General features: G+C 71.9%; 49 protein-coding genes (1 of these 49 running past the window's edge). 18 read left to right on the top strand and 31 right to left on the bottom strand.

The window, feature by feature from the left end:
* The 4 genes from ABGB05_RS29410 to ABGB05_RS29395 all read right to left on the bottom strand — a co-directional run.
* Window positions 1-1348: the 5' portion of a GH1 family beta-glucosidase gene (locus tag ABGB05_RS29410; RefSeq protein WP_347657176.1), read on the bottom strand. 29 nt of this gene lie to the left of the window's left edge; only the first 1348 of its 1377 coding nucleotides appear in the window; the start codon lies at window positions 1346-1348; its stop codon lies beyond the left edge, outside the window.
* 199 nt (window positions 1349-1547) lie between these two features.
* Window positions 1548-2387: a carbohydrate ABC transporter permease gene (locus ABGB05_RS29405; protein WP_347657175.1), complete on the bottom strand. Its 840-nt coding sequence runs from the start codon at window positions 2385-2387 to the stop codon at window positions 1548-1550.
* Window positions 2380-3369, bottom strand: a complete 990-nt coding sequence (locus ABGB05_RS29400) for a sugar ABC transporter permease (RefSeq protein WP_347657174.1) — start codon at window positions 3367-3369, stop codon at window positions 2380-2382. The genes ABGB05_RS29405 and ABGB05_RS29400 overlap by 8 nt, the downstream gene beginning before the upstream one ends.
* A gap of 132 nt (window positions 3370-3501) precedes the next feature.
* Window positions 3502-4803 (bottom strand): sugar ABC transporter substrate-binding protein, encoded by a 1302-nt coding sequence (locus ABGB05_RS29395; RefSeq protein WP_347657173.1) that lies wholly within the window; start codon window positions 4801-4803, stop codon window positions 3502-3504.
* A gap of 243 nt (window positions 4804-5046) precedes the next feature.
* Between ABGB05_RS29395 and ABGB05_RS29390 the strand changes: the two genes are divergently transcribed.
* From ABGB05_RS29390 to ABGB05_RS29380, 3 genes are all read left to right on the top strand, one after another.
* Window positions 5047-6249, top strand: coding sequence for an ROK family transcriptional regulator (locus ABGB05_RS29390; RefSeq protein WP_347657172.1), 1203 nt, complete (start codon window positions 5047-5049; stop codon window positions 6247-6249).
* Window positions 6250-6553: 304 nt separating this feature from the next.
* Entirely contained in the window at window positions 6554-9202 is a 2649-nt protein-coding gene (locus tag ABGB05_RS29385) for a discoidin domain-containing protein (RefSeq protein WP_347657171.1), read from the top strand.
* Between the two features lie 225 nt (window positions 9203-9427).
* The gene (locus ABGB05_RS29380) at window positions 9428-10993 is read left to right on the top strand and encodes a substrate-binding domain-containing protein (protein WP_347657170.1); all 1566 of its coding nucleotides are present in this window, start codon (window positions 9428-9430) and stop codon (window positions 10991-10993) included.
* Window positions 10994-11042: 49 nt separating this feature from the next.
* On the opposite strand, the gene ABGB05_RS29375 is transcribed toward ABGB05_RS29380, so the two are convergent.
* Together ABGB05_RS29375 and ABGB05_RS29370 are read right to left on the bottom strand one after the other, a co-directional pair.
* Complete coding sequence (locus ABGB05_RS29375) at window positions 11043-12026, bottom strand: sulfotransferase domain-containing protein (protein ID WP_347657169.1); 984 nt, start codon at window positions 12024-12026, stop codon at window positions 11043-11045.
* Window positions 12027-12143: 117 nt separating this feature from the next.
* On the bottom strand, window positions 12144-12764 hold the full coding sequence (locus tag ABGB05_RS29370) for a DNA-3-methyladenine glycosylase (RefSeq protein ID WP_347657168.1): 621 nt from the start codon (window positions 12762-12764) through the stop codon (window positions 12144-12146).
* A gap of 401 nt (window positions 12765-13165) precedes the next feature.
* Between ABGB05_RS29370 and ABGB05_RS29365 the strand changes: the two genes are divergently transcribed.
* Window positions 13166-13477: a hypothetical protein gene (locus tag ABGB05_RS29365; protein ID WP_347657167.1), complete on the top strand. Its 312-nt coding sequence runs from the start codon at window positions 13166-13168 to the stop codon at window positions 13475-13477.
* Between the two features lie 50 nt (window positions 13478-13527).
* On the opposite strand, the gene ABGB05_RS29360 is transcribed toward ABGB05_RS29365, so the two are convergent.
* The 12 genes from ABGB05_RS29360 to ABGB05_RS29305 all read right to left on the bottom strand — a co-directional run bounded on the left by ABGB05_RS29360 (window position 13528) and on the right by ABGB05_RS29305 (window position 26429).
* On the bottom strand, window positions 13528-14265 hold the full coding sequence (locus tag ABGB05_RS29360; protein WP_347657166.1) for a hypothetical protein: 738 nt from the start codon (window positions 14263-14265) through the stop codon (window positions 13528-13530).
* Between the two features lie 64 nt (window positions 14266-14329).
* Window positions 14330-14785 (bottom strand): GNAT family N-acetyltransferase, encoded by a 456-nt coding sequence (locus ABGB05_RS29355; protein ID WP_347657165.1) that lies wholly within the window; start codon window positions 14783-14785, stop codon window positions 14330-14332.
* Window positions 14782-16245 (bottom strand): argininosuccinate lyase, encoded by a 1464-nt coding sequence (gene argH / locus ABGB05_RS29350; RefSeq protein ID WP_347657183.1) that lies wholly within the window; start codon window positions 16243-16245, stop codon window positions 14782-14784. Before argH ends, ABGB05_RS29355 begins: the two co-directional genes overlap by 4 nt.
* A 54-nt stretch (window positions 16246-16299) precedes the next feature.
* Window positions 16300-16815, bottom strand: a complete 516-nt coding sequence (locus ABGB05_RS29345; RefSeq protein ID WP_347657164.1) for an arginine repressor — start codon at window positions 16813-16815, stop codon at window positions 16300-16302.
* Window positions 16812-17741: an ornithine carbamoyltransferase gene (gene argF / locus ABGB05_RS29340; protein ID WP_347657163.1), complete on the bottom strand. Its 930-nt coding sequence runs from the start codon at window positions 17739-17741 to the stop codon at window positions 16812-16814. Before argF ends, ABGB05_RS29345 begins: the two co-directional genes overlap by 4 nt.
* The gene (locus ABGB05_RS29335) at window positions 17741-19057 is read right to left on the bottom strand and encodes an acetylornithine transaminase (RefSeq protein ID WP_347657162.1); all 1317 of its coding nucleotides are present in this window, start codon (window positions 19055-19057) and stop codon (window positions 17741-17743) included. Before ABGB05_RS29335 ends, argF begins: the two co-directional genes overlap by 1 nt.
* Window positions 19054-19965: an acetylglutamate kinase gene (gene argB, locus ABGB05_RS29330; RefSeq protein WP_347657161.1), complete on the bottom strand. Its 912-nt coding sequence runs from the start codon at window positions 19963-19965 to the stop codon at window positions 19054-19056. The genes ABGB05_RS29335 and argB overlap by 4 nt, the downstream gene beginning before the upstream one ends.
* Window positions 19966-20023: 58 nt before the next feature.
* The gene (gene argJ / locus ABGB05_RS29325; RefSeq protein WP_347657160.1) at window positions 20024-21190 is read right to left on the bottom strand and encodes a bifunctional glutamate N-acetyltransferase/amino-acid acetyltransferase ArgJ; all 1167 of its coding nucleotides are present in this window, start codon (window positions 21188-21190) and stop codon (window positions 20024-20026) included.
* Between the two features lie 82 nt (window positions 21191-21272).
* The gene (gene argC / locus ABGB05_RS29320) at window positions 21273-22277 is read right to left on the bottom strand and encodes an N-acetyl-gamma-glutamyl-phosphate reductase (protein WP_347657159.1); all 1005 of its coding nucleotides are present in this window, start codon (window positions 22275-22277) and stop codon (window positions 21273-21275) included.
* 122 nt (window positions 22278-22399) lie between these two features.
* On the bottom strand, window positions 22400-23248 hold the full coding sequence (locus ABGB05_RS29315) for a hypothetical protein (protein WP_347657158.1): 849 nt from the start codon (window positions 23246-23248) through the stop codon (window positions 22400-22402).
* Entirely contained in the window at window positions 23245-25341 is a 2097-nt protein-coding gene (locus ABGB05_RS29310; RefSeq protein ID WP_347657157.1) for a hypothetical protein, read from the bottom strand. The genes ABGB05_RS29315 and ABGB05_RS29310 overlap by 4 nt, the downstream gene beginning before the upstream one ends.
* Before the next feature lie 200 nt (window positions 25342-25541).
* Window positions 25542-26429, bottom strand: coding sequence for a hypothetical protein (locus tag ABGB05_RS29305; RefSeq protein ID WP_347657156.1), 888 nt, complete (start codon window positions 26427-26429; stop codon window positions 25542-25544).
* A 186-nt stretch (window positions 26430-26615) separates the two neighbouring features.
* Here ABGB05_RS29305 and ABGB05_RS29300 point away from each other — a divergent pair, with 186 nt between their 5' ends.
* Window positions 26616-27500 (top strand): Crp/Fnr family transcriptional regulator, encoded by an 885-nt coding sequence (locus ABGB05_RS29300; RefSeq protein WP_347657155.1) that lies wholly within the window; start codon window positions 26616-26618, stop codon window positions 27498-27500.
* A gap of 13 nt (window positions 27501-27513) precedes the next feature.
* Here ABGB05_RS29300 and ABGB05_RS29295 read toward each other — a convergent pair whose 3' ends face one another.
* From ABGB05_RS29295 to ABGB05_RS29245, 11 genes are all read right to left on the bottom strand, one after another.
* Window positions 27514-28710, bottom strand: a complete 1197-nt coding sequence (locus tag ABGB05_RS29295; protein ID WP_347657154.1) for a PQQ-binding-like beta-propeller repeat protein — start codon at window positions 28708-28710, stop codon at window positions 27514-27516.
* A gap of 175 nt (window positions 28711-28885) precedes the next feature.
* On the bottom strand, window positions 28886-31459 hold the full coding sequence (pheT, locus tag ABGB05_RS29290) for a phenylalanine--tRNA ligase subunit beta (RefSeq protein ID WP_347657153.1): 2574 nt from the start codon (window positions 31457-31459) through the stop codon (window positions 28886-28888).
* Between the two features lie 59 nt (window positions 31460-31518).
* Window positions 31519-32580: a phenylalanine--tRNA ligase subunit alpha gene (pheS, locus tag ABGB05_RS29285; protein WP_347657152.1), complete on the bottom strand. Its 1062-nt coding sequence runs from the start codon at window positions 32578-32580 to the stop codon at window positions 31519-31521.
* 398 nt (window positions 32581-32978) lie between these two features.
* Complete coding sequence (locus tag ABGB05_RS29280) at window positions 32979-33908, bottom strand: RNA methyltransferase (protein WP_347657151.1); 930 nt, start codon at window positions 33906-33908, stop codon at window positions 32979-32981.
* A gap of 28 nt (window positions 33909-33936) precedes the next feature.
* Window positions 33937-34329: a 50S ribosomal protein L20 gene (rplT, locus tag ABGB05_RS29275; protein WP_347657150.1), complete on the bottom strand. Its 393-nt coding sequence runs from the start codon at window positions 34327-34329 to the stop codon at window positions 33937-33939.
* 29 nt (window positions 34330-34358) lie between these two features.
* Window positions 34359-34553, bottom strand: a complete 195-nt coding sequence (rpmI, locus tag ABGB05_RS29270) for a 50S ribosomal protein L35 (protein WP_347657149.1) — start codon at window positions 34551-34553, stop codon at window positions 34359-34361.
* A 19-nt stretch (window positions 34554-34572) separates the two neighbouring features.
* The gene (infC, locus tag ABGB05_RS29265) at window positions 34573-35193 is read right to left on the bottom strand and encodes a translation initiation factor IF-3 (protein WP_347657148.1); all 621 of its coding nucleotides are present in this window, start codon (window positions 35191-35193) and stop codon (window positions 34573-34575) included.
* A gap of 457 nt (window positions 35194-35650) precedes the next feature.
* Window positions 35651-36064 (bottom strand): PH domain-containing protein, encoded by a 414-nt coding sequence (locus ABGB05_RS29260; protein ID WP_347657147.1) that lies wholly within the window; start codon window positions 36062-36064, stop codon window positions 35651-35653.
* Window positions 36065-36164: 100 nt separating this feature from the next.
* Window positions 36165-37109 (bottom strand): DMT family transporter, encoded by a 945-nt coding sequence (locus ABGB05_RS29255; RefSeq protein WP_347657146.1) that lies wholly within the window; start codon window positions 37107-37109, stop codon window positions 36165-36167.
* 130 nt (window positions 37110-37239) lie between these two features.
* Complete coding sequence (locus tag ABGB05_RS29250) at window positions 37240-37896, bottom strand: response regulator transcription factor (protein ID WP_347657145.1); 657 nt, start codon at window positions 37894-37896, stop codon at window positions 37240-37242.
* Window positions 37893-39062 carry a histidine kinase gene (locus ABGB05_RS29245; RefSeq protein ID WP_347657144.1) on the bottom strand — a complete coding sequence of 390 codons (1170 nt, stop codon included), beginning with the start codon at window positions 39060-39062 and terminating at the stop codon, window positions 37893-37895. The genes ABGB05_RS29250 and ABGB05_RS29245 overlap by 4 nt, the downstream gene beginning before the upstream one ends.
* Window positions 39063-39180: 118 nt before the next feature.
* Between ABGB05_RS29245 and ABGB05_RS29240 the strand changes: the two genes are divergently transcribed.
* The 6 genes from ABGB05_RS29240 (at window position 39181) to ABGB05_RS29215 (ending at window position 46680) form a co-directional block, all read left to right on the top strand.
* Complete coding sequence (locus ABGB05_RS29240) at window positions 39181-40146, top strand: ABC transporter ATP-binding protein (RefSeq protein WP_347657143.1); 966 nt, start codon at window positions 39181-39183, stop codon at window positions 40144-40146.
* The gene (locus ABGB05_RS29235; protein ID WP_347657142.1) at window positions 40143-41126 is read left to right on the top strand and encodes an ABC transporter permease subunit; all 984 of its coding nucleotides are present in this window, start codon (window positions 40143-40145) and stop codon (window positions 41124-41126) included. Before ABGB05_RS29240 ends, ABGB05_RS29235 begins: the two co-directional genes overlap by 4 nt.
* A 103-nt stretch (window positions 41127-41229) precedes the next feature.
* The gene (locus tag ABGB05_RS29230; RefSeq protein ID WP_347657141.1) at window positions 41230-41652 is read left to right on the top strand and encodes a YchJ family protein; all 423 of its coding nucleotides are present in this window, start codon (window positions 41230-41232) and stop codon (window positions 41650-41652) included.
* A gap of 159 nt (window positions 41653-41811) precedes the next feature.
* Complete coding sequence (locus ABGB05_RS29225) at window positions 41812-42921, top strand: DUF4037 domain-containing protein (RefSeq protein ID WP_347657140.1); 1110 nt, start codon at window positions 41812-41814, stop codon at window positions 42919-42921.
* Window positions 42918-43178 (top strand): hypothetical protein, encoded by a 261-nt coding sequence (locus ABGB05_RS29220; protein ID WP_347657139.1) that lies wholly within the window; start codon window positions 42918-42920, stop codon window positions 43176-43178. Before ABGB05_RS29225 ends, ABGB05_RS29220 begins: the two co-directional genes overlap by 4 nt.
* Before the next feature lie 178 nt (window positions 43179-43356).
* Entirely contained in the window at window positions 43357-46680 is a 3324-nt protein-coding gene (locus ABGB05_RS29215) for a S8 family serine peptidase (protein WP_347657138.1), read from the top strand.
* An 81-nt stretch (window positions 46681-46761) separates the two neighbouring features.
* Here the strand turns inward: ABGB05_RS29215 and ABGB05_RS29210 are convergent, their stop codons facing one another.
* Complete coding sequence (locus ABGB05_RS29210) at window positions 46762-47493, bottom strand: methyltransferase domain-containing protein (protein WP_347657137.1); 732 nt, start codon at window positions 47491-47493, stop codon at window positions 46762-46764.
* A gap of 246 nt (window positions 47494-47739) precedes the next feature.
* Window positions 47740-48642, bottom strand: coding sequence for an AraC family transcriptional regulator (locus tag ABGB05_RS29205; RefSeq protein ID WP_347657136.1), 903 nt, complete (start codon window positions 48640-48642; stop codon window positions 47740-47742).
* An 85-nt stretch (window positions 48643-48727) separates the two neighbouring features.
* Here ABGB05_RS29205 and ABGB05_RS29200 point away from each other — a divergent pair, with 85 nt between their 5' ends.
* From ABGB05_RS29200 to ABGB05_RS29170, 7 genes are all read left to right on the top strand, one after another.
* On the top strand, window positions 48728-49699 hold the full coding sequence (locus ABGB05_RS29200; protein WP_347657135.1) for an SDR family NAD(P)-dependent oxidoreductase: 972 nt from the start codon (window positions 48728-48730) through the stop codon (window positions 49697-49699).
* Between the two features lie 93 nt (window positions 49700-49792).
* Complete coding sequence (locus tag ABGB05_RS29195) at window positions 49793-50947, top strand: NAD-dependent epimerase/dehydratase family protein (RefSeq protein WP_347657134.1); 1155 nt, start codon at window positions 49793-49795, stop codon at window positions 50945-50947.
* A 34-nt stretch (window positions 50948-50981) separates the two neighbouring features.
* Window positions 50982-52202: a low temperature requirement protein A gene (locus tag ABGB05_RS29190; protein ID WP_347657133.1), complete on the top strand. Its 1221-nt coding sequence runs from the start codon at window positions 50982-50984 to the stop codon at window positions 52200-52202.
* Window positions 52203-52334: 132 nt separating this feature from the next.
* Window positions 52335-53114: an alpha/beta hydrolase gene (locus ABGB05_RS29185; protein WP_347657132.1), complete on the top strand. Its 780-nt coding sequence runs from the start codon at window positions 52335-52337 to the stop codon at window positions 53112-53114.
* 129 nt (window positions 53115-53243) lie between these two features.
* A complete protein-coding gene (locus tag ABGB05_RS29180) occupies window positions 53244-54434 on the top strand; it encodes an MFS transporter (RefSeq protein WP_347657131.1) in 1191 nt (396 codons plus the stop codon).
* Between the two features lie 170 nt (window positions 54435-54604).
* The gene (locus ABGB05_RS29175) at window positions 54605-56023 is read left to right on the top strand and encodes a carboxylesterase family protein (RefSeq protein ID WP_347657130.1); all 1419 of its coding nucleotides are present in this window, start codon (window positions 54605-54607) and stop codon (window positions 56021-56023) included.
* Window positions 56024-56172: 149 nt separating this feature from the next.
* Window positions 56173-57630, top strand: coding sequence for a hypothetical protein (locus ABGB05_RS29170; protein WP_347657129.1), 1458 nt, complete (start codon window positions 56173-56175; stop codon window positions 57628-57630).
* The last annotated feature ends 41 nt before the right edge of the window (window positions 57631-57671 follow it).

Genomic DNA, 57671 nt, shown 5'->3' with positions numbered 1-57671 from the left:
CGCCGACGAGCCGCCGGTGTTCGCGGATCAGCTCGGCGTACCGCAGGCCGCTCGCCTTCATCGTCCGCCGCTGCGTCGGGTAGTCGACGTGCACCAGGCCGAACCGCTTGTCGTAGCCGTATGCCCACTCGAAGTTGTCCAGCAGCGACCAGACGAAGTAGCCGTCGATCGGTACGCCCCGGGCAGCCGCCGCAGCACACGCCTCGAGGTGCTGCTCCAGGTGGTCGGTGCGTTCCTTGTCCTCGACGGTGCCCTCCGGGGTGAGCTCGTCGTGCCAGGCCGAACCGCTCTCGGTCACCATGATCCGGTTCGGCGCGTACTCCTCGTGCACCGAGACCAGCAGTTCCTCCAGGCCGGCCGGGTGGACCTCCCAGTCCATCGCGGTGTGCACCGCGCCCAGCACCGGGATCTGTCGGGCGTACGGGACCGGTCCCTGCGGGTCGTCCACGATCACCTGGCGGAAGTAGTAGTTCAGGCCGAGGAAGTCGGTGGGCGTGGCAATGCACTCCAGGTCACCGGGGTGAACCGGGGGCTCGACGCCGTACGTTTCGATCATGTCGGCGGGGTAGCCCCGACCGTACAGCGGGTCGAGCCACCACCGGTTGACGTGCCCGTCGGCCCGGATCGCCGCCGCGACGTCCTCGGGGCGGTCGCTGGCCGGCTCGCACGGGCTCGGGTTCAGCACGATCCCGACCGAGGCGGGCGTCGGCGAGGCGGCCCGGATCGCCGCGGTGGCAAGGCCGTGCCCGAGCAGTACGTGGTGCGAGGTGGCGATCGCCCGGGTCAGGTCCCGCTCACCGGGGGCCATCTTGCCCTCGAGGTGACCGATCCAGGAGATGCAGAGCGGCTCGTTCACCGTCACCCAGTCGGTGACCCGGTCCCCCAGCCGGCCCGCGACCAGGCCGGCGTACTCGGCGAACGCCTCGGCGGTGGCCCGCTCCGGCCAGCCGCCGCGGTCCTGCAGCGCCTGCGGCAGGTCCCAGTGGTAGAGCGTCACCAGCGGCCGGATCCCGACGGTCAGCAGCCCGTCGACCAGCCGGTCGTAGAAGGCCAGCCCGGCCGGGTTGACCGGGCCGGTCCCGTCTGGGACGACCCGCGGCCAGGCCACCGAGAAGCGGTACGCGTCGACGCCGAGGCGGCGCATCAGCTCCACGTCCTCGGGCCAGCGGTGGTAGTGGTCGCAGGCCACGTCGCCGGTGTCGCCGTTGTCGACGGCGCCGGGCACCCGGCTGAAGGTGTCCCAGATGGACGGCTTGCGGCCGTCCTCCGCGGCGGCACCCTCGATCTGGTACGCCGCGGTGGCGACGCCCCAGGTGAAGTGGGGTGGCAACTTGGACAGGTCCGACACTTGTCGACTCTCCTCTTGGTTCTTGCTTGACGCTTCGGTGGCCGGGCCCTGCCGGGCGCAGGTGCGACGGACAGGGCGGGCGTGACGGACAGGGGTGGACGGGTCGCCACGCCGGTGGTCGCCCGGCGGGGCGCGCGCCGTTGCCGGGGCCGGTGTGGTCCCCCGCCGGTCGGTGGTGGTCGGCTCCACCCGCCGGTGCCTACTTCACCGCGCCGGCGGTGAGGCCGGCGACGAAGTAGCGTTGCAGAGCCAGGAAGCCGACGACCACCGGGATGCTCACCACGACCGAGGCGGCCATCGCCTGGTTCCAGAAGACGTTGTACTGGGTGGCGTATCCCTGCAGGCCGACGGCGAGGGTACGGCTGTTCTCGTCGGTCATCACCGAGGCGAACAGCACCTCGCCCCAGGCGGTCATGAAGGCGTACACGGTGACCGCGACGATGCCCGGCACCGCCGTCGGCAGGATCACCCGGAACAGGGTGCGCATCGGCCCGGCGCCGTCGACCTGGGCCGCCTCGTCGAGGCCGCGCGGAATCGAGTCGAAGTAGCCGACCAGCATCCAGATCGAGAACGGCAGCGAGAAGGTCAGGTACGTGATGATCAACCCGAGCCGGGTCGCGTACAGCTCGATCCCGGTGATGTTGCCGAGGTTGACGTAGATGAGGAAGAGCGGCAGCAGGAAGAGGATGCCGGGGAACATCTGCGTCGACAGCACGGTGACCGAGAAGAGCTGCCGGCCCCGGAACCGGTACCGGCTGACCGCGAAGGCGGCGAAGATCGCCACCACCACCGAGACGACCGCGGCGATGCTGGCGACCAGCAGGCTGTTGAGCATGTACCGGCCGAGCGGGACGGTCCGCCACATGTCCAGGAACGGCTGGATGGTCGGTCGGCTCGGGATCCAGGTGAAGGCTCCCTGCACGTCACGCAGCGGCTTCAGCGCCGAGCTGAGCATGACGTACAGCGGGGTGATGACAAACAGGGTCAGCAGGCTGAGCACGATGCGGCGGGCCCAGCGTTCGCCGGTGGTCTCACGCATGGTCCCTCCTGCGGTTCGTGACGACCAGGTACAGCGCCGTGACGACGAGCAGGAAGAGCAGCAGCGCCACGGACATCGCCGACCCGAGACCGAAGTTCCAGGTGACGAAGGAGTTCTGGTAGATGTGGATCGAGATCAGGTCGGCCTCCCGGGGCGCGGCGCCGCCGAAGAGGACGTACGGGGTGTTGAAGTCGTTGAAGGTCCACAGGAAGAGGACCAGCACGAGCACCTGGTTGACCGGGCGGAGCAGGGGCAGCGTGACGCTGCGCAGCCGTCGCCAGAAGCCGGCGCCGTCGATGGCCGCCGCCTCGTAGAGCTCGTTGGGGACGTTCTGCAGTCCGGCCATCAGGCAGAGGAAGGCGAACGGCCAGGAGCGCCAGACCGAGACGATCAGCAGGGACCAGAAGCTGTTGCCGCCGATCAGCCAGAACGGCGCGTCGTCGGGGTCGACCAGGCCGACCTGACCCAGTACGTGGTTCACCAGGCCGGTGTCCCGCTGGAACATGAAGCTCCAGGTGATCACGGCGGTGTAGACCGGCAGCGCGTACGGGGTGAGGAAGAGGGTCCGCAGCAGGGCCCGGCCGCGGAACGGCCGTTGCAGGAAGACCGCGGCGGCGAGGCCGAGCAGGCAGGAGATGCCGACCGAGGCGATCGTGTAGACGATGGTGACCCAGAACGAGTGCACCAGGTCCTTGCCGGTCGCCGAGTCGAAGTCGAAGGTGACCTGGTAGTTGGCCAGTCCGACGTACGGGGCGGTGGACCAGTCCCGGATGTGGAAGCGGGTGAGCTCGAGCAGGCTCATCCAGACCCCGACGAGCATCGGTACGACGTGGATGCCGAGCTCGAGGACGAGGGCGGGGACGAGCAGCAGGTACGGCAGGCGGGACCGTCGCGGCCCGCGGCGGCGCGGCCGGTCGGTGCCGCCGTGCCCGGCCCGCTTCCCGGTGGACTGGACCGGGCCGGGTGCGGTGGTGGTGGCCATCGGATCCTTTCGAAGGTGGACCGTGGAGGGTGGCGCGTGGTGCCCCTCCACGGTCACCGTTGGGGTCGCGGGGCGGGGGCGCGCGCCGGCGCCCCCCGGCGGTGGGGCCCGCACCGCTTCAGGTGTCGCCGCTCAGCTGCCCATCTTCTGCTGCGCCACGCTGAGCTTCTCCTTGATCTGCGCGTCGGTGACGGGCTTGCCGCTCGCGACGTCGGCGAAGAGTTCCTTCATCGCGGTGCCGACCAGCGTCTCGAACTCGCTCTCGTCGGGCACCTGGGGTAGCGGTGCGGCGGTGGTGCTGAGCACCTCCTGGAGCACCTTCTGCTCCGGAGCCTGGAACGCGGGGTCGGCACCGGCGGTGGTGACCGACGGCAGCGAGCCGTAGGTCTTGTTGAGGATGGTCTGCTCCTCGTCGCTGGTCATGAACTTCACGAACTGCAGCGCACCGTCCTTGTTCTCGGTGTGCTTGAAGATCGCGATGTTGATGCCGGCGACCATGCTGTTGACCCGCTTGCCGCCGGGCGGGGTGACCGCCGGGAACGGCACCGGGGCGACGCCCCACTCGTCGGGGCTCATCCCCTGGGCCTTGAAGTTGTTGCCGGCGGCCTGCCAGAGCAGCATCGCCGCCTTGCGGTTGGCGAAGTCGGCGACCGACTGGTTCTGGGCGTACTCGGCGTTGCTCGGGTTGACGATCTTGTCGACCGCCATCAGGTCGACGTACCGCTTGACCGCCGCGACGTTCTGCGGGGTGTCGAAGGTCGGCTTGCCGGCCTGGTCGAACCACTCGCCGCCCCACTGCTGGCCGAAGGTGAAGGCGTGGTGGGCGTTCTCCGACGGGTTCGCCGCCTCGACGGCGAGACCCCACTGACCGCTCCTGGTCAGCCTCTTGCCGGTCTCGACCAGCTCCTCCCAGGTGGCGGGCGGGTTGGTGACGCCGGCGTCGGCGAACATCTTCTTGTTGTAGTACAGCGCGTACGCGAGGCTGTACAGCGGCACCGCGGCCGGCGGCTGGCCGGGAGCACCGGCGGCGGCGAGTGCGGCCGGCACGAACCGGTCCTTGCCCCCCACGGCGCCCAGCGTGGCGTCGTCGAACGGCACGAGCGCACCGGTCGCCTGCAGTGACGCCGACCAGGTGTTGCCGATGTTCACCACGTCGGGGCCCTTGCCCGACGTGGCGGCGGCCAGCAGTCGGTTGAGCAGGTCCGACCACGGTACGACCTCAAGGTTGACCTTGATGCCGGTCTGCTTCTCGAACTTGTCCAGTTCGGGCTGCAGGGTCTGCTTGTCGAACTCGATGCTGGCGCCCTGGTTGCTCGCCCAGTAGGTGAGCGTCTTCGCGGCCTCGCCCGACGAACCGCCCGAGTCACCGCAGGCGGCGAGGGAGGCGGTCGTCAGCAGGGCCGCGGCGACCATTGCGAGGTGTCTCTTCGACACGGTCTGCCCTTCTGCGTCGGCGGCCGGTCCGGGTGCCCGTCGGCGGGTTCGCCGGAGGCGGGTGCTCGGACGGCCGGAGGTGGTGGAGCGGTGGGGCACGGTCCGCACCGGCGGGTGGTAGCGCTTCCACCGGGGGGTTCCATCAAGGCTTAATTAACGCCGTTATTAAAGTGTGTGGTGGGCCGGCCGTCAAGGACTGGCCGTACAGTGACTCCCGGCAAGCCGGGTTTATCGAGGTGGTGGGTGGACCTGGAACGGACGACGAACCGGATCGTGCGACAGCGCAACCGGTCCGCCCTGCTGTCCAAGCTGTTCCTCGAGGGTCCGTTGACCCGGCAGGATCTGGCCCGCAGCACCGGCCTGAGCCAACCGGCGGTCAGCAACGTGGTCGGCGACCTGATCGGCGCCGGCCTGGTGGTCGAGGCCGGCGCGGTGGAGTCCGACGGCGGACGCCCCAGCATGAAACTCCGGGTGGCCCCCCGCTACGCCGTGGTGGCCGGGGTCGACGTCGGGGAGACCCGGGTCCGGGTGGAACTCTTCGACCTCGCGATGACGCTGCTGGCCAGCGCGGACTACCCACTCGACTCGGCGGGCCCGGCCCCGGAGGCGGTGGTCCGGCACATCCTCTCCGGGCTGGCCGCGGTCACCGAACAGGCCGCCGTCTCCCGCGCGGACATCCTCGGCGTCGGCATCGGCGTCTCCGGCGTGGTCGTGCAGGGCGACGAGGCGCTGGTGCACGCCCAGACCCTCGGCTGGGCCGGGGTGCCGCTGGAACGGCTGGTCCGGGCCGAGGTCGACCTGCCGGTCCACGTGGACAACGGCGCCAAGACGCTGGGCCAGGCGGAAATGTGGTTCGGTGCCGGGCGGGGCAGCCGGCACGCCGTCTTCGCCCTGGTCGGGTCCGGCGTCGGCGCCGCGGTGGTGACCAACGGGGTGATGTACCGGGGCTCGTCGAGCAGCGCCGGCGAGTGGGGACACACCACCCTGGTGTACGGCGGCCGTACCTGCCGGTGCGGGGCGCGCGGCTGCCTCGAGGCGTACGTCGGGGCGGAGGGCATCCTCGACCGCTACCGGGAGGCCCGGCGTGGCCGGGTGGTGCCCGGTGCCGACGAGGAGACCCGGCTCAACGCGTTGATCGAGGCGGCCGACGACTCCGCGACCGCCCGTCGGGTGCTGGCGGAGACGGCCGGTTACCTGGGTGCCGGGGTGGCGAACCTGATCAACCTGTTCAACCCGGAACGGGTGGTGCTGGGCGGCTGGGCCGGGATGGCACTCGGCGCCCGCCTGCTGCCGGCGATCCGGGAGGCGGCGGCCGGCCAGGCGCTCCGCCAGCCGTACGAGCAGACCGAGATCGAGTTGGGCCAGCTCGGCGTCGACGCGGTCGCGCTGGGCGCCGCCACCCTGCCGATCGCCCAGCTGCTCGCGGCCGGCGGCATCCGTCGCTGAACCACCGCTCCCGCCGCGATCACGGGGCGGAGTCCCGCAGTTTTCGTCAATCCGGATAAATTACGTCGTAATAGATTGATGTCTTGACGGCCACGGAACGCGGGCGCAAGACTCTGGACCGTCGAGAGAGCGCTCTCCGTCCCGCACCCCGACCCTCCGACGCCGTCCCGTCCCACCACCGCACCGCGCCGGCTCGGCGTACCCGTCGTACCCCGGCGCGGCACCGCACCGTCCCCCACCGACGTGACCCGCCGCCCCGCGCGGCGTGGTGACCTCGGACGATCCCCCATCGGTAGGTATCGTCATGATTTTTCAGCGTTTTTCCTCCCGAGCTCATCTCCGTCGCCGCCGATCCCGGCCGGTCGCCCTCGGGGTCGCCGCGACGCTGCTGCTCACCCTGGCCCCACTGGTCGCCTCGGCGCCGGCCGCGTCGGCGGCACCGACCCTGCTCTCCCAGGGCCGTCCGGCCACCGCCTCCTCGACCGAGAACGCCGGCTTCGCGGCCGCCGCGGCGGTCGACGGTGACAACGGCACCCGCTGGTCCAGCGCGGCCAGCGATCCACAGTGGCTGCAGGTCGACCTCGGCGCCACCGCCACCGTCAGCCAGGTGGTGCTGCGGTGGGAGGCAGCCTACGCCCGGGCCTTCCAGATCCAGGTCTCCGACAACGGCACCACCTGGACCAGCATCCACACGACCAGCACCGCCACCGGCGGCAACCAGACCCTCGACGTCACCGGCACCGGCCGCTACGTCCGGATGTACGGCACCGCCCGGGGCACCGGCTACGGCTACTCCCTCTGGGAGTTCCAGGTGATCGGCGAGCTGGGGGGAAGCAACCCCGGCACCTGCGGCACCGCGAACGCCGCCGCCGGACGCCCGGCCACCGCCTCCTCCACCCAGGACGCCGGCTTCCCCGCCTCGGCGGCGGTCGACGGCAACCCCGGCACCCGCTGGTCCAGTGCCGCCGCCGACCCGCAGTGGCTGCAGGTCGACCTCGGCGCCACCGCCACGGTCTGCCAGGTGGTGCTGCGGTGGGAGGCGGCCTACGGCCGCGCCTTCCAGATCCAGGTCTCCGACAACGGGACCACCTGGAACACCATCCACACGACCACGACCGGCACCGGCGGCAACCAGACCCTCGACGTCACCGGCACCGGCCGCCACGTCCGGATGTACGGCACCGCCCGGGGTACCGGCTACGGCTACTCCCTCTGGGAGTTCGAGGTCAGGACGACCGGTGGCGGTGGCCCGGGGCCCGGTCCCGGCCCGGTCGAGCCGACCGACCCGTTCAACCCGAACCTCGGCCCGAACACCTTCGTCTTCGACCCGTCGACGCCCACGGCGACGATCCAGAGCCGGTTGAACACGATCTTCACCGAGCAGGAGACGGCCCAGTTCGCCCCCCGGCGGTACGCGGTGCTGTTCAAGCCCGGCACCTACACCGCCGACGTCAACCTCGGCTTCTTCACCCAGGTCGCCGGCCTCGGCATGTCCCCGGACGACGTCAACCTGAACGGACACGTCCGGGCGGAGGCGTTCTGGATGGGCGGCAACGCCACCCAGAACTTCTGGCGGTCCGCCGAGAACCTCTCGGTGACATTGCCGGCCGGGACCATCGTCGAACGCTGGGCGGTCTCCCAGGCGGCCCCGTACCGGCGGATGCACCTACGCGGCGCCGGCAACCAGATCCAGCTCTGGAACGGCGGCGACGGTTGGTCCAGCGGCGGCCTGATGGCCGACACCAAGATCGACGGAATGGTCGTCTCCGGCTCCCAGCAGCAGTGGTACTCCCGCAACAGCGAGTTCGGCAGCTGGACCGGATCGGTGTGGAACATGGTGTTCCAGGGCGTCACCGGGGCGCCACCGCCGCACTTCCCGAACCCGTCGCACACGGTGATTCCGCAGACCCCGGTGGTCCGGGAGAAGCCCTTCCTGTACGTCGCCGGCAACGGCGAGTACCGGGTCTTCGTCCCCGGTCTGCGGAGCAACTCGACCGGCACCAGCTGGTACAACAAGACCCCGGTCGGCTCGTCGCTGTCGCTGGGCACGTTCTTCGTCGTCCGGCCCGGCACCACCGCGGCGACCATCAACGCCGCCCTGGCCCAGGGGAAGAACCTGCTCTTCACCCCGGGCCTCTACCGGCTCGACGACACGATCCGGGTGACCCGGCCGGACACCGTGGTGCTCGGCCTCGGCCTGGCCACGATCGAGCCGCAGAACGGCGTCACCGCGATGACCGTCGCGGACGTCGACGGGGTCAAGGTCGCCGGCATCATGTTCGAGGCCGGCGCGACGAACTCGTCGGTGCTGATGGAGGTGGGTCCGGCCGGCTCGTCGGCGAGCCACGCCGCCAACCCGACCTCGCTGCACGACGTCTTCTTCCGGATCGGCGGCGCGGTCCCCGGCAAGGCCACCACCAGTCTGCGGATCAACAGCGACAACGTGATCGGCGACCACATGTGGCTGTGGCGGGCCGACCACGGCGACCCCGGCACGTACGGCTGGACGGTCAACCCCGCCGACACCGGCCTGGTGGTCGACGGCGACAACGTCACCATGTACGGCCTCTTCGTCGAGCACTACCAGAAGTACGAGGTGATCTGGAACGGCAACGGCGGACGGACGTACTTCTTCCAGAACGAGAAGCCGTACGACCCGCCGAACCAGGCGGCCTGGATGAACGGCTCGACCCGGGGCTACGCCGCGTACAAGGTGGCCGACTCGGTGACCAGTCACGAGGCGTGGGGCCTGGGCAGTTACTGCTACTTCAACGTCAACCCGGCAGTGGTCAACGAACGGTCGTTCGAGGTGCCGGACACTCCCGGGGTCCGGTTCCACAACATGGTGACCGTCTCCCTCGGAGGTGTCGGCACCATCAACCGGATCATCAACAACACCGGCGAACCCGCCAACCTGGCAAACCAGCAGCGGTACCTGACGAACTACCCGTGACCACAGGCGGTTCCGGCTCTGCTCCACGACCGGCCCGCGTCCCGGCTGACCGCCGGGGCGCGGGCCGGTCCGCGCCCCGGCGCCGACTCCGACCGGATGCGCCGGGCCACCGTCGCGACGACAGATTTCACCCGTACGTCATCGACCGGAGCCACTGTGGACGCCCGGCCGGCGGGCCACGGTCAGCTTCCCCTGGTGCACTGCCAGACCCCGGGGGAGGTACCGATGTCAAGAACGCTGGATGGCGCCGTCGACGCGGTGACGGAGATCCTGCTCGCCCAGGGCGGCGTCTGGGCCCTCCTCCTCGGCCTGGTGCTCTCTGCCGGGTGGGGTGCCTGGAAAGAGGTCCGGGCCCGCCGAGCCGGCCGAAAAGTGCTCTCCTACAACGTCCTGTTCAACTCGCGGCTCGGCCTCGACCCGCCGGACGCCGGCGAACTGGTCCGGCTCCACGATCGTCAGGACGAGGTGATCGCCGATCCGTCGATGGTGGTGGTCCGGATCACGAACGAGGGCAGGACGGACATCAGCGCCGACGACTACCAACTTCCCGTCGAACTCGAGTTCGGGCGTCGCTCGGTGAAGACCGTCGACGTCACCGAGGCGCATCCGCCCGACCTGGTAAGGGTGATCGCGCCCAGGCTGACCGCCACCGTGAACCGGGTGGTGCTGCCGCCGGAGCACCTCAACGCGGCGAGCCGGTTCAAGCTGCTCGTCCTGCTCTCCGGACACAGTGACGAGAACGTGGTACGGGTGGGCGGCGTGCTGAAGGGCGGCGAGATCGTCGACGCCCGTCGGCAACAGCAGCGCAACGTACGGAACTGGCGGGTGGCGACCACGGTGACGGCGTCACTCTGCGCCGGGGCGCTGATCGTGGTCTGGCTGGTCAACTCCGCCGGACTGCGACCCACTCCGCCGGGTGCGCCCCGGTGTGTCGAGGGCACCCTCGACGTCGGTGGCTCGAGCGCTTTCGGCACCGCGGCCAGCCGGGTCATCGGCTCCTACACCGCCTACTGCGAGGACGCGACGATCCGGCTCTCGGTCTCGAACAGCCAGCACGGACTCGAACAGCTGCGGGACCTTCCCAACGGTGATCAGAGCCGGGTCGCGCTCTCCGACGGCCCGGCGGATCCGAACGTCTTCCCCGGGCTGGTCGAGCGGGCGGTGGCGATCGTGCCGTTCAGCGTCGTGGTACATCCGTCGGTGACCGGTCCGGGCGTGGACTCACTCACCCTGAGCACCACGCAGCTCCGTCGGATCTTCGACGGTCGGCAGAAGACCTGGCGAGACGTTGACCCACGGCTCTCGCCGGTACCGGTACGGATCGTCGGTCGGGGACAGTCGGGCAGTCGGGTCGCGTTCGAGCGGTATGTGCTCGGCGACGGGCGCACCCCGCGGTCGCAGGGGGAACGGACCTCGTCGGACTGTGTGAACCGGACGTACGCGAGCGAGGCGACCATCCTCTGCGAGGAGAGCACAACGGCCAGCCTGCTCCGCCGGGTCACCGAGGTGGAGGGGGCGATCGGATACGCCGACGCCCCCGACGCCCAGCAGGCGCAGCCTGCGGTGGTACCGGTCCGGCTGGACGGTCGGGATACCACACCCGCCGACATCGGCGCCGGGTACCCCTTCTGGACGGTGGAGTACGTCTACCGCCGGCAGCAGTCGACCGGGGTGGCCTCGTTGGCGTCGTCGGTCGTCGACTACCTGACCGGCGACGCCCAGGCCAACGTCCTGACCGCCACGGGCTACCCAGCCTGTGCCCACCATGCGGAGATCTGCACCCGCCGCTGACCACCGACCCACCCGTCGAGCTTTGGCACGCCCGCTGACCGTCGACACTTCAGGGTCGGTCGAGTGGCGCCGCCTGGTGGATCCAGGCCACCAGGTCGGGGTCGACGAGGGCGTACACCCGCTCCCGGTAGCGTCGCAGGTCGTCCTCGTCGAGCAGGGCCCGCCACTGACCGCTGACCCCACGGTGGAAGAAGCGGTCCGGGTCCCGCCAGATGACGGTCTCCGGCGCCAGTTCCTTCGCGCGGCGCTTCATCTGGGTGAACTCGGCCGCCCGGACCAGGTCCGGCCAGCGGTCCTCGGGCACGCTGATGCCGAGTCGGTCGGCGAGCCGGCGCATGACCCCGTCGAGGTCCGCCTTCATCTCGTCGTAGTGCAGCAGGACGACGTTCGGCAGGTGCCGGGCCTGCCAGAACGTGTCCAGGTGGTGCAGCATCGTCCGCAGTCCGACAAAGTCGTCCTCGGCCCCGATCCAGCTCCAGAACCGCTGGTGGGGCGACTGGGCCGGATCCGGGACGCCCGGCGGCAGCACAGCCGGTCCGGCCTGTCCCGCCAGCCCGCCGTTACCGACCGCCCCGAGGGCCTGGTCACCCGGGGCGGCGGGAAGCGGTTCGCCGATCGCGACGGCCCGCAGCGCCATCAGGCTGTCGAAGTCGGTGTTGGCCATGTGGTTGTCGAACGAGATGGCGACGTCCCGGGGATCCCGGCCGACCGTCACGTAGGTGACCTGTTCGTCGAACGGCAGCCCGTCCAGCGGCGTGTGGGTCTTCAGGAACCTCCGGTGGTCCTGTGCCTCCAGGTCGGCCAGGACCTCCTCCCGCTTGCGGGTGAACACGTCCGGCCACGGCGACATGACGTCCAACGGCTGCGGAAAGTCGGTCGACTGGAAGATCAGCAGAGCACAGATCATCTGTGTCCAGGTGGTACCGCACTTGCCGGGTGTGGAGATCACGATGTCGCCGGCCCGGAACGGGAAACCCGTCCACCGGTCGCTGTCCATCAGGAAGTTCTGGTATCGAGCCGTCGGTTGCCGCATGGACACGCCTCCCCCGGAATCGGCGTCGGCCGTGGTCGCGAAGCCACTGCGGAGCGCACCCGGCCGATGATTGACCGCAGCCAATAGTAGGCGCTGCCCCTCCCGTCGACCATCCCGTCAGGCGGGTCGTGCCCGACGGGGGACGTGCCGGCGGTAGTCGCTGACCGTCGGGTCCCCGGCGATCCAGAACCGCCAGGGCAGGTCGTACGCGCCGGTGACCCCGACCCGGGGACCGGCGGCGACCATCGACGGCGGCACCGGGGCGACCGGCGGACGAAGTCGTACCGGACCGTCGCCGAGCAGGTAGCGGCCGTAGACGGCACGGTCCAGGCCGAGGGCCGCACAGAGCCGGGCGGGTCCGCGCGCCAGATCCACGTCCCGGCGTACGGCGACCCGACGGCTCCGGGCCACCTCGAGCCCGTCCACCACCTCGCCGGCCCGGATCAGGACCGCCGACGCCTCCCCGTCCGGCCCGGTGACCACGTTCATGCACCAGTGCATGCCGTAGGTGAAGTACGCGTACGCGTACCCGGCCGGGCCGAACATCACGGAGTTGCGCGGGGTACGGCCGCGGTGGGCGTGCGACGCCGGGTCGCCGCCACTGCCGGCGTACGCCTCGACCTCGGTGATCCGGACGGTGACGTCGTTCGCGGCCAGGGTGGCACCAAGTAGTCCCCGCGCGGCGGGCAGCACCGGCCCGGCCAGCAGCGTGGCAAACTCCGCGGTGGTCGACGACACCGGGACAGGACATCACGAAGCCTCGGCGGCCTGGACGTCGGGGTGGCCGGCGAACTCCGTCGTGCACCACAACCCCGAGACGGAGCAGGGACGACGGATCATGTCAATCGAGACATCTCCATTGATGATTCACCACACTCAGCCGCTCACTCGCTCGCGATCTCGCCGTCCGGCCTTGCGGCCCGCCATGGGCAACGCAAAGGTTACTTTCAGTCGCCGAACGGAGGGCCTGCCATGTTTGTCACCGCGGCAGCGATCGCGGGCATCGTCCTGGGCTTCGTCGCCGGCCTTTGCGCCTACCGGACGTCCCGGCGCTGGTGTCCGGCCTGTGGCAGCAACCTCAGCTGCACGGCCTGCGCCAGTGTCGGCGTACGACGCAACACGGCGGCCCGGCGGTTCCGATGACCCGGCCGGGCCCGCCGGACATCACGCCCGGGACGGTGCTGGCCCTCGGCAAGGACGACTGGCGGTACGGCGACCAGGCACTGTTGCTCATGGTGGAGTTCGTCCGCTTCGACCTCTCCCGGTACTACGACAACCAGTGGGTGTGGGTCAGCGGCCAACGGCTCGCTCGGGACGGCACCCCGCTGGGCCACCTGGACGCACTGGTCCGGGTAGCCGCACTGCCGGACCGGCAGAGCTGCAACGGGGGCAGGCAACCCGGAGGGCCGTCCCCGAACGGACGCCGCCTCCGGCGCCGCCGACCGGAGTGATCGCCGTACCGGAGACGGTCGCGACCCGGCGGCGTCAGGCCGGGACAGGGTCAGGCCGAGGCCGCCGCCGGCTCGGCCACCACCGCGTCGTAATGCGCCAGCACCCCTCGCCCGGCCGCGAGCGCGGTGTCGGACCGTGCCGTCGTCGGCACCGCGAGGTCGACCAGGGTCCGCAGCTCGCCGTCCACCACCTCCGCCAACCGGCGCCACCGCACCGGACGCCCGGTGTCGGGATCGCAGACCGAACCGGAGTGCCGGTCCGCCACAGCCGCCCACAGTGACCGGTCGAGTGCCCGGACGGTGCGGTCGAGCAGGTCGGCGGAGCCCTGCGGCGCAGCGTATCCGGGCGCCTCGTCCAGCACCATCCGCAGCACGGTCACCAGGTCGTCGGCGTGGCCGGCGACCCACCGGCGGACCCGGTGGACGCGGCCCAGGTCGGGCCAGCGCTTCCGGGCCGCCTGCCGCGTGCTGCCGACGGCCTCTCCCAGGTCGGCCAGGCTGGCACCCAGCCAGACCGCGTCCGCCGCGTCCTCGACCGCGCACCGGGTGACCGCCTCGGCGAGCAGGTTCTGGGCCACCCGACCGGCCCGTACCCGCCGCAGCGCCTCGTTCCGTCGGGGCCGCTCGTCGTCGACGTCGCCCGACTTCGCCCCGGCCTCCGGTACGTCGGACACCGGATGTCCGACCAACGTCGCGATGATCTCCCGTACCGCCCGCTCGACACGGACGGCGTGGTCCGGGTACTCCGCCGGGGGCAGCTGGTCGACGACTTGTTCCCACTGACTCATTGCCCACGCTCCTGACAACCCAAGGTTTACAAAGAGTATCAGCGTAAACCGAGGGTTTACAACGTCAGTCGGCGCTCAGCGACCTGCTCCAGCGCGCCCACTCCGGACGCGGTTCGTAACCGAAAGCCCGCCACGCCGGCTCCGCCAGCGTGTTGTCGTCCAGCACCAGCGCATCCACCCGGGTACCGCCGAACGCCCGGAACCGCTGCTCCGCCGCCTCGACCAGGGTCCGGGCGAGACCCCGGCCCCGGTATCCCGGTGCCACCGCCAGCCGGTACAGCCGACAACGCCAGCCGTCCCAACCGGCGATGACGGTGCCGACCAGTTCCACTCCGGCCCAGGCCAGGATCAGCGCGTCAGGATCCCGGGCGAGCAGTGCCCCGAGCGCGGCGGCGGTATCGGCGGGGCGGTGCCGGTCCTCGGCGGCGGCCCGCCAGAACGCCAGCACCGCCGGTACGTCGTCGACGGTCGCGGGCCGAAGCGCGGGAGCCACCGCGGCCGGACCGTCGGCCCCGCTCATCGCGGGATGACCTGCTCGGTCGACCACTCCCGCCAACCGTCCAACTGGTCCGCGGCGGACGCGAGCTGGTCCGCGACCGGCCCCGGCCCGGTCGAGCCCGGCGTGGTCCGGGCGGCCAGTGCCGAACGGACCGAGAGCACGTCCCGCACCCCCGGGTCGAGGTGCTCGCTCACCGCCCGCAGATCCTCGTCGGAGACCTCGTCGAGTTCACAGTCCCGGGCCACGCAGAGCGCCACCAGCTGCCCGGTCACCTCGTGCGCCTCCCGGAACGGCACGCCCTTGCGGACCAGCCAGTCGGCGACCTCGGTGGCGAGCGAGAAGCCGACCGGGGCGGCGGCGGCGAGCCGGTCCACCCGGACCGTCATGGTCGAGATCATGCCGGCCAGCGCCGGCAGCACCAGGTCGAGGGTGTCGAGGGCGTCGAACGCCGGCTCCTTGTCCTCCTGCATGTCCCGGTCGTAGGTGAGCGGCAGGCCCTTGAGCATGGTGAGTACGGTGACCAGCCCACCGATCAGCCGGCCCGACTTGCCCCGGGCCAGCTCGGCGATGTCCGCGTTCTTCTTCTGCGGCATGATCGACGAACCGGTGGCGAACGAGTCGTCGAGCTCCACCCAGCCGAACTCCTGTGAGGTCCACATCACCACCTCCTCGCCGAGCCGGGACAGGTGCACCCCGAGCAGCGCGGTGACGAAGAGGAACTCGGCGACGAAGTCCCGGTCGGCGACCGCGTCCATCGAGTTGGCGAACGAGGTCCGGAAGCCCAGTTCCTTGGAGACCGCCACCGGGTCCAGCGGCAACCCGGAACCGGCCAACGCGCCGGCACCGAGCGGGCTCACCGCCGCCCGGTGGTCCCAGTCCCGCAGCCGTTCCAGGTCGCGCAGCAGCGGCTGGACGTGCGCCAGCAGCCAGTGTCCGAAAGTGACCGGCTGGGCGTGCTGCACGTGGGTCATGCCCGGTGCCGGCGTCTCCAGGTTGCGGGCCGCCTGCTCGACCAGCGCGTCGGCCAGGCCGACGATCCGGGCGGCCAGCCCTCGGGCGTGATCCCGCAGGTAGAGCCGAAGGTCGGTGGCGACCTGGTCGTTGCGGGACCGGCCGGCCCGCAGCTTGCCGCCGAGCGTACCGAGCCGCTCCAGCAGCCCCCGCTCCAACGCGGTGTGTACGTCCTCGTCCTCGACGGTGGGCCGGAAGGTGCCGGTCCGGACCGCCGCCTCCAGGTCGTCCAGGGCGGCCAGCATCCGACCCAGCTCGTCCGGGTCGAGCAGGCCGGCGGCGGCCAGCACCCGGGCGTGCGCCCGGGAACCCGCCAGGTCGTACGGGGCCAGTCGCCAGTCGAACTGGACGCTGACCGACAGTCTCGCCAGCGCCTCGGCGGGTCCACCGGCGAACCGGCCACCCCACAGGCTCGTACGGTTGGTGCCGGCACTGTTCTCGGTCAGGCTCTTGTCGTCCACGCCGCTCATCATCGCTGAATAGACCTTTCGCTCACGACTGCGGGGCTCACTCGCTGCGCTCGGTCATGGCGCGGTGTTCCCATCAGAGGGTTCTTCCCGACCGGCCCAGGCGGAGAGCTGCGCCCCCAGGGCGGCTCCGCCGTCGGCCTCCCGGGCCACGACAAAAATGGTGTCGTCACCGGCGATGGTGCCGACCACCTCCGGCAGGCCGGCCCGGTCCACCGCGCTCGCCAGGTAGTGCGCGGCGCCAGGCGGGGTACGCAGCACCGCGATGTTGCCGCTGGAGTCGACCCCGGTGAGCAGTTCCCGGAGCAGCCGGACCAGCCGGGCCGGCGCCTGTTCGGCGTCGCGCAGCGGGCGCTGGCCGTCCTCCGGGATGAGGTAGACCGCCGGCCCGTCCCCGCCGCGCACCTTGACCGCGCCCAACTCCTCCAGGTCGCGGGAAAGGGTGGCCTGGGTTACCTGCACCCCGTCGGCGGCGAGCAGTTCGGCCAGCTCGGTCTGGGAACGGACCGGCCGATTCCGGATCAGGTCGACGATCCGGGCGTGCCGGGCGGTCCGGGTCAGCGGCCCACTCATGATCCGCTCTGCTCCAGCAGCCAGGCGAGCAACGCCTTCTGGGCGTGCAGCCGGTTCTCCGCCTCGTCGAACACCGCGCTGCGCGGACCGTCGAGCACCTCGTCGGTGATCTCCTCGCCCCGGTGCGCCGGCAGGCAGTGCAGCACGATCGCCTCCGGCCGGGCCGCCGCCAGCAGCGTCTTGTTCACCTGGTACGGCTGGAACGCGGTGACCCGGTCCCGGCCGTCACCCTCCTGGCCCATCGAGGTCCAGGTGTCGGTGGCGATGACGTCCGCGCCGTCCGCCGCCTCCATCGGGTCACGCAGCACCTGCACCGAGCCACCCGTCCAGGCGGCGATCTCGGCGGCCCGGCCGACCACGGCCGGCGACGGGTCGAAACCGGACGGGCCGGCGACCCGGACGTGCATCCCGGCGGTCGCCCCGGCGAGCAGGTAGGAGTGCGCCATGTTGTTGGCCGCGTCGCCGACGTACGCCAGGGTCCGACCGGCGGTTCCGCCACAGTGTTCACGGATGGTGAGCAGGTCGGCCAGGAGTTGGCAGGGGTGGAAACCGTCGGTCAACGCGTTGACCACTGGTACGTCCGCCCCGGCGGCGATCTCGGCGAGCCGCTCGTCGCCGAAGGTCCGGACGACGATTGCCGAGGCGTACCGGGAGAGCACCCGGGCGGCGTCGACCAGCGACTCACCCCGGCCGAAATGCGTCACCTGGGTGTCGACCACGACCGGGTGCCCGCCCAGCTCGGCGATGCCGACGTCGAACGAGAACCGGGTCCGCAGGCTTGGCTTGTCGAACAGGACCGCGACCGACCGGGGGCCGGCGAGCGGCCGGTACGCGAACCGGTCAGCCTTCATCCGGGCGGCCAGGTCGAGGACCGCCGACTGCTCGGCGGGGGTCAGGTCGTCGTCACGAAGGAGGTGCCGGACCATCAGTGCTCACCTCCGACCGATCCGGCGGCCCCGACCGGAGCCGATCCGGCAGCCTGGGCCGGAGCCGAGACAGGACCGTCCACCCCGGTGGCGTCCGCGCCGACCGACGCCGGGCCCTCCGCCGGGCCCGGAACAACAACAACGGGGTCCGGGGCCGCGGCCTCCAGGGCTGCCGGCAGGGCGGCGAGGAACGCGTCGACCTGGTCGAGACTCAGGATGAGCGGCGGGGCGAGCCGGATCGTGGTCGGCTGCACCGGGTTGGTCAGGAACCCGGCCGCACGCAGCGCCCCGGCCAGCTCGACGGACACCGGGGCACCGAGCCCGATACCGAGCAGCAGCCCGGCGCCGCGAACCTCCGTGACGAGGGGATGCGCGAGCGCCTCGACACCACGCCGCAACCGCTCACCGACCCGCTTGACGTGGTCGAGCAGACCCTCCTGGGCGATCGTCGACACCACCGCCAGACCTGCGGCGCAGCTCACCGGGTTGCCGCCGAAGGTGGTGCCGTGCATACCCGGCCGCAACAGCTCGGCAGCCCGACCGAAGGCCAGCACGGCGCCGATCGGCAGTCCGCCGCCGAGTCCCTTGGCCAGGGTGACCAGGTCCGGCTCGACGCCGTCGGCCTGGTGGGCGAACCAGTGCCCGGTCCGACCGATCCCGGTCTGGATCTCGTCGAGCACCAGCAGCGCACCGTGCTCGGCGGTGATCCGCCGGGCCTCGACCAGATATCCGGGCGGCGGTACGAGCACCCCGTTCTCGCCCTGGATCGGCTCCAGGATCACCATCGCGGTCTCGTCGGTGACGGCGGCGGCCAACGCGTCGACATCCCCGTACGGGACGTGGGTGACGTCGCCGGGCAGCGGACGGAACGGGTCGGCCTTGGCCGGCTGGCCCGTCAACGACAGCGCACCCATGGTCCGGCCGTGGAAGCCACCCTCGGTGGCCACCACCTTCGTCCGGCCGGTGAGCCGGGACAGCTTGAACGCCGCCTCGTTGGCCTCCGCGCCCGAGTTGGCGAAGAAGACCCGGCCCGGTCGGCCGGCCAGGGCCAGCAGCACCTCGGCGAGGGCCACCGGCGGCTCGGCGACGAACAGGTTCGACACGTGCCCGAGAGTGGAGATCTGCCGGGTCACCGCCTCGACCACCGCCGGGTGGGCGTGGCCGAGCGCGTTGACCGCGATGCCGCCGACCAGGTCGACATACTCCCGGCCGGCCTCGTCGACGACAACCGCGCCACTGCCGCGGACCAGCGCCAACGGCGGAGTCCCGTAGTTGTTCATCATCGCCTGCGACCAACGGTCGACCAGAGTGGTCATGGCGTGACCGCCGCCGGGTCGGGAACCACCATCGTGCCGAATCCTTCCGATGTGAAAACTTCCAGCAGGGTCGAGTGCGCCACCCGGCCGTCCACCACGTGCGCCGCCGGGACCCCGCCGCGTACCGCACGCAGGCAGGCCTCCATCTTCGGCACCATGCCCGACTCCAGCGTCGGCAGCAGTTCTGCGAGCTGACCGGCGGTGATCTCCGAGATCAGGCTGGAGGTGTCCGGCCAGTCGGCGTAGAGACCGGGTACGTCGGTCAGCACCACCAGCTTGCGAGCCCGCAGGGCGATCGCCAGCGCGGCGGCGGCGGTGTCCGCGTTGAGGTTGTGCAGTACGCCCTCGGCGTCCGGCGCCACGGTGGAGATGACCGGGATCCGACCGGCCGAGATCAGGTCGGCGACCGCCGAGACGTTCACCCGGTCCACGTCACCAACCTGGCCGATGTCGACCGGCTCGCCGTCGACGTACGCCGGGCGGCGGACCGCGGTGAAGAGCCGGGCGTCCTCGCCGGAGAGCCCGACCGCGTACGGCCCGTACTCGTTGATCAGGCCGACGAGTTCCCGACCGACCTGGCCGACCAGCACCATCCGGACCACGTCCATCGCCTCCGGCGTGGTCACCCGCAGCCCGCCCTTGAACTCACTGGCGATGCCGAGCCGGCCCAGCATCGCCGAGATCTGCGGGCCGCCACCGTGCACCACGACCGGCTTCAGACCGGCGTAACGCAGGAAGACCATGTCGGCGGCGAAGGCCCGCTGCAGTTCGGGGTCGATCATCGCGTTGCCGCCGTACTTGACGACGACGGTGGCACCGGAGAACCGGGCCAGCCAGGGCAGCGCCTCGATCAGCACGGCGGCCTTCCGCTGTGCCTCGGTCAGGTCCCGGGTCAGGGTGTCGGTCACGAGCGGTTCCACCTTTCGTTCGCGACTGCGGGACTCCGCTCCGCTGCGTTCCTCGCGCTCATGACGAGTAGGCCGAGTTTTCGTGCACGTACGCGTGCGACAGGTCGTTGGTCCAGATGGTCGCGGTCGCGGAACCGGCGTGCAGGTCGATCCGGATGGTCACGTCCCGGCCGGTGAGGTCGACCTTGGCCCGGTCCTCGGCGGCGCCACCGGCCCGGCAGACCCAGACGCCGTTGATCGCGACGTCGAGCGCGTCCGGGTCGAAGGCGGCGCGGGTGGTGCCGACGGCGGCGAGGATCCGCCCCCAGTTCGGGTCGTTGCCGAACAGCGCCGTCTTGACCAGGTTGTTCCGGGCCACCGCCCGACCCACCTCGACCGCGTCGTCCTCGTCGGCGGCACCGACCACCTCGATCGCGATCTCCTTGGTGGCTCCCTCGGCGTCGGAGAGCAGCTGTCGGGCCAGGTCCCGGCAGGCCGTGGTGACCGCGGCGGTCAGCTCGGCCCGGCTCGGCGTGACCCCGGACGCACCACTGGCCAGCAGCAGCACGGTGTCGTTGGTCGAGAGGCAGCCGTCCGAGTCGAGCCGGTCGAAGCTGACCCGGCAGGCGGCCCGGAGTGCCTCGTCCAGGGCTTCCGGCCCGGCGACCGCGTCGGTGGTGAGGACGCAGAGCATGGTCGCGAGCGCGGGGGCCAGCATGCCGGCGCCCTTGGCGATGCCGCCGACGGTCCATCCGTCGGCGTTGACCTCGGTCGTCTTCGACCGGGTGTCGGTGGTCATGATCGCTTCGGCCGCCGTCGCCCCGCCGTCGACGGCCAGCGCGGCCACCGCCGCGTCGACCCCGGGCAGCAGCCGGTCCATCGGCAGCCGTTCGCCGATCAGACCGGTCGAGCAGACCGCCACCTCGCCCGCGCCCAGTTCCGGCCCGACGGCGGTGAGTGCCGCCGCGAGGTGCTCGGCGGTGGCGTGGGTGTCCTGGAAACCGGGTGCTCCGGTGCAGGCGTTGGCGCCACCGGAGTTGAGCACCACGGCCCGGACCTGGCCACCCCGCAGGACCTGCTGGCTCCAGAGCACCGGCGCCGCCTTGACCCGGTTGGCGGTGAAGACGCCGGCGGCCGCCGTCGCCGGGCCGTCGTTGACCACCACGGCGACGTCCGGCGCGCCACTGGCCTTGATCCCGGCGGCGACTCCGGACGCCCGGAAACCTCTCGGTGCGGTGACGCTCACGGCTGCCCCTTCTCGCTACACACGGCGCTCTGCTCCTGGCCCACAACACTCTCCTGACGGTTCACGACGCTGCCGGGGTGGCTCACGGCGCAACACCGTGGACCGGCAGGCCGGTCGTCTCGGGCAGGCCGAGCATCAGGTTCGCGCACTGCACCGCCTGACCGGCGGCGCCCTTGCCCAGGTTGTCGATCGCGCTCACCACGATCAGTCGACCGGAGTCGACGTCGACGGTCGCCTGCAGGTGGCAGGAGTTGCTTCCCAGGGTGGCGGCGGTGTGCGGCCAGACCCCCTCGGGCAGGACGTGCACGAACGGCGCGTCCGCGTACGCCTCGGCGAGCACCGCCCGTGGGTCGACACCGGAACCGGCCGGAACCGTGGTGACGGTGGCCAGGATCCCGCGCGGCATCGGCGCCAGCACCGGGGTGAACGACAGGGTCCGCGCCCCGCTGGCCTGCTTGATCTCGGGCACGTGCTGGTGGGCGCCGACCTTGTAGGGCGACAGGTCGCCCATCACCTCGCTGCCCAACAGGTGCGGTTTGGCCGCCCGCCCGGCGCCGGAGGTGCCGGAGGCGGCGACCACCACCACGTCGTCGGGGGCGGCGACGCCGGCGGCGAGCAGCGGCGCCAAGGCGAGGATGGTGGCCACCGCGTAGCAGCCGGTGGCGGCGACCCGGGTGGAGCCGGCGATCGCCGCCCGCTGACCCGGCAGTTCGGGCAGGCCGTAGGTCCAGGCGCCGGCATGGGCACCCCCGTAGTAGCGGGTCCACGCGGCGGCGTCGGTGAGCCGGTGGTCGGCCCCGAGGTCCACGACCCGGACCGAGTCCGGCAGGCCGGCGGCCAGTGCCGCCGACTCGCCGTGCGGCAGGGCCAGGAAGACCAGGTCCGCGTCAGCCAGGGCGGCCGGTTCGGTCGCGCTGAGCACCAGGTCGAGGCCGACGAGCTGCGGATGTACGGCGGCGACCGGCTGACCGGCCTGGCTGTGTGCGGTGGCGGCGACGAGGTCGAATTCGGGGTGTCCGGCAATCAGCCGGAGCAGTTCACCACCTGCGTAGCCACTCGCGCCCGCCACCGCGACTCGAATCCCCATGCCCACCTCCGCATCAGTATGCAGAGTACCGTATCACCATTCGCATCGAGGTCACAAGGCTGGGAACGCCTCACGCACGATCTCTCGGCCCCGATACACGGCCGTCCTCCACGCCACGAACGTCAGACCCCACCGCTGGCTCCGTCGTCAGCCAAACCATGCTGTTGGCGGTACGTCTGAAGCGCCAGGTCCCATGCCTCGGTGTACTCCGACGGCCCCATCTGCAGGTCGCTGTGCCCCTTCAGCGCCATCTCCAGCAGCTCGATCAGGTCCGGAACCGCCCGCTTACGCTCGCTGACGAACTCACCGAACACCTGGGCGAACCGCTCTCCGGTCAACCGGGCCGCGTGCGAGGTCACCGGATCGTGCTCGAGGTTGGCGAGGACCTCACGCCAACGCCGGGTCATCCGGTCCGCCTGATCCGACCGGAGCTTGTCGAGTTCGTGATCACACTCCAACCGGATGCGCTCCTCCCAGTACGGTCGCAGCCGCTCGCGGACCCGCGGATCGGGCGCCACCCGCACCTGGGCGACGAACCGGGGCGCGCTCCCCTCGGCACCGCGTGGCCAACTCTGCCCCTCGAACTGCGCATTCAACAGCCGCTCCAGGTCGTAGGCGCGATGCGGCGCGAACCCGCGGGCCGGAATCGCAGCGACCTCCCGCACCACCCCACAGGCCCATGGGGTCCAGCGGTCGACCAGGTGGCGCAGCTCGTCGAAGGCCATCTCCTTTGCCGACCAGGTCATGACGGGATGAATCTGGAAATCGAAGGCATCACCGAGCGCGGGCACGGTGAAGGGCTCTCGAATCTCCCGCCGGAGCGTCACCACCTCCAACACCGGCGGCGGGGACGGGGGTGGCGTGACGAACTGCGGTTCCGGCGTTCCGAAAAGCCGCTCCCACCAGGAGGCTCTGGGTCGGTGCCCGGTCCGGGACATCGACGAGTCGGTTCCGACAGTGAAGTTCGTCATGTCAACCCTCGCTGGTGACTGAGTCGGGAGACGCGGGAGAGCATCGCGCTGTGTGGCATGATCGGATACCAGACATGCCTGATCTGGTGGTCGAGCCGACGACCCAGCGGCGCGTCGGTGATCGTGAGTTTGAACAGTTCCAGGCAGAGCTCGGCCAGGTTCGCATCCGCGTCCGCCTGGTTGAGCCAGTAGCCGAGCGTGCGCCAGGCTCGGTACGCCGTGCCCGGGAGCCGCAGCGCCACGGACCAAAGTGCCGCCACGTCGGCGATGCGGAGCACCTCGGTGGAGACGAGGTCGAGCAGCTCAGGCCAGTGCGCGTGGGGTGGCTGCGCCCAACGGTCCGCGAGTGCCCGCAGCGTGCGAGCAGCCTGCAGCTGTAGCTCCGGGTGATCGGAGCGGGCCCAGTCCGCCAACGCGGGCACGACGAGGTGGGGCCGGCCACTCTGGTAGACCTCGACGAGACCACGGACAACAACGCCGGTCCGCCGCTGCATCCGCTGCTGGGCTACGCGCCGCAACTGCGCGACGGCCAGATCGGGCCAGAGCCAGGCCAATCCGAGGGCGTACGCCCGCGCTACCACGTCGCGGTGGTAGGCCGACCGCTCCAACCACCTGTCCAGCTCGATCCGGATCCGCCGCTGCAATACCGGCTGTGTCGCCATCGCGACCAGGGCGATACCCGCCGCCTGCCGGACCCCCGGACGCCGATCTCGCGACAACTCACTCACCGTCACCATGACGGCGTCAGGGGTACGTCCCGCCGCCCAACCCATAGCTCCGGCCGCCGCTTGGCGGACTCCAGGGTTCCCATCCCGCGCCAACTCGGCCAACCACGCCAGCAACCGCTCCGGAATCGCCCACTCTTCCCAGGCGACCTCCAGCATGGTGGCCGGTAGCCGCTCAGCGGAGGCCACGAAGCGAACGGTTCTGGCACCAGCCGGCACCTCCCGAGCATCCACTGACACCGCCCGGCGCAGCGGCTGGCCCAGCAACAGGTCGAGATCCGGTCGCCGCAACGGAGCGGGGCTGTCGATCGCTCCCATGGGATTTCGCCACAACCGGTGTGCGGCAGCGGAGATTTCTGAAACCGGCTGGCCGGCAAGCACCGCGCAGGCGAGCCGGAACGCCCGGAGATAGTCGCGCCCGCCGAGCTCGGCCAGTTGCGAGTCCGTCCCCTCCGGGGTGAGAATCTCCGTCGCCCGACGCCGCAACTGCTCCGGAAGCAACCGGTTCAACAGGTCGGTCAACGCCGGCCCGCCCGGCATGCCCCGGGCGATCGCTTCGACCACCCCCAGCACCTCACCCGGTGGCGGCGCACCGTCGAGGTACGCGCGTAGCGCCGGTTCCGCCAGACACTCCTGCTCGACGTAGCTGACGAGGCAGCGTTCCCGACAGGGGGCGCAGCCGCCGACACAACGGCCCCGCAATCGGCCGTGCAGTTGCGCCCGGAACACCTCGACGGCGGGTGTCGGTCGGTGTTCGACGAGTTCACTTAGGAACCGCTCGTCCCGGATGTCGAAGTTACCGATCAATAGGAGCGTCGAGTCCAACGACTCCAACCGCGCTGCGAGAGCGATGCGGGTGAGTCCATCCGCCTGCTGCTCGCCGTCGTACTGCAGCAGGTAGCCATATCCTCCCCGTAGCAGGTCTCTGCGACGGATGAGATCGGACAGTCGCTCGACCGCGAGGACGCAGATCCGGTCCGGCGAATGCCTACGGGCGAGGGCAAGACACGCCGAGGTGTACCGGCCGGTTCCCGGGCGCCCCCTGAGACAGATCAGGTGTCGACGCCGCAGCCGCACATCGAGCTCTCCATCGCTCGGCGCCGGCGCATAGATTGCCTGTTGCTCGGCGATGGACACCACGGAGAGGGTCTGTCCCCAGACCGCGCCGCCGTCCTCCCCCGCGACGGTTATGTTGTTGACCGTGCCGACGGCCATCGCTCCATGACCGGTCGCGTTCTGACCGTCGACCCGAACATCGCCGGTAGCGACCCCGAGGCCGAGCACCGCAGCGAGGCGGGACAGCACCTCGGAGGCCGCCGGCGGGTTCTCGTCGTCTTCCAGACTCTCCGGGTCCTCCTTATGCCCCACGTCGTCTCGACCCGCTGGACTGTCCGGGCCGGGAGCCTCGTGCTCCCCCGACGACGGATCGGGGTGGTCGCCGCTTACCGTCTCACCCGCCTCAACCGCCGGGTCTTGGCGGCGCCCCGCCGTCCCCGACAGATGATCGGTCGACGGCTCGATATCAGGCCGACCGTCGGCCCAATGCGACACCGGTGTGGTCGGCGCGCTCACTGGCCCTGTCCCCCGAACTTCGTGTTGTCCCCGATCGACCCGATGGCCATCGCCCCGTGCCCGATGGCGTTCTGACCGTCCACCCGCACGTTGCCGACGCAGATCTCCCCACCGGCCCTCCCGGGCCTCCGCTCCGACGGTTCGGGCGACGGCTCTGGGTGGGACGCCGTGGGCCCGCCCGGCAGCGGAACGGGCCTTGATCCGTCGTGTGTCGACTGCGAACCGGAGGAAGCCTCGTTCGACGTCGGGGCTCCCTCGGACCGCCGCTCACCTGTTCTCTCCCAACCTGCGGCGGTGGACAGGTCCTCGTCGACGACACAGATCCAGGCCGACTCCCGGAACTCCTTGTCGGGGTGGTGCACCTCCACCTGACGGAAACGCTCCGGCCTCAGCTCCTCCGGATACTCGACCACCACATCGCGATAGATACCGGCCGAGACAACCAACGCGACACCGGCATCCGGGAAGTCGGCGAGCGCCCGCTTCAGCTGGGGAGCGTCGCAGAGTCGACACACCTCGTTGACCGCCGTTCCCGGAAACCCGTTGGCGCCATCCAGGTGCACCAGCCCTTGATGCAGCGCCACCCGCAACCGAACCCGCGCCGCCGGTAACCGGCTGGCGTTGTACCGCCGGACCAGACGGTTGAGCTCCGGCACCAACCTGCCGATGATCTGCGGTTCCCTCGCATCGGCGGGCAGGATGGCCAGCTCGCCGTCGCCGGCCTGCTGGGTCTTCCAGGAGACGCGGTCGAGCCCGACCTGGGCGGCGGCCTCGTGCAGCAACTGCTGGAACGCCTGCTGCGCCTCGTACTGCCGCAGGTTGCTCCGCCGGCTGTACCGTTCCATGTCGACCGCTATCAGCAGCCGCCGTTCCGGATGGTTCATCTGTGCTCCGATCTCCCACTGGGGGCCGCCCCGCGGCCAGCCCATCCGGGACGATCAAAGCGGCGGTTGCACCGCAAGACTCCGTAGAAGTGCGGTTCCCACCTGATCCCGACGGCAAGTAGTCGAGAAGATGTCACTCCCTCCTGATGGGAAATCTCGATAGTCGACCTCGTCTTCGCTGGTTACATGTCTCCACTTCGCCTGTCAGACCTCCTCGAACTACTCTCCGCCGAGGCGGCACCGTTGGTCCTGCTGTGGTGGATGCTTCAGACCACCATCCCACCCGACAGACCATCTTCGATGCCACGAAGGGCGCTTGTACGACTACGCTTCGACAACATGGCGCACTCGTCAGGCGTTTCAGTACCGAACCCCCGCCGCTCGACTGAAGATTGGCCCCACGGAACCCTGCTGGCCCGGCTCGACCCGCAGGCACGGGCCGAACTGTTGAGTCTTGGTGTACAACGTCAGGTACCGGCTGGCAGGATCCTCATACTCGAGGGCAGCGAGGAGTCCCATCTGATCCTGTTACGACAGGGGCTGACAAAGGTGACGGCGAGCCTGCCGGACGGCCGTAGCACTCTGCTGGCGATCAGATTCGGTGGCGACCTGGTCGGCGAGATGTCGGCGTTGAACCGGAAACCAAGGTCCGCCACCATCACGACCTGTGGGCCCGCCCTGGTTGACTTCATCCGACTGGACCGGTTCAAGCGGTTCCTCAAGGAACACCCGGGAGCCGCGCTGGAACTCGCAGCCATGGTCGCCGACCGGCTCCGCTGGTCGAACGACCGGCGCATGGAGTTCACGTCGTATCCGGCCCGGGTCCGGGTGGCCCGGATCATCGCCGAGCTTGCCCGTACCCATGGCCGACGGACCCGGGCCGGTGTCGTGGTCGATGTCCACCTGACCCAGTCCGAACTCGCCACGGCCTGCGGCACCGCCGGCACCACCCTGGAGAAGGTTCTCCGCGAGCTACGCGCGGAGGGAATCGTCGAGACTGACTACCGCCGGATCACCGTCCGCGACCTGGGTCAGCTGTACGAACTGAGCCGCCTCGACTCCGGAGCCTGAACCCACCCGACGGTCAGTTCCGCAGTCGCCAGAGGCCCAGGCGGTCCGGGGCGGTACGGCACACCAGCACCCCGAGCCCGGCACGACAGTCCACCACGCCGGCCGGCAGGGTGCCGACAATCCGCAGCGCCGCCCCGTCCGCGAACGCGAGCAGGGTGAACCCGTCGTACGCCCCCGGTTTGATCAGGACGTCCGGCGACCAGACGATCGAGTGCCAGCCGATCGGCCGGGGACGGGTCCAGCGCTGTGCGCCGGTATCCGGGGCGAGAGCGACGACCTGCGACTCGCCGTCCAGGCAGGCAAGCCCGCCGCAGTCCCGGATCGCCTCGCCGACCCGCCCACCGGGACGACTCCACCGAACCGTGAAGCCCGGCAGGTCGTAGCCGGTGACCACGAAGTCCGTACCGGAGGGATGTCGGAGCACCAGACGATCGCCGATGACCCGGGGGTTGTGCTGCGCGTAGTCCGCCGGGGGCAGCCGACCGGTGCCGGCCAGCCAACCGGAACGCAAATCGTAGAGTTCGGCGGTCATGGTGTCGTGCACCACCAGTACCCGGGGCGGAGCACCACGGATCGGCTGCACCACGGCCGTCGAGGAGAGCGGCAGACGCCACCGGACCGCCCCGGTGCCCAGGTCGACCGCCTCCACCGCGCCCTCCAGCCGGCGCCCCGCGCCGGACAGACTGCGTACCTCCCGGACGCCCAGTCCGATCGTGCTGTCCGGCATCCGCAACACCCGGCCGGGGCGGCGCCACCGCAGTTCACCGGTCCGGGCCGACCGCGCGGTGGTCACCGGGCCCCGACCCACCGCGCCGATTTCGGCGATGAGCAGGACGTCGTCGACCAGGTCCGCGAAGTGCCGGCCCGCCGGATCCGCCGGCACCGTCCACCGCCGGGCACCGGTCGGCAACTCGTACGCGCTCAGTGTCGGACCGCCGCCGTCCGGACCGTTGCCGGTCACCGACACCAGCAGCAGGTCACCGGCGACAAAAAACGTGCTGCCGACCGGTATGTCGAGCGTTCCACCGGCCAGCAGCACCCCGTGCGGCGGATTCGAGGCGGTCGCGCAGAGCAGCACCAGCAGACCGAGCAGAAGTCCGGCACGCCACCGCCGGCTCGTTCGACGCGACCGGGGCGAAGGCGGCGAATCGTCGTCCAGTTGGCCGCGGTCGTCCCCGAGTTCGATGAGCACCGCCGTCCGGCTCTCCACCCGAGTCTCCTGATCCGGCCGGTCCGCCGTACCGTGACCGGGCCCCGTCGGGCCGGCAATCCGAGCCTAACCGCGCACGGCGTTCCGCACGAGGGCAACGGAGCGGCACCGGAGAAGCGCCTGCGGACACGGCGAGGCCGGGCCGGAACCCGCACGGTTCCGGCCCGGCCACCGGTCAGGCGCCGCGGAGCACCGCGCCGAACCGGCGGGCCGCCTCGGCCACCGCCGCGTCCCGGGCGGCGACCGCCTCCTCACCGGTCAGCGTCCGGTCCGGCGCGCGGAAGACCAGCTTGTACGCCAGCGACTTCCGGCCCGCACCGAGCTGCTCCGAGGTGTAGACGTCGAAGAGCCGGACCGACTCCAGCAGCTCCCCGGCGCTCTCGGCGAGGACCCGACGCACCTCGTCGGCCGGTACTCCGGCGTCGACCACCAGCGCCACGTCGATCAGCGCGGGCGGGTAGCCGGAAACCCGGGGCGCCGGCACCACCGGCGCGGCGGGCAGCGCGTCCAGGTCGAGTTCCAGCGCGCTGGTCCGGGGCGGCAACTCCAGCGCGGCCAGCGCCGCCGGGTGCAGTTCACCGGCGTACCCGATGCTCACCCCGTCCACGACGAACTCGGCGCACCGGCCCGGGTGCCAGGGCGCGTACTCCGCCTGCCGGACCACGATCCGCTGGTCGGGGATGCCGGCGGCGGCCAGAACGATCCGGCCCGCCTCGACCCCGTCGGCCCAGCCGGCCGGCCGACCCTGACCCCACCAGCCGGCCGGCTCGACCTCGCCGGCCAGGACCGCCGCGACGTGCCACGGCTGGTGCGGCAGGACCGCGTCGGCGGCCTGGAACTCCTCGTCGCTGGGCCGGTGCGCCACGCCCATCGTGGGTGGCGGGCCGGTCCGCGGCCGGGGCTGGAAGACCAGGCCGATCTCGTAGAGCGCGAGGTCCCGCTGGCCCCGGCCGACGTTGCGGCGCAGCGCGCCGAGCAGCGTGCCGAGCAGCGTGGTCCGCATCAGCGGATCGGTGTCGGCGAGCGGGTTGGCCAGCCGCATCGCCCGGCGCCGGGAGTCGTCCGCCGGCAGGTTGAGCCGGTCGAAGAGTTCCGGCGCGACGAACGGGTGGGTCAGCACCTCGACGTAGCCGTTCTCGGCCAACGCCCGACTCACCGTGCGACGACGCCGCTGGGTCGGGGTGAGCCCTCGTCCGGGCGGGGCGAGCGGGAGCAGTGACGGCACCCGGTCGTACCCGTCCAGCCGAGCCACCTCCTCGACCAGGTCGGCCGGGTCGGTGAGGTCGGGTCGCCAGGTCGGCGGGGTGACCACCAGGGTCGGCGGTCCGCTCGCGTGCCGGCCGCCGGCGTTGCCGGCGCCCCGCCCGTCACCGTGCGCCACCGTGCAGCCGACCCGCTCCAGCAGCGCGGTGACCCGCTCCGGTTCGTACGGCACGCCGACCCGCCGGGCTGGCAGGTCCGCGTCGACGACGATCCGGGCCGGTGCGGTGGTGTGGTCGATGTCCAGCACCTCGGCGCCGACGGTGCCGCCGGCGTACGTGGTCAGCAGCGTCACCGCCCGCTCCAGCGCGACCAGCGGCAGGGCCGGGTCGACGCCCCGCTCCCAGCGCTTGGCGGCCTCGCTGAACAGCCGGTGCCGGCGGGCGGTACGGCCGACCACCACCGGGTCCCAGTGCGCCGCCTCGAAAAGCACGTTGGCGGTGCTGACGACGACCTCACTGGTCTCGCCGCCCATCACCGCGGCGAGCGAGATCGGCACCCCGTCGGCGTCCACACCCGCCCCGCCGGTCAGCCCGGCGTCGCAGATCACCAGGTCCTCCGGGTCCAGCGCCCGGTCGACCCCGTCCAGGGTGGTGAGCCGCTCCCCCGGCACCGCCCGACGCACGACCAGGTCACCCCGGAGCGCGTCCAGGTCGAAGGCGTGCATCGGCTGGCCGAGTTCGAGCATCAGGTAGTTGGTGATGTCGACGGCCAGCGAGATGCTCCGGATGCCGGCCACGGTGAGCCGCTGCCGCATCCACTGGGGCGACTCGGCGGTCGGGTCGACGCCGCGGACCACCCGGGCGGCGAACCGGTCGCAGCCGACGGTGTCGACGACCCGCACCGGGTACGCCGGCTGTGACGTCGCCCCGGGGGCGGTCACCTCGGCCGGGTCCCGGAACGGTACGTCGAAGGCGTGGGCCAGCTCCCGGGCCAGCCCGCGGACCGACATCGCGTACCCGCGGTCCGGGGTGATCTCCACCTCGACCACGACGTCGTCGAGCCCGACCACCGGCCGGGCGTCGTCGCCGGGCTTGGCCGGCACGTCCTCGGGCAGCACCAGGATGCCCTCGTGGTCGTCGCCGAGGCCGAGCTCACGCACCGAGCAGATCATGCCGTTGGAGTTCCGCCCGTACGTCTTGCGGGCCGAGATGGCGAAGTCGCCGGGGAGCACCCCGCCGGGCAGGATCACCACCACCCGGTCGCCGGGGGCGAAGTTCGTCGCCCCGCAGACGATCTCCTGCGGCTCGCCGGTGCCGTTGGCGGCCCCGACATCGACCCGGCAGAACCGGATCGGCTTCTTGAATCCGGTCAGCTCCTCGATCTCGAGGACCTCGCCGACCACCAGCGGGCCGGTGACCGTGTTCCGCAGGTCCACGATCGACTCGACCTCGATGCCGAGGTTGACCAGCGCCCGGTCCAGCTCCTCCGGGCTCAGCTCGGGGGGAAGCTCGACATGCTCACGCAGCCAGGAAACAGGAATTCGCATGACTCAGACCACCGCTCCGTTCGATGTCGCCGCACCCGTCACGTCGTCGCGCACCGCCGTCACACCTCGACCCCGAAGGCACGGGTGAACCGGACGTCCCCCTCGGCCATGTCCCGCATGTCACCGATGCCGTGCCGGAACATCAGGCTCCGGTCGATGCCCATCCCGAAGGCGAATCCGGAGTAGACGTCCGGGTCGATGCCGCAGGCGGTCAGCACCCGGGGGTTGACCATGCCGCAGCCGCCCCACTCGACCCAGCGCGGGCCGTCCCGATGCTGGGGGAACCAGACGTCGAACTCGGCGGACGGCTCGGTGAACGGGAAGTAGTGCGGCCGCCAGCGGGTCCGGGCGTCCGGGCCGAACAGCGCCCGGGCGAAGTGGTCCAGGGTGCCCCGCAGGTGGGCCATGGTGATGCCCTCGTCCACCACGAGCCCCTCCACCTGGTGGAAGACCGGGCTGTGGGTGGCGTCGAGTTCGTCGGTCCGGTAGACCCGGCCCGGGCAGACCACGTAGATCGGCGGTTTGCGGGCCAGCATGGTGCGGGCCTGCACCGGCGAGGTGTGGGTCCGCAGCACGATCCCCGGCACGTCCAGGTAGAAGGTGTCCATCGTGCCCCGGGCCGGGTGGTCCGGACCGATGTTCAGCGCGTCGAAGTTGGTCCACTCCAGCTCGACCTCGGGGCCCTCGGCGATCTCGTAGCCCATCCCGACGAAGAGGTCGCCGATCCGTTCCGCGAGGGTGCTCACCGGGTGCCGGGCGCCACGCGGACGCCGGTCGTACGGCAGGGTGACGTCCACCCGTTCCTCGGCCAGGATCCGCTCGGCCTGGGCGGCCTGCACCACCTCGAGGCGCGCGGCGTGCGCCGCCTCGATCTCCCGGCGGGCCTCGTTGACCCGCTTGCCGGCGTCGGACTTGGCGGCCGGCGGCAGGGCGCCGATCTCCCGACGGGCCAGGGACACCGGTGCCCGGTCGCCCAGGTGTTGGCGGCGCAGCTCGGCGAGGGTCTCGGGATCGGTGGCGGCGTCGAACGCGGCCGTCGCGTCGGCGACCGCCGCCGCCAGCGCCTCCGGGGCGAGCAGGGCGACCTGTTTCGGGTCGTACGGGTCGTTGCGATAGGTCATGACGTGCAGCTACTCCCTCTGCGTCGCGGGCGGTGCCCCGCTGCCTGGCGCGTCGAATGTCCCGCTGCGCCGTGCTGGTTGCCCTGCGGTGCCGCCTCGGCGAACGCCGGCCGGACCGCGCACGTCGACAGGTCACGACCCGCTGGGGCGGTGACCCTACGCCGTGGCGAACCCCGGCCCGCGGCGCGGGCGCCGGCAGGACCGGCGACGGATGCGGACAGGTCGGTGGGCGGCCCTCACGGGCGGCCACCAGAGTCTACGGACGGGCGGCTCGGCCGCAGCCCGCCGGTGGGAGGTACGCAGGGAGGCGTGTCAGCCCTGCCGCCCGCCGACACCGGCGGGCTGGCTAAACGAGTGGCGTCGCACGGCTGGCCCGCGCGACTCTCCGCACCCGGTCATCAGGTCGACATCTCCCCGGTCCTGGTCCGCGTCTCCGAGGTAACCGGACCGCCCCCGGGATCGGGGTGCGGGCGGCCGGGACGCAGTGCTCTGGCCGAAGCGTACAGGCAAACCGCCGCGGCGGCAGCCAGGTTGAGACTCTCGGCGCGGCCGTGCAGCGGCACCCGGACCCGGTGGTCGGCCGCCCCGGCCAGCTCGGCCGGCAGGCCGTGCGCCTCGGAACCGAAGAGCCAGGCGGTCGGCCGGGCCAGGGCGCCGACGTCGGTGAGGTCGTCGAGGTCGGTCTCGCCGTAGCCGGAGGCGGCGAGCACGGCCAGGCCGGCGGCGCGCAGCGTGGCGACCGTCTCGGCCGGGTCGGCGGCCCGGACCACGTCGAGGTGGAAGAGGCTGCCGGCGGAGGCCCGAACACACTTGCCGTTGTACGGGTCGACGGCCTCCCCGGCGAAGACCACCGCCTGTGCCCCGGCCGCGTCGGCGGTCCGCAGCACCGTGCCGGCGTTGCCCGGGTCGCGGATCCCGGCGAGCACGGCAACCAGTCGCGGCCCCGTCCCCACCGCCTCGGCCAGCGGCACGTCGAGCTGGTGGCAGACGGCGACAACGCCCTGTGGGGCGACGGTCTCGGTGAGTGCGGCGAGCGCCTCGTCGGTCAGCGCCGAGACCGGGATCCCGGCGGCGGTGGCGGTGCCGGCCAGGTCGGCGTACCGGTCGAGGCCGGCCGGGGTGCCGAAGAGTTCGACAACAGCGCCGGGAACGGTCAGCGCCTCGCGGACCGCCTGCGGGCCCTCGGCGAGGAACCGTCCGGTCTGGTCGCGTTCCCGGCGGCGCTGCAGCCGGCGGGCGGCGACGACCCTCGGGGTACGGGGCGTGAACAGTTGCTGCTCCGGGGTGTGGACATGGTCGAGGCGCCCCACCTGCGGGTTGACCGACATGCGGGACGCCTCGATCGGTGTGGCGAGGTCAGGCGGCCTGAGCCGACGCGCCGCCGGTGCCCTCGGCCGCCACGGCGACGCGGGCGACCTCGACGATGGCCGCGAAGGCCGTCGGGTCGTTGACCGCGAGGTCGGCCAGGATCTTGCGGTCGACCTCCACCCCGGCGAGCTTGAGGCCCTGGATGAGCCGGTTGTAGGTCATCCCGTTGGCGCGGGCACCCGCGTTGATCCGGGTGATCCACAGCTGCCGGAAGTCGCCCTTGCGGTCCCGCCGGTCCCGGTAGGCGTACTGCATCGAGTGCAGCACCTGCTCCTTGGCCTTGCGGTAGAGCCGGGAGCGCTGGCCCCGGTAACCGCTGGCGGTTTCCAGCAGCGTACGGCGCTTCTTCTGAGCGTTCACTGCCCGCTTGACGCGTGCCATCTCAACTACTCCTTCAGGTCAGGCGCGCGTCAGCGGGCCAGCAGCTTCTTGATCCGCTTGAAGTCGGCCTTGGCCACCTCGACGGTGCCGGTGAGCCGGCGAGTCCGGGTGGAGGCCTTCTTCTCCAGGTTGTGGCGCATACCGGCCTGCTGGGCAACGATCTTGCCCTTGCCGGTCACCTTGACCCGCTTACCCATCCCGGTGTGGCTCTTCATCTTCGGCATCTGGTGCGTCTCTCCCCTGTTACTCGCCGGCGGTCCCGGCGGGTCCGGCCGCGGTCTGCGCCGCATCCTCGGCCGGCGGTGCCTCGGCGGCACCGGCCTCCCGCTCGCGCGGCGAGCCCGCCCTGGCCGCCGTGGCGGCGGCCTTGGTGGCCCGATGCGGAGCCAGGACCATGATCATGTTACGACCGTCCTGCTTCGGAGCGGCCTCGACGTATCCCAGTTCCGAGATCTCGGACTCGAGTCGACGCAGCAGCCGGTAGCCCAGCTCCGGCCGGCTCTGCTCGCGACCCCGGAACATGATCGTCACCTTGACCTTGTCGCCCGCCTTGAGGAACCGCACCACGTGACCCTTCTTGGTCTCGTAGTCGTGCGGGTCGATCTTCGGACGGAGCTTCATCTCCTTGATGACGGTCTGTTGCTGGTTACGCCTGGCTTCGCGCGCCTTGAGTGCACTCTCGTACTTGTACTTGCCAAAGTCCATGAGCTTGCACACCGGCGGGCGCGCCATGGGCGCAACCTCGACCAGGTCCAGGTCGACGTCCGCGGCCAGCTGAAGAGCGCGCTCGAGTGGGACGATGCCCACCTGCTCACCCTCCGGGCCGACCAGTCGGACCTCACGTGCCCGGATCTGCTCGTTCACGCGTGGCTCGACGCTGATGGGGCCTCCTCGTGGTGATCCTCACCGGCCCCGCGTCAGCGGTGGCCGGCCCTACGGTGTACGACCAAAAGCAGAAGGCCCCGGCATATGCCAGGGCCCGCTCGACCGGTCACACGGCAACCCCGGAGGGTCGCCAACCCGGCTCGGCATGACCGAACCGATGACCGGACCCGGCCACCACAGGCGGCGACTCGGGTGGGAGCAGGCGCTCCGCTTCGTGACTGTTTCGGGTGCGTGTGCCGCTTCAGGCGCGTGTAACGCTTCAGGTGCGTATGCCGCGCCGAGCGGCCTGAACACAGCCCAAGACAGTGGTCGACCGCTAAAGACTAGCAGGTCAGCCCGCACAATGCCAAAACGGGCACCCCAGGTCGCGCAGCTCCGCGGCGTGAGTCGGCGACCGGCCGTCACCGGCCCGGCGGCAGTGCCCGGCCCGGGTCGCTCAGACGGTCACCGGCTCACGGTGCGCGACGTGCAGGGCGCGCAGCGCGCGTACCCCGTCGACCGCTCGTTCCCGGTCCACCACCTGCAGGGCGAGGATCGGCAGCAACTCGTCGTCGTCCAGTTCGACGCTGGCCCAGGCGGAGCCCCGGTTGAACCGGATCCCCCGGACCGCGTCCCAGGGCAGCTCGTAACCACCGAAGACGTTGCGTACCCGGATGCCCCGGGCGTCCCCGACCACCCGCGGCCGGGTGAAAAGCAGCACCACACCCGCGACGAGCAGCCCCAGGCCGATCATGGCCAACTGGTCGCCGCGCTGGAAGGTCGCCTGGCCACTGCCGGTCGAGCCGTGCAGGCCGATGCTGAGCAGCGTGAACATCAGGACCAACGCGGGCGCCAGAATCCAGCAGACCACCCGGATACGGTGCGGCCGTACCTGAACGGCGGCGGGCTCTCGGCGAACGGCGGGGTCGGTCACGGGCCCAGTCTGCCATCCGGACCGGACCCGGCGGCCGTCAGGTGGCGGTCGGCGCGCTGCGCACGGCCCGGCCCGACACCACCACGGCGAGCAGGGTCAGGACCGCCCCGGCCAGCACCGCCAGACTCGCCCCCGGCCCGCCCGGCCGGGCGTCCAGCAGGAGCGCCCCGCCGAGCTGACCGGCGACCAGCGCCAACCCGGTACGCAACAGTCCCACCGACCGGATCCCGAGCAGCACCACGACGGTGATCCCCACCCCGAGCGGGCCACCGACGTAGAGGTACCAGCCGGCCGGCCAGTCGACGCTGCCGAGCCGGGCCGCCGCACCGGTCAGCGCGGCCAACACCGCCATCGCGCTGGCGCTCACCGCGAAGTTGGTCGCGGTCGCGGCGGCCGGATTGCCGGTGGCGGCGAGCCTGCCGTTCAACGCCCCCTGTACGGCGATCAGCACCCCACCGAGCACCCCGGCCAGCAGCAGGCCCGGGGCGAGTTCCCCGACCGGGCGGCCGACCTGCGCCAACGCCACCGCCCCGATGCCGAGCAGCGCACCGGTGAGCCGGGGTCCGGTCAGCCCGAGCCGACCCGCCGGGGCGAGCCGGGTCCGGTCCACGGCGAGACCCCCGGCGCTGTTCCCGGCGACCTGGGCGATGGTGAAGACCGCCACCCCGAGCACCGGTACGACGTACGTGCCGGCGGCGATGAAAAACGTCCCGCAGAGCCCACCCAGGTACGTCCACCACGGCAGCCGGGCCCGGCGCAGCGTCCGCAGCCCGGTCCGCATCGACGGCAGGGCGACCAGCCCCAGCAGGACCACGACCAGCCCGCCGGTGTTGTTGACCAGACCGCCGATGACCGGGTGCCCGGTCTGCCGTCCCAACTCGGCGTTGGCCAGGTTCTGCCCCGCGGAACCGACCCCGGCGGCCACCGTCAGCCCGATCGCCGCCCACCCGGGCAGCACCTTCCCCACCGGTCGAACCGGCACCCTCACCACCGCGACACTCCGTCCGAGACGTGCGGCGGGCGGTCGCCGTTCGACCCGCTCCGCACCACGTAGCCCCACCTTCACGCACCGACGGACCCACTGTCAGTGACCAAGATCGCGCCCGGCGGAATCAGTCCGCCTCGACCACCCGGTTCGCCCAGGCCCAGGCGGCGATCTCGACCCGGTTCCGGAGCCCGAGTTTGCTCTGGATACCGGAGACGTGACTCTTGACGGTGCTCAGTGAGATGAACAGTTCGGCGCCGATCTCCTGGTTGGTCCGTCCCCGGGCGATCGCCCGGACCACCTCGATCTCCCTGGCGGAGAGCGGTCGGGTCTGCCCGGTCCCGACCGGCGCCGCGCTGACCGTCAGGTGCCGCAGCAGTCGCAGGGTGACCGACGGTGAGATCAGGGCGTCGCCGGCGTACGCCGCCCGGACCGCCTCGACCAGCAGCGCGGGGCCGGCGTCCTTGAGCACAAAACCGACCGCTCCGCAGCGCAGCGCGCCGTGCACGTACTCGTCGAGGTCGAAGGTGGTCACCACCACCACCCGCAGCGGTCGCGGCATGCCGGGGCCGGCGAGCGCCCGGGTCACCTCGATGCCGTCGAGCCGGGGCATCCGGATGTCCACCAGGCAGACGTCCGGCCGCAACCGCCGGGCCAGGTCGATCGCCTCCACCCCGTCGGCGGCCTCGGCGACCACCCGGATGTCCGGCTGGTCCTCGAGGATGAACCGCAGTCCGCCGCGGACCATCGCCTGGTCGTCGGCGAGCAGCACGCTGATCGTCATCGTCGCTCCGGCGCCGGGACCGGCAGGGTGGCGTGCACCGCCCAGCCGGCACCGGGTCGTGGTCCGACCCGAAGGGTGCCGCCGAGGGTCTCCACCCGCTCCCGCATCCCGACCAGCCCGTAGCCACGGTCCGGCGAACGGCGGCCCGGCAGCGGTGGCGCGTCGTCGACCACCTCGACAGTGACGCCTCGCCGCTGCTCGTCTACCCGGACGGTGACCGTCCGAGCATGCGGGGCGTGCCGGGACACGTTGGTCAGCGACTCCTGGACAACCCGGTAGACCGTGCTGGTCACCTCGGGCGGCCAGCCTGTCGGACCCTCGGGGTGGTGCAGCCGGACGACCGGGCGGCCGGGTCCGGCGAACCGCGTGACGAGTTCGTCGAGATGTTCCGGTGCGGCGGTCGCGGACGGGGCGTCGTCGACGTCGCGCAGCACCCCGACCACCCGGCGCATCGCGCCCAGCGCCGCCGACCCGGCGGTCTCGATGCCGGCCAACGCCTCCGCCAGCCCGGCCGGCGTCCCCGGGCCGCCGGTGGGCCGCCGGGTGGCGAGCTGGGCGGCCTGGGCCTGGAGCACGATGCCGGTGACGTGGTGGGCGACGACGTCGTGCAGCTCGCGGGCCAGCGCCAGCCGTTCGTCACGGCGTACCCGCTCGGTCGTCGTGGCCCGGCGGACGTCGAGCAGCCGCAGCACCAGGCCGGTCGAGACGGCGGCGGACAGGCCCAGCCCGTTCAGTACGGTCACCGCGCCGACGCCGGCCGAGGAGGGAAAGACCAACCAGGTCGCCACCACCAGCCCCAGGTTCGCCAGCACCGCCGTGCCGGCCGGTACCGGCGGCAGCGTGCGCAGGGCCGAGCCGACGAGCACGGCGAGCGCCAGGGTCAACGCCAGGCCGGGCTCGGCCGGCAGGCCGGCGGCCCCGGCGACGCCGAGCGACGCCGCCCCGACCAGAAGCCCGGCGGCCGTCGTCACGGCCCGGTGCCGACGGCGTACCAGGGCGAGCCCGCAGCCGGACAGGCCGGCAACCGCGTCGAAGATCCAGTAGCCGCCGCCCCAGCTGTCGGCGAAAGCAACCGCCTGGGTCACCAGCGCCAGGGCGAAGACGACCCCCAGTCCGACGTCGGCAACGACAACCGGCCAGCTGGCGAGGCGGTCCCGAACATCCACGCCGTACAGACTACGGAACGCCGGACGCGGGCCGGACCGGTCAAAAGTACGGTCGCCGGCGGCGCGAACCATGCCGCGGACCGATGCTCGCACCGCCCGCCGTCCGCACGATGAGCCGATGCCACAACACCACTCCGCCCCGGCGCTGCACGCCGAGGGCCTGACCAAGCGGTACGGCCGTCGCCCCGCGCTGGTCGACTGCCACCTGGAGATCCCGCCCGGCCGGATCATCGGACTGGTCGGCCCCAACGGGGCCGGCAAGTCGACACTGCTGCAGCTGGCCTGCGGCCTGATCACGCCGACCTCCGGCAGCCTGCGGGTGCTCGGCGCGCCACCCGCTGCCGACGCCACCCATCTGGCCCGGGTGAGCTTCGTCGCCCAGGACATGCCGGTGTACGCCAACCTGACCGTCGCGGACCACCTGCGGATGGGTGGCCGGCTCAACCCGGGCTGGGACGCCGACCTGGCCGACCGACGGGTCACCCGGCTGGGTCTGGACCCGCGCCAGCGGGCCGGGCGGCTCTCCGGCGGGCAGCGCGCCCAACTCGCCCTGACCATCGCCGCCGCCAAGCGGCCCGAGCTGCTGATGTTCGACGAGCCGGCCGCCGCGCTCGACCCGCTGGCCCGTAGCGGCTTCCTCCGGGACCTGACCGAGCTGGTCACCGAACTCGGCGCCAGCGCGATCTTCTCCTCACACCTGCTCGCCGACGTCGAACGCGTCTGCGACCACCTGATCGTTCTCGGTGGAGGCCGGGTCCAGCTCGCCGGGGACGTCCGTGCGCTGCTCGCCACCCACCACCGGCTGGTTCCGGCACAGGATGGACCCGAACGGCTGCCCACCGGGGTCGAGCCGGTCTGGTCGTGGCACACCGACGGGCACCGCAGGACCGTGGTACGGGCTCCGGGGCCGCTGCCAGACGGGCCGTGGCGGGTCGAACCGGTGCCGCTGGAGGAACTGGTGCTCAGTTACCTGAGTCGCGCCGCCGCCGGGCCGACCGGCTCCGGACCGGCGGACTCCGGACCTGCGGGCTCCGGGCCGACAGGCTCCGGACCGGCCGCGACGGCGTGGGAGGTCCGGCGATGATCTGGTGGACCTGGCGGCAGTTCCGCACCCAGGCGGTGGTGGCCGCCGTCCTGCTCGCCGTGCTGGCGACCGCTCTCGTGGTCTTCGGCCTCCACCTCCGCCAGGAGTACCGGGCCGCGGCCGCGGACTGCTCCGGCCCGGCCGGGTGTGTCGCGCAACTGGCCCAGTTCCAAGACAGTTACCGCAACCCGCTCTACCTGCTCGACGCCCTGCTGATCCTCGCCCCCGCCCTGGTCGGGATGTTCTGGGGCGCGCCCCTGGTCGCCCGGGAACTCGAGACCGGCACCCACCGGCTGGTCTGGAACCAGAGCATCACGCGGCAACGCTGGCTGACGGTGAAACTGGCGCTGTCCGGCCTGGCCGCGATGGCCGTCGTCGGGCTGTCCAGTGTCCTGCTGACCTGGGCGGCAAGCCCGTACGACGCGGTCGCCGGTGACCGGTTCACCGCACTGCTGTTCGGCGCCCGCAACATCGCACCGGTCGGGTACGCCCTGTTCACCATGGTGCTCGGTACGGTGTTCGGCCTGCTGGTCCGGCGTACCGTGCCGGCGATGGCGCTCACCTTCGTACTGGTCGTCGCCGTCCAGGTGCTGGTGCCGACCGCGATCCGCCCGCACCTGGCCCCGCCGGTGGTCGCCGCGTACCCGGTGACCGCGGACACGGTACGGAACCTCACGTTCCTCGGCAGCGAGGCGGACATCGGCGGCCTCCGGGTCCCCGACGCGTGGGTGGTGTCGCACAGCAAGCTGCTCGGCGCCGACGGTCGACAGGTCGACCAGGCTCGGTACGACCGCTGCCTCGGCGGCGGGTTCGACGGGGTGGCGGACTGCCTGGGCGCCCTCGATCTGCACGTCGAGGTGACGTACCAGCCGGGGCACCGGTACTGGACGTTCCAGTGGCGGGAGTCGGGGCTCTACCTGGCGGCCGCCCTGCTGCTGGCGGGTCTGGGCCGGTGGGTGGTCCGCCGGCGGATCGGCTAGCCGGTCCGGCCAGGCCAGGCGGAAGGCCGGCGGCACCGCCCACGATGCCGCCGGTCCCCGCCCGCCTCAATACCGGCCGGGGATGGGCGGGGAGAATGGTCGGATGGCGAAACGCGACCGTCGGGGCAGGTCGGCCCCGGACTCCGGCAGGCCGTGTCCGTGCGGCTCCGGGCAGCCGTACCCGGAGTGCTGCGGGGCGCTGCACGAGGGCCGCGCCAGCGCGGCGACCGCCGAGGCCTTGATGCGCTCCCGGTTCACCGCGTTCGCGCTCGGTGATCCGGGGTACCTGCTCCGGACCTGGCATCCCCGCACCCGACCGGCCCGGCTGACCCTCGACCCGGGCCAGCGGTGGACCCGGCTCGACATCCTGGACACCGACCGGGGCGGACTGTTCGACACCACCGGCACGGTCGAGTTCCGGGCGCACTACCGGCACGCCGGGCACGCCGGCGAGCAGCGGGAACGCAGCCGCTTCGTCCGGGACGACGGCAACTGGGTCTACCTCGACGCCGAGCAGGACCGGTAATCGGCTGGTCAAGGCCGGATCGGCTGGTCAAGGCCGGATCGGCTGGTCAAGGCCGGATCGGCTGGTCAAGGCCGGATCGGCTGGTCAAGGCCGGACGGTGACGCCGACCAGGGCCGTAATGGGGTGGTCGGAGCCGGTCGGCGGCTCTAGCCTCGACGGATGCGTGGACGGTTCGTACCGGGCCTGGAGTTGTGCCGGCGGCTCTACCTCGAGGCGGTACGTCCGCTGCTCGACGAGTCCTTCCCTGGGCTGCGGTACGCCGCGGCTCGGCTCGGCCCGGGCTCGGAGGTGCTCGGCTTCGACACCGAACGGTCCGTCGACCACGACTGGGGTCCCCGACTGGACCTGTTCCTGTCCGCCGGGGACCTCGCCCGGCACGGCGAACCGATCACCGCGCTGCTCGCCGGACGACTGCCGGCGGTCTTCCACGGCTGGCCGACCCACTTCACGCCGCCCGGAGCCCGGGTCCGGGTGATGACCCCGACCGACGGGCCGGTGGCGCACCGGGTGCTGGTCGCCGACCTCGGTGCCTGGTACACCGGGCAGCTCGGCTTCGACCCGCGCCGGGGTGTCGGCACCCTCGACTGGCTGACGGTACCCGCCCAGCGGCTGGCCGAGGTCACCGGCGGGGCGGTCTTCCACGACGGCACCGGTGAACTGACCGGGCTGCGGGACCGGCTCCGCTGGTATCCGGACGACGTCTGGCGGCACCTGCTCGCCGCGCAGTGGACCCGGATCGCCGAGGAGGAGGCGTTTGTCGGGCGGACCGCCGAGGTCGGTGACGAACTGGGCAGCCGGGTGGTGGCGGCCCGGCTGGTCCGCGACCTGATGCGGCTGAGTCTGCTGCTGGCCCGCCGGTATCCGCCGTACCAGAAGTGGCTGGGCAGCGCGTTCGCCGGCGTACCGGAGGCGGCCGGGATCGCCGCCCGGCTCGCCGAGGTGCTCGACGGGGACGCCGAGCGGCGACAGGCCGCCCTCTGCGACGCGTACGAGCTGGTCGGCGCCTGGCAGAACCGGCTCGGGCTCGCCGACCCCGTCGACCCCACCCGCCGCCCGTTCCACGACCGGCCGTACCCGGTGCTCGACGCCGGCCGGTTCGCCGCCGCGCTGCTCGCCCGGATCACCGACCCGGAACTGGTCGGGCTGCCACCGCTCGGCGCCGTCGACCAGGTCGTGGACAGCACCGCCGTACTCTGCCGGCCTCCGCTGGCCCGGGCGGTGCTGGCGGCGGCCCACCGGGCCGGCACGGACCTGGCGGGGTCCCGGTGACCGGCGGCGGGCACGCCGCGCTGCGGGTGGTGCACGTCCACCGGCCCGCCGGCCGGAACCTGCTGCTGCTGACCGGGCCACGGTCGGGTCGGCTGCTCACGGTCGGGGACGCTGTCGTGATCCGGACACCGGACGGTGGGACACATCGGACCCACGTGCGGACGGTCGAGCCGCACACCCGGCCGGGGACGACCACTGTCGGGGTGCCCGCCGAGATCGGCGACGTTCCGGCCGGATCCCTGCTCTGCCCGCTCTGACCAGCGGTTCCTTCGACCGTGCCGGTGCCCGCGGCGGGTCCGCCCCGGCTCCCGGGCCGCCGTCAAGTGCCCCGTTCGGCCGGTAAGAGACGGAGCGTTGGACGTCTGGTCTATCGATCAACAGGGTGCGACGATGCGCACGACCCTAGGTGTCGAGAGGGGAACAATGAGAAAAAGCATGTGGCTGCGGGTGGGTCTCGCCGCCGCTCTTGTCCCGCCGCTGGCGTTGGTGACGTCCGCCAGCCCGGGTATGGCCGAGCCCGCACCGCCGTTCACCGCGACCGGACTCAACCCGGTCTCGACGATCAGCGGAGCCAAGGCGCCCAGCAGCAGTCTGGCCCGTACCGACCCGGCGCTGCTGGGTCGCAAGGACAACACCCCGACCCCGGTCATGGTCAAACTCGACTACGACGCGGTGGCCGCCTACGAGGGCGGGGTCAGCGGGTACGCCGCGACCAGCCCGGCGACAACCGGCCGCAAGCTCTCCGGCTCCAGCGCCGAGCGGCGGTACGCGGACTACCTCGCCGGCCGGGAGAAGGCGTTCGTCGGCGACCTGACCAGACGGGTCCCGACCGCCCGGGTCGGGCAGCGCCTGCGCACCGTCTACGGCGGCGTCGCCGCGGTCGTACCGGCCAACCGGATCGGTGAGCTGCTGAAGATGGACGGTGTGGTCGCCGTCCAGCAGGACACCCTGCGCCAGCCGTTGACCGACTCCAGTGGCGCGTTCATCGGGGCGACCTCGCTCTACCCGCAGCTCGGCGGTACCCGCAACGCGGGCAAGGGGGTTGTGGTCGGGGTGATCGACACCGGCGCCTGGCCGGAGCACCCGTCCTTCGCCGACCAGGGCAACCTCGGCACCCCACCGGCCAAGCCGGACGGCACACGGCGTACCTGCGACTTCGGCGACAATCCGCTGACCCCGGCGACCGACGTCTTCGCCTGCAACAACAAGCTGATCGGCGGCGAGCGCTTCCTCGAGACGTACGACCTGGTGGCCGGGGACGACGTCTACGACTCGGCCCGGGACAGCGGCGGCCACGGTACGCACACCGCCTCCACGGCGGTCGGCAACGTGGTCAACTCCGCCAAGGTCTTCGACGTCGAGCGGGGGCCGGTGGCCGGTATCGCGCCCGGCGCCTGGCTCTCGGTCTACAAGGTGCTCGGCCCGCAGGGCGGCTTCACCTCCGACATCGTGGCCGCGATCGAGCAGTCGGTGAAGGACGGCGTCGACGTCCTCAACTACTCGATCGGCGGCGGTGGCGGCGGCGCGACCGACCCCAGCATGCAGGCGTTCCGGGACGCGTACGCGGCGGGCGTCTTCGTCTCCGCCTCGGCCGGCAACTCCGGTCCGGGCGCCGGCACCGTGGACAACTACGTCCCGTGGGTCACCACCGTGGCGGCCTCCACCCAGACCCGGCAGTTCAGCTCGACGCTGACCCTCAGCGGCGGCGGCCAGACGCTGACCCTGACCGGCGCCTCGATCACCTCCGGTGTGCCGACCGCCACCCCCGTGGTACTGGCCGAGTCGGTCCCCGGTTACCCCGGCGGGGCGCTGTGCCAGGCCCCGGCGGCGGCCGGCAGCCTCACCGGCAAGATCGTGGCCTGCCAGCGGGGCGGCAACGGCCGGATCGAGAAGGGCCACAACCTGGCCCAGGGCGGCGCGGCCGGCATGATCCTCTACAACCCGGCGCTGCAGGACGTGGTGACCGACAACCACTTCCTGCCGACCGTGCACCTGGCCGACGGCACCCAGTTCAAGGCGTTCATGGCCGCGCACGGCAGTGTCACGGCGTCGTTCACCGGTGGCACGAAGTCCACCGCCAAGGGTGACGTGATGGCGGCGTTCTCGTCACGCGGGCCGGGTGGTCTGGTCCTCAAGCCGGACATCACCGGTCCGGGTGTCCAGATCCTGGCCGGCAACACGCCGACCCCGGACGCGGTCGACGGCGGCCCGGCCGGCCAGTACTACCAGGCGATCGCGGGCACCTCGATGTCCGCGCCGCACATCGCCGGCTCGGCCGCGCTGCTGGCCGCCCTGCACCCGGGCTGGACGCCCGGTCAGATCAAGTCGGCGATGATGACCACCGCGAAGACCAGTGGGGTGGTCAAGGAGGACGAGACCACCAAGGCGGACCCGCTGGACTACGGCGCCGGCCGGATCGACCTGACCAGGGCGGGCGAGCCGGGGCTCACCTTCGACGAGACCGCGGACCGGATGCTCGAGCTGGGTGCCGACCCGGTGAACGCCATCCACCTCAACCTGCCGTCGGTCGACGCCAAGGTGATGCCGGGCAGTGTCAGCACCGTCCGTACCGCGACGAACGTCAGCGGCAAGACGCAGACGTACACGGTGCGGACGAGCGCTCCGACGCAGAGCCGGATCAGCGTCTGGCCGAGCCGGTTCACCCTCAAGGCCGGCAAGTCGGTGGAGCTGAGGATCACCGTCTCGTCGAGCGCGCCGACCGGGCAGTACTTCGGCGAGATCCAGCTCGTGCCGTCGTCGAAGAACCTGCCGACGCTGCACCTGCCGGTGGCCTTCGTGCCGCAGCAGGGCGACGTGTCGCTGGCCACCGCCTGCACGCCGGACCCGGTGTCCTGGCTGGGCGGCAGCACCTGCACGGTGACCGCGCAGAACAACTCCTCGACCGCGACCACGGCGAACCTGACCACCAGGACCACGCCGCATCTGCCGATCGAGTCCGCGTCCGGTGCCACGGTGCGGAGCCCGTTCAAGGTGGAGAAGAAGAACGTCAGCCTGGCGGGGCAGAAGGCCGGCGTCCCGTCCCTCGGGCCGGGCACGGTCGCCGGGGCGTGGCTGCCGCTCGCCTCGTTCGGCCTCACCCCGGTGGCGGTCGGTGACGAGGAACTGGTCAACTTCCCGGTGCCGGAGTTCGTCTTCAACGGGGTGAAGTACACCTCGATCGGGGTCGACTCGAACGGCTACCTGGTGGCGGGTCCGGCCACGGCCGAGGACAACAACTGCTGCAACCTGCCGGCGTCGCTGCCGAACCCGGACCGTCCGAACAACGTCCTGGCACCGTTCTGGACCGATCTGGACGGCACCGGGGCACCCGGCATCTACGTCGGCCTGCTCACCTCGGGGACCAGCCGCTGGGCGGTCGTGGAGTGGCAGGTCAACGTCTGGGGCACCACCTCGAACCGGCACTTCCAGGTCTGGATCGGGCTCAACGGCACCCAGGACATCGCCTTCGCCTACGACCCGGCCGCGTTGCCGGCCAACCCGAACCAGCCGTACCTGGTCGGGGCGGAGAACGCCGACGGCACCGGCGGCGCCTCGCTGCCGGCGGGTGCGCTGCCCACCGGCGACCTGCGGGTCACCAGCACCGACCCGACCCCGGGCGGGACGGCCTCGTACACCGTCAGGGTGCGCGGCCTGATCCCCGGTACCGGCACCGTCACCAGCACGATGACCACACCGATCGTGCCGGGGACGACCGTGGTGACCGACGACGTCAAGGTCAACTTCCTGGGCGGCCGGTGACCGGCTGACCCACACCACAGGTACGGAGGGCGCCCGGGTCAGCTACCCGGGCGCCCTCCGGTCTCCGGCGGCCGGTGCGGACTACGCCCGGCGGTACACCGAGACGTGACTGCGACTCTCCGAGGTGAACGGTGAACGGTCCCAGTCGGCGTACCGCTCGGCAAGCCGGAGCCCGGCCCGCTCGGCCAGCTCGTCGATCTGCTCCGGCCAGCGGTAGTGCATGCCGAACGGTTTGACCGAGATCCCGTCGTTGCTGATCCGGATCGTCTGCCGCAGGAACGTCTGGGCGGCCCGGTCGTACCGGTGCACCCGCAGGGTGACCGACTCCTCGGTCACCCGCCGTACCTCAAGCTGCTCGTCCCGGTCGAAGTCGGCCGGGTCGGGAACGAACGCCTCGACGACAAACGCCCCACCCGGCGCCAGCACCCGGGCGACGTTGCGGAGACAGTCCGCCTGTCGCTCGGCCCTGACCAGGTTGAACAGGGTGTTGTAGACGAGATACACCAGATCGAACCGACCGGTGACCGGCACGTCCGCCATGTCGGCGAGCACGACCGGGATCCGGTCGCCGCCCGGCTTGGCCCGCAACCCGGCCACCATCTCCTCGGACGCCTCGACGCCCTCGACAGGCACGCCCCGGGCGGCCAGGGGAATCGCGACCCGCCCGGTGCCGATCGCGAGTTCCAACGTCCGGCCGCCGTCGGCCAGCTCGGCGAGGAAGTCGACGGCCGGACCCGGGTCGGGGTTGGGGCCGTCGTCGTAGCCCTCGGACCACTGCCGGCCGAACAGGCCAGGATCGTCGAGAAGGGACATCAGTCACCCTCCCCGACCCGGTCGGACGGGGGTACGACGGGCGGACCGTCGGACGGATTCCTGCTATCGGCGCCCGGCGGCGCCACGATCACGGTGATCGACGTACTCATGAAGCCTCACATCCTGTGGGTGGTTGACAGTTGCGTGCTGGCGGTACGACGACGATGGACGCATCGGACAACTCCTCTCGGTGGGCTTCCCGGTCTCCCCCACCCCAGCAGACCCCTGGGGGCGGCGGCAATCGAATTAGGTCCGCTGGTTGCGGTAGGCACGGGGGGTGAGACCGGTGGTGCGTTTGAAGGCAACGCTGAGCGCGCTCTCCGAGCCGTACCCGACAGCGCGGGCGATGGCAGCGACCGTCTCCTCGCCGCCCCGCAGGCGCTCGGCGGCCAGCTCGATCCGCCAGGCGGTGAGGTACTCCAACGGGCCACGCCCCACCACGTGTTTGAAGCGGGCGGCCAGTGTCGAGCGGGACACCGCGGCGGTACCCGCCAGTTCGGCCACCGTCCACGGCCGGGTCGGCCGGGCGTGTATCGCCCGCAGGGCGGGGGCGACGACCGGATCCGCCAGGCCCGCCAGCCAGCCCGAGGAGGCGCCTCGGTGCAGGTGCAGACGCAGGATCCGGATCAGCATGACCAGGGCGAGATGCTCGGCGACCGCCTGGGCGCCGGGACGGCCCTGTCGTAGTTCGGCGTCGATCTCCCCGATGGCCCAGTGGATGCTCGCCGCCTCCGGCGTCGCGGCCGGTACGTGGACGACCGGAGGCAGACTGTCCAGCAGCAGGGCGCGGGCCCGATCGGTGAACGAGAAGGCGCCGCCGGAGAGCAGGACGTCGTCGCCCTCGCCGGTCCGGGCCACCCCGTCGACCGCCGCCTGGAAGATCGGTTGGGCCGGCTCGGCCGGGAGGTCCAGGTCACTGGCGAGGGTGAAGCACCGGGGCCGGGTCAGCAGGAAGCAGTCGCCCGTCTCGAGGACCACCCGGTCCGGTCCGCCGTCGACCCGGAGCAGGCAACGCCCCCGGCGTACGACGTTGAACTTGACGCCGATCGGTGGACCGAACCGGACGGCCCACCGTCCCCCGGCGACCATGCCGGTGGAGAGCTGGCTGGTGGTGCCAAGCAGGGCGAGAACCTCGTCCAGGGGATCCACCGGCAACCTCTCGTTGGACTATCACTAAAGAGTGACGGATTCCAGACTACAGACAGTCCAGAAGGTGCCGCATAACGTCGCTCGTATGACAGAAGCGCCACGCCTGACCACACCATTCACCGCCCGGACCAGCGCCGCCGAGATTCTCGACGGCGTCGACCTCACCGGCCGCCGGATGATCGTCACCGGCGGTGCCTCCGGTATCGGCCTGGAGACCACCCGGGCCCTCGCCGGCGCCGGCGCGGAGGTCACCGTCGCCACCCGGGATCCCCGGCTGGCCGAACCGCTGGTCGCGGAGTTCGCCGGCGACGGTCCGGGCAGCGTCCGTACGGCCGCGCTCGACCTGAACGACCTGCGGTCCGTCGACGCGTTCGTGGCCGCCTGGCAGGGCCCGGTGCACGCGGTGGTCGCCAACGCCGGCATCATGGCGGTGCCCACCCGCCAGGTCAGTCCGGAGGGCTGGGAACTCCAGCTCGCCACCAACTACCTCGGTCACTTCGCGCTGCTCCGGGGGCTGCACGCCGGTCTGCGCGCCGCCGGGTCCGCCCGGGTGGTGGTGGTCAGCTCCGGGGCGCACCTGGCGCACCCGTTCGACTTCGACGACCCGCAGTTCGAGCGGCAGGCCTACGACCCGTGGGTGGCGTACGGCCGCTCGAAGACCGCCGACGTGCTGCTCACGGTCGGCATCGCCCGACGCTGGGCGGCCGACGGCGTCACCGCCAACGGACTCAGCCCCGGCTACATCATGACCAACCTGCAGCGGCACCTGGACGACGCGACGCTGCGCGCCTTCGGGGTGTTGGACGAGGCCGGCAACCGCACCGAACCCGACTACTTCAAGACTCCGGCGCAGGGCGCCTCGACCTCGGTGCTGCTGGCGGCGTCGCCGCTGGTCGAAGGGGTCACCGGTCGCTACTTCGACGACAACCAGGAGGCCGAGGTGGTGGCCGGCGGTCCGGAGGCCACCGGTGGGGTGGCCCGGCACGCCCTGGACCCGGCCGCCGCCGACCGGCTCTGGGCGTACGCGGAGACGGTGCTGGACGGCGTCCGGAGGTGACCGGCGCGGTGGCGGCGCCGCGGTGGCGCCCCGAGGTTTACCGGTCCGATCGGCGGGAATGGCCACGGTCATGACGTTTCCCGCGAGTTGTCGGTGTCCGGTCTGCCGCGGGTCGGTCCCCGGCCGGACCGGGCCGACGGTGACGGCTCCGGACGGCCGGAGGGGGTGCCGATGAGCCCGACGGCGGGGACCGGGGCGGGCCTGCGGGTCGTGGTGGTCGGCGCGACCGGCAACGTCGGGACGAGTGTGGTCGAGGCGCTCGGCGGGGATCCGGCGGTGGGCACGATAGTCGGCGTCGCCCGCCGCCGCCCCCGCTGGCGGGCGCCGAAGACGGCGTGGGTCGAGGCCGACATCGTCACGTCCGATCTCGTCGAGATCTTCGACGGTGCCGACGTGGTGGTGCACCTGGCCTGGCTGTTCCAGCCGACCCACCGGCCGCTGACCACGTGGCGGGTCAACGTCGTCGGTGGGCGACGGGTCTTCGCCGCCGTCGCCAGGGCCGGGGTGCCGGCCGTGGTGTACGCCTCCAGCGTCGGCGCGTACTCGCCGGGACCGAAGGACCGTCCGGTGGACGAGAGCTGGCCGACCGACGGCTGGCCGACCGCCGGTTACACCCGGGAGAAGGCGTACCTGGAACGCGCCCTCGACGCCTTCGAGCGGGAACATCCGGAGATCCGGGTGGTCCGGCTGCGTCCCGGGTTCATCTTCAAGCGGGAGGCCGCCAGTCAGCAGCGACGGCTCTTCACCGGTCCACTGCTGCCCGGGCGGCTGGTCCGGCCGGGGATCGTACCGGTGATGCCGGACCTGCCCGGACTGAGATTCCAGGCGCTGCACACGGCGGACGCCGCCGAGGCGTACCGGTTGGCGGCGCTGCGGGACGTCCGCGGCGCGTTCAACGTCGCCGCCGAGCCGGTGGTCGACGGGCGGCTGCTCGCCGACTGTCTGCGGGCCCGGACCGTACGACTGCCCGCCGGCCTGGCCCGGACGGCGCTGGCCGCCGCCTGGCACCTGCACCTGGTGCCGGCCTCGCCGCAGTTGCTGGACGCGGTGCTCCGGGTGCCACTGATGGACGTCAGCCGGGCCCGGACGGAGCTGGGCTGGTCCCCCCGGCACAGTGCCCGGGAGGCGATCGAGGAGTTCCTGGTGGGTCTGCGGACGACCGGTGGCCTGCCGACCGCGCCGCTGGCGTCCCGGCTCACCGGCGGGCGGCTCGCGGAGGTCGGGACCGGCGTCGGCGAACGCCCCTGACCACCGCCGGGCGGCGGCGCGGCGAGGAGGGTCGATGGGGCGGATCAGCCGGGCCCGGGCGGTGCCGACCCGCGCCGAGACGCACCGGGCCACCCCGTTCGAGATCTTCTTCGACCTGGTCTTCGTCTTCGCCCTCACCCGGATCATCGACTTCATGGGGCACCCGCCCACCTTCCGGAGCATGGGCCAGGGCCTGCTCCTGCTGGTGCTGATCTGGTTCTCCTGGGCGGCGTACACCTGGTTGGGCAACCAGGTCCGGGCGGACGTGGGGGTGATCCGGGCCGGAACGCTGCTGGCGATGGCCGCGCTCTTCGTCGCCGCACTGGTGATGCCGGACGCCTGGCATTCCGACCACGTCGGGATGGCGGCACCGCTGATCCTGGTCGGGGCGTACGTCGCGCTCCGGCTGGTGCACTTCCTCCTCTACTACCGGGTTGCGGTGGACGACCCACGGGTCCGTGCCAGACTGCGCTGGATCGCGGTCCCGATCGTGCTCGCCTGGATCCCGCTCGTCCTCGGGGCGGTATACGGCGGAACCGCGCAGACCCTGCTCTGGCTGCTGTCGTTGCTCATCGACATCGGCGGCCAGCGAATCGCGCTCGCCATCGCCGGGGGTTGGCAGCTGCGCAGTCCGAACCACTTCAGTGAGCGGCACGGGCTGGCGTTGATCATCGCCCTCGGTCTGTCGCTGATCTCGGTCGGAGCCGGGGCCGGCACGGCGGCCGCCCGGGCTCCGGTCCTGTTCGCCGCGCTGCTCGGGCTCACCGTGACGGTGTGTCTCTGGTCGCTCTGCTTCGACCGGGTCGGGCCGGCCGCGGCCCGGGCCCTGGCCGGGGCGACCGGGTCCCGGCGGGTCCAGATCGCCAGCGACGCGTACAGCCTCGCGTACCTGCTCCTGGTCAGCGGGATCATCTACCTGGCGCTCGGCATCGGGCAGGTGGTCGAGCACCTGGCGCACAAGCAGCCCGACTCCTCCGGGGGTGAGCCGCTGAGCTGGGCCTCGACGACCGCGCTCTTCGGCGGTGTGGCGCTGCATCTCACCGGCCGACTGCTGTCCGTCTGGTTCTCGGTCCGCTCCGCGCCGCCGGCACAGCTCGGGACGGTGGTCGTGACGCTGCTGCTGTTACCGGTGGGCCGGATGCTGCCCGCACTGGCCGCGCTGGGGCTGGTCGTCGCCGTGCTCGTCGTGGCGGTCGGTTTCGAACGGCTGACCCACCGGTCGGAGCCGGCCGATGCCACCGACCGTGCCGGGTGAGCGCCGGTACGCCGGCTGACTCCCGGTGCGATCCGTCCACCGGCGGCCCGGCACGGCCACGGTTGCCGGTCCCTCCGGTCCTGAGGCAGGATCCACGCCGACGGCTCTCGAACCGGGGAAGGTAACCGACAGATGGGAACGTACGTCCAACTTGGCGCGGTGAAGACCTGGTACGACGAGCACGGCGCCGGTGAGCCCCTGGTCCTGCTGCACGGCGGCCTGGTGGACGCCCGGTTCTTCGCACCGAACATCGGGCCACTGGCCGAGAGGTTCCACGTGTACACGCCGGAACGCCGGGGACACGGGCACACCCCGGACGTCGAGGGTCCGATCACCTACCAGCTGATGGCGGACGACACCGCCGCGTTCCTGGAGTCGGTCGTCGGTGAACCCGCCGACCTCGTCGGGCACAGCGACGGCGGCGTGGTGGCGCTGCTGGTCGCGATGCAACGGCCCGAGTTGGTGAAGCGCCTGGTGCTGATCAGCAGCGGCTTCAACAAGCACGGCGAGGCCGCACCGGACGCGGAGTGGAACGTCGACCTGATCTTCGAGTTCCTCGGTTCGTCGTACGGTGAGGTCTCCCCCGACGGCATCGACCACTTCAGGGTGGTGGCGACGAAGATCGGTGAGATGGCCGCCAGGGAACCAACGCTGGAGGCCTCCGACGTGGCCGTGGTGCCACACCGCACGCTGGTGGTCTCCGCCGACGACGACATCATGACGCTGTCGCACATGGTCGAGCTGTACCACGCGCTGCCGGACGCCGAGTTCGCGGTCGTACCCGGGACCTCGCACTTCCTCACCCAGGAGAAGCCCGTGCTGGTCAATACGATCGTGCTGGACTTCCTCACCCAGGACCCGGTGCCGACGGTGGCCCCGATCCGCCGCGCGCCCAATGATCAGGAAGGCTGACCCGCTCCCGGCCGGAATCCGGGCGTAGCCCACGTCGCGTGTACCACGGCAAATCGGGTACTCGACCGCGCCCTGACCGCAGCAGAGCGGCCAGGTTGACGTGGGGCAGCGGCACCGAGGGGCAGCGACATGGGTATCGCCGGACGGCGACGACTTTCGCCGGAAGTCTCCCTGTTCCTGCTCGCCTCTATCCTCGTGTCGTTCCTGGCCGCGTCCTCCGCCCCGACCCCCCTGTACGGCATCTACCAGGCGCGCTGGCACTTCTCACCGATCACCACCACGGTCGTCTTCGCCAGTTACGCGGTCGCGGTGCTGGTCGCACTGCTCACCGTCGGCAGGCTCTCCGACCATGTCGGGCGTCGGCCGGTGCTGCTCGTGGCGATCGCGGTGCAGGTGGTCGCGCTGGTCGTCTTCGTCTTCGCCGACGGCGTACCCACGCTGCTGGCCGCCCGCGTCGTCCAGGGGCTCGCGGCCGGCGCCGCCACCGGTGCCGTCGGCGCCGCCATGCTCGACATCAACCGCGCCCGGGGCACGCTGACGAACGCGATCGCCCCGGGCGTCGGCACCGGCACCGGAGCCCTGCTCTCCGCACTCTTCATCCAGTACCTGCCCGCACCGACCCGACTGGTGTACCTCGTCCTGGTGGCGGTCCTGCTGATCCAGGCGCTCGGGGTGCTGCTGATGCCGGAGACGGTCACGCCGATGTCAGGGGCGCTGCGGAGTCTGCGGCCGCAGGTCAGGGTGCCCCGGGCCGCCCGCCGGCCGGTACTGGTCGTACTGCCGGTGCTCTTCGCCGTCTGGGCGCTGGCCGGCTTCTTCGGCGCGCTCGGCCCGGCGCTCGTGCGCGCTCTCGGGCCCACCTCGATCGTGCTCGGCGGGACGGCCCTCTTCGTCTTCGCCATCTCCTCGTCCGTCGCCGTTCTCCTGCTGCGCAACGCCCCCGCCCGGACCGTGATGCTGGTCGGGATCACCGTGCTCATCGTCGGCATGGTCGTCACGCTGGTGTCGGTCACCACCGACGTCGTCGCCGGGTTCTTCGTCGGCGGCGCGCTCGGCGGCGCCGGGTTCGGCGCCGGCTTCCAGGGCAGTCTCAAGACCGTGATGCCGCTGGTCGAGGCACACGAACGCGCCAGCGTGCTCTCCGTGCTGTACATCATCTGTTACATCGGTTTCGGGCTGCCCGCCGTCATCGCCGGTTTCCTGGTGGTCTACGGCGGCGGCCTGCCCCGGACCGCCGACGAGTACTCCGCCGCGATCATCCTGCTCGCCGCCGTCGCCCTGTTCGGGCTGCGCGGGGTCGGGAAGCGCTCCCCCGACTGAGCCACCGGCACCCGCGCGCCGCGGTCCGCCGCCAGCCGGATGGCGTACGTCTCCCGGCGGCGCACCCGCTCGTCGCGGGCGTCCGCGCGGGGCTACCGTGGCCTTCCCTGGCGGGAACGCCGCTCGCGGCCCCCGCCGGTGATGGCGTCGGCGAGAGGGCAGGACCAGCAGTGACGGCCGAGTGCACCCCGACGGAGCTGACCACGACCCCGAGCGGGAGGCGCACCGACACCCCCGGCACACCGCCGACCACCCCGGAGGACGTGCTGGTCACCGTGGCCGGGGGAACACTGCGCGGCCGTCGCGGGTCGGGGCTGACCAGCCTGCGCGGCGTCCGGTACGCGACCGCGGAACGGTTCGGCCCGCCGGTACCCGAGCGGCCCTGGGCGGGTGTCCGCGACGCCCGGGAGCACGGCGGGGTCAGCCCACAGCCACCGACCCGGGCCGGGGCGGCCGCCGGGGTTCCGGAGGTGGGTGTCCAGTCCGAGGACTGCCTCAACCTGACGATCGTGACCCCGGCCGCCGACCGGGCACGACGGCCGGTACTGGTCTGGCTGCACGGCGGCTCGTACCGGACCGGGGCCGGATCCTGGGACCGCTACCGGACCGACCGACTCGCCCGCGACGGCGACGTGGTCGTGGTCAGCGTCAACTACCGGCTCGGAGCGCTCGGCTACCTGCGGGCGCCCGGCGTCTCCCCCGGCAACCTCGGCCTGCTGGACCAGATCGAGGCGCTGCGCTGGGTCCGCGACAACGTCGCACACCTGGGCGGCGACCCGGAGAACGTCACCCTGGTCGGGCAGTCGTCGGGCGCCCACTCGGTCGCCTGCCTGCTCGGCGTGGCGGTGGCACGACCGCTGTTCCGCCGGGCGGTGCTGCAGAGTCCGCCGCTCGGGCTCGGGCTCGGCAGTCCGGCGGCGGCCGACCGGATCGCCGCCCGCTTCCTCGCCCGGCTCGGGCAGGACCCGCGGACCGCGTCGCCGGCGGACGTGGTGGCGGCCCAGCAGCTGGCCGCCCGGGACGTGGCCGCCCGCACCGGATTCGGGTTCGCCCCGGCGTACGGGCCGGTCGCCGGCGTGGCGCCGCTGCCCGACGTACCGGGCTGGCGGGCCGCCTGCCGGGCCGGCGCGGCAGACCTGGAGGTGGTGCTCGGCACCACCCGTCGGGAGATCGCGTACTTCCTGGCCGGCGGTCCGGTGTCCCGGCACGTGCCGCTGGTCGGGCGGGCCGTCGAGAACGGACTCGTCGGGTTGGCGACCCGGGCGGTGTTCACCCGACCCACGCTCCGGTTCGCCCGCACACTCGCGGCGGCCGGTGCCCGGGTCCACGCATACCGGCTCGACGGTCCGGTGTCGACCTCGCCGTACCGGGCCTGCCACTGCAGCGATCTGCCGCTGCTCTTCGGCGACGAGGCCGCGTGGACGGACGCGCCGATGCTCGCCGGGCAGACCTGGACGGAGGTGGCCGGGCGCGGTGCCCCACTGCGTGCGGCCTGGCTCTCCTTCACCGCCGGCGGCGCAGCGGCGCTGGCCGGGGCGGGCTGGGCCCCGTACGCCGGGCGGGGCGGCCCGATCCGGATCTTCGGGTGACCGGCCGGATCTTCGGGTGACCGGACCGCCGCGCCCGCTCAGCCGGGTCGGTGACCAATATGAACGCAACGACCTCTGTCGACGTGCTGCGCTCCTAACATCACGGCCGCGGCGCGACGAGGCGCCCGCGGGAGCAAGGAGCCACCACTGTGCACGCTCTAGAAACGCTCACCCACCGTCTCCGACGGTTCCGGACCCGCCTCCGTCCGGCGGGGCTGGCCGTCCTGCTGGTCGGGGCCGTCGTCGGCACGCTCGGCCACCCGCCCGCCGCCCAAGCGGCGGCACCACCGACACCCGTCGAATGCCCACCGAACGTGGCCGGCAAGGCCACCTGTTACGGCGGCCAGGACAGCAACGGGGCGTACTACACGATCGCCATCCCGAACCGGTGGAACGGATCCTTGGTCGTACACGCCCACGGCGGCCCCGATCTCGGCGACGGGTCCGACCCCGGGCGCAGCACCGATGACCTGGACCGGTGGTCGGTGATGGTCGACGAGGGCTACGCCTGGGCCGGCTCGTCCTACCGCCGGGGCGGCTACGGCACCCGGATGGCCGCCGCCGACACCGAGAGCGTACGGCGGCTCTTCGTCGCCGCGTTCGGCTCTCCGGGGCGGACGTACGTGCACGGCCAGTCGTGGGGCGGCAACGTGGCGGCCAAGGTCGTCGAGACGTACGCCGGGAAGCACGGCCCGTACGACGGCGCCCTGCTCACCAACGGTGTGCTGGGCGGTGGCTCGCGCGGTTACGACTACCGGGTCGACCTGCGGGTCGTCTACCAGTACTACTGCCAGAACCATCCACGCCCGACCGAGCCCCAGTATCCGCTCTGGCAGGGACTGCGGGTCGACTCCACCATGACGTCCGCGGGGCTGCGGGCCCGTCTCGCGGAGTGCACCGGGTACGACTCCGCCCCGGCGGACCGGACCGCGCTGCAGCAGCGCAACCTCGACGACATCCTGGCCGTGACCGGCATCCCCGAGCGGACCCTGGAGTCCCACCTGCGGTTCGCGACCTTCACCTTCCGCGACATCGTGCACCACCGTCTCGGTGGCCGTAACCCGTTCAGCAACCAGGGCGTCCGGTACTCCGGCTCGCACGACGACCGGGCGCTGAACTCGGGGGTGCAGCGGTTCTCCGCCGACCCGACCGCCCGGCGCGACCTGTCCTACGACAGCGACCTCACCGGCCAGGTCGCGATCCCGGTCCTCACCCTGCACGCGATCGACGATCCGACGGCGTTCGTCGAGCACGAGGCGGCGTACCGGGCCACGCTGCGGGGCGCCCACCGGGACCGGTATCTGGTGCAGACCTTCACCACCGAGACCGAGCACAGCGAGTTGAGCAACGCCGAGTACGCGACCTCGATCGCCGCCCTGGACGGGTGGGTGCGTACCGGACGGAGACCGACGACACGGTCGGTCGCCGCCTCCTGCGCCACGTTCGACGCCCGGTACCGGACCGGTTGCTTCTACGCCCCGGACTTCCGTCCCGGCCCCTACGCCTCGCGGGTCCACGCCCGGCCGGGTGGCCGGGACTGGCCGGCGATGACCGCCGGGCAGGAGCGGGCCTGGAGCCGGGTCGACGGTGTCGGGATCGCCTTCTGACAGCGCGCTTTGCCGTCATCGGCCGGCGCCGCCGTACCCCC

The sequence above is a fragment of the Plantactinospora sp. B5E13 genome, from assembly GCF_039871775.1.
In the GTDB taxonomy this organism is placed as follows: domain Bacteria; phylum Actinomycetota; class Actinomycetes; order Mycobacteriales; family Micromonosporaceae; genus Plantactinospora.
The sequence above is the reverse complement of the archived record's forward strand: the minus strand, read 5'-3'. Positions and strand labels throughout refer to the sequence as shown.

Coding starts and splice junctions, on each gene's coding strand:
- ABGB05_RS29235 (WP_347657142.1), top strand. CDS start 40,143: ATGATCTGGTGGACCTGGCGGCAGTTCCGCACCCAGGCGGTGGTGGCC.
- rplT (WP_347657150.1), bottom strand. CDS start 34,329: ATGGCACGCGTCAAGCGGGCAGTGAACGCTCAGAAGAAGCGCCGTACG.
- ABGB05_RS29360 (WP_347657166.1), bottom strand. CDS start 14,265: ATGAGTCAGTGGGAACAAGTCGTCGACCAGCTGCCCCCGGCGGAGTAC.
- argH (WP_347657183.1), bottom strand. CDS start 16,245: ATGAGCGGCGTGGACGACAAGAGCCTGACCGAGAACAGTGCCGGCACC.
- ABGB05_RS29225 (WP_347657140.1), top strand. CDS start 41,812: ATGCGTGGACGGTTCGTACCGGGCCTGGAGTTGTGCCGGCGGCTCTAC.
- pheT (WP_347657153.1), bottom strand. CDS start 31,459: ATGCGAATTCCTGTTTCCTGGCTGCGTGAGCATGTCGAGCTTCCCCCC.
- rpmI (WP_347657149.1), bottom strand. CDS start 34,553: ATGCCGAAGATGAAGAGCCACACCGGGATGGGTAAGCGGGTCAAGGTG.
- ABGB05_RS29300 (WP_347657155.1), top strand. CDS start 26,616: ATGTCTCCACTTCGCCTGTCAGACCTCCTCGAACTACTCTCCGCCGAG.
- argF (WP_347657163.1), bottom strand. CDS start 17,741: ATGGTCCGGCACCTCCTTCGTGACGACGACCTGACCCCCGCCGAGCAG.
- ABGB05_RS29210 (WP_347657137.1), bottom strand. CDS start 47,493: ATGTCCCTTCTCGACGATCCTGGCCTGTTCGGCCGGCAGTGGTCCGAG.
- ABGB05_RS29355 (WP_347657165.1), bottom strand. CDS start 14,785: ATGAGCGGGGCCGACGGTCCGGCCGCGGTGGCTCCCGCGCTTCGGCCC.
- ABGB05_RS29190 (WP_347657133.1), top strand. CDS start 50,982: ATGGGGCGGATCAGCCGGGCCCGGGCGGTGCCGACCCGCGCCGAGACG.
- ABGB05_RS29375 (WP_347657169.1), bottom strand. CDS start 12,026: ATGCGGCAACCGACGGCTCGATACCAGAACTTCCTGATGGACAGCGAC.
- argC (WP_347657159.1), bottom strand. CDS start 22,277: ATGGGGATTCGAGTCGCGGTGGCGGGCGCGAGTGGCTACGCAGGTGGT.
- ABGB05_RS29335 (WP_347657162.1), bottom strand. CDS start 19,057: ATGACCACTCTGGTCGACCGTTGGTCGCAGGCGATGATGAACAACTAC.
- ABGB05_RS29280 (WP_347657151.1), bottom strand. CDS start 33,908: ATGTCGGTCAACCCGCAGGTGGGGCGCCTCGACCATGTCCACACCCCG.
- ABGB05_RS29315 (WP_347657158.1), bottom strand. CDS start 23,248: ATGACGAACTTCACTGTCGGAACCGACTCGTCGATGTCCCGGACCGGG.
- ABGB05_RS29180 (WP_347657131.1), top strand. CDS start 53,244: ATGGGTATCGCCGGACGGCGACGACTTTCGCCGGAAGTCTCCCTGTTC.
- ABGB05_RS29240 (WP_347657143.1), top strand. CDS start 39,181: ATGCCACAACACCACTCCGCCCCGGCGCTGCACGCCGAGGGCCTGACC.
- ABGB05_RS29400 (WP_347657174.1), bottom strand. CDS start 3,369: ATGGCCACCACCACCGCACCCGGCCCGGTCCAGTCCACCGGGAAGCGG.
- ABGB05_RS29230 (WP_347657141.1), top strand. CDS start 41,230: ATGGCGAAACGCGACCGTCGGGGCAGGTCGGCCCCGGACTCCGGCAGG.
- ABGB05_RS29345 (WP_347657164.1), bottom strand. CDS start 16,815: ATGAGTGGGCCGCTGACCCGGACCGCCCGGCACGCCCGGATCGTCGAC.
- ABGB05_RS29365 (WP_347657167.1), top strand. CDS start 13,166: ATGACCCGGCCGGGCCCGCCGGACATCACGCCCGGGACGGTGCTGGCC.
- ABGB05_RS29385 (WP_347657171.1), top strand. CDS start 6,554: ATGATTTTTCAGCGTTTTTCCTCCCGAGCTCATCTCCGTCGCCGCCGA.
- ABGB05_RS29215 (WP_347657138.1), top strand. CDS start 43,357: ATGTGGCTGCGGGTGGGTCTCGCCGCCGCTCTTGTCCCGCCGCTGGCG.
- ABGB05_RS29380 (WP_347657170.1), top strand. CDS start 9,428: ATGTCAAGAACGCTGGATGGCGCCGTCGACGCGGTGACGGAGATCCTG.
- ABGB05_RS29250 (WP_347657145.1), bottom strand. CDS start 37,896: ATGACGATCAGCGTGCTGCTCGCCGACGACCAGGCGATGGTCCGCGGC.
- ABGB05_RS29200 (WP_347657135.1), top strand. CDS start 48,728: ATGACAGAAGCGCCACGCCTGACCACACCATTCACCGCCCGGACCAGC.
- ABGB05_RS29305 (WP_347657156.1), bottom strand. CDS start 26,429: ATGAACCATCCGGAACGGCGGCTGCTGATAGCGGTCGACATGGAACGG.
- pheS (WP_347657152.1), bottom strand. CDS start 32,580: ATGACCTATCGCAACGACCCGTACGACCCGAAACAGGTCGCCCTGCTC.
- ABGB05_RS29185 (WP_347657132.1), top strand. CDS start 52,335: ATGGGAACGTACGTCCAACTTGGCGCGGTGAAGACCTGGTACGACGAG.
- ABGB05_RS29405 (WP_347657175.1), bottom strand. CDS start 2,387: ATGCGTGAGACCACCGGCGAACGCTGGGCCCGCCGCATCGTGCTCAGC.